We start from the raw sequence: 48,900 nt of genomic DNA, 5'->3' as shown, positions 1-48,900 counted from the left end.
GCTTGAACTCGCGGCTGAACACTCTTCTCGTCATGTAGATTCTCCAGTTTCATAAACACCTTATCTCGGTGTCCACGAAACCGGCAGCAGGCCATCCGGCTTACCAGGGTCGCTCGATCGGCTGGCACTCGCACTAAGCGTAGTTTCTACAGCATCACCGGGATCATTGGTATTTCTCAGAGTTTCGATGACCCGCACATCAAACCTTGCGGCATATCGGTCAAGCGCAGCGATCACCAAGGCTATCTTGTCCCCGTAGAGCTTGTAAAGGTTGGCCCTTGAGGCTCCACTCGCCTCAGACAGATCGCTGATCGTCATCTCCGCAAAGCCCTTTTCCCAAAACCTATCGGTGACCGCGTCGATGATTTTGCCGTAATCTGTGATCGCCGGACGACCGCGCCGACTATTTTTCTGAACTCATCAGTCTTTTGATTCTCGCAACTTTATGAACTGGTGAGTATGTTAAATAGGGCCAACAGGAGGCGAATTCCATGACTCTCTTCCGACCACCGCAATGATCGCGGTTGCTGCGATGCCGACGGTCGTGATCGCCGAAGTGTCGAAGCTGAGCTTGACCGAAATGCCGTTGAACCAAACGCCAATTGAAGGCGTGTCGTCCATGATTTCAGGAGCGATGGATGCCGAAGGTGTTTTCCGTGCCGCAGACATTATGCGGCCACGTCTCAACGGCAGTTTCGGCGCTAGTGATTTCACTATCGTGACCGTCCGACTTGTTCTGCGTTCGCGCATCCTGGCGTAGTTATTTATGAGAATTGTGGTGACCGCCTCGGCGCCCAACCGACTAAGCCATTCCGAAGAACAATGCCCGATAACTTCATTCCCGATATGCGCTATGCGGAAAACCGACGGCTTGTTTGACAACATCCGAGTTTTTTCATGAATCCGGCTGCAAAAGCAATGGTTTCACGGCGTTTCCCAATCCGTCCTCAAGAGATACTTGTTGTTGAGCACGCGAAAGCTAACCCAAGAACAGATCTATTGACGCTTCGATGTTCGACAGAGTCTCCGGTGTCGCGACCCGACGCTGATACACCTCTTCGGTTGTGACGATTGCCGTGCCTGCTGTCAGCGAAACGATGTGAAGAAACAGAATATTGGGATCAACGTCGCTACGCCATCCACTTTCCTGCGCCGCTTTGATCTCCTTCCGCCACCGACTTGCAAAGCCCGCAATCAAGGCCGTCAGATCCTCTGACGCATGACGCATCACGTCGGGATTTCTCAGGATGTGGTGGAGGGCGCTATTGTCTTTGGCCCAGTTGATATAGGCCAGCATCATGGCGCGCAGTCGGGCTGGTCCGGGTGGGTCGGCATCCGCGGCTTCTGACGCGGCGAAGAGGCTGCCCACGCCTTCCACTGCAATCGCATTCAAGAGATCGGACTTAGTCGCGAAGTGGCGGAGCGGTGCCGCGTGGCTGACGCCGAGGTCGCGCGCCAACCCTCGCAGGCTTAGGCCTTCCACCCCCTTTTCACCGAGTGTTTCAATCGCGCGATCCAGCAGGGCCTGGCGCAGATTTCCGTGATGATAAGGCGCGTTCACTTTATCTTCCTTCTTAATGTTGACAACGCCTACATGTAACTCTATGTAGACGATGACAACATGATCAGTTCGAACGTCTTTGTCAACGAGGCCGACCGAACAAACTCAAGAAAGGAAACGCAATGGCCGATGTCTTGATATCACTCCTCACTGGCCTGCTCGGCCTCGGCACCGGTATTTTCGTGGTGCTTTCGCTGATCGAAAAACCGGTCTGGCGTCTGATGTGGGCGCCAAGTTCGGCACATGTCGGCGACGACGAAGCCCGTAAGGTGCACGCCATCCTGAAGCGCGTGATCCACCTGCTGCCGCCAACCATGATGACGACGATGGGCACCGCGACGCTTCTTGTGATCGTCCTGCTGGTGCAGACCGGATTTTCGACCGCCGGCATCGCTTTGGCGACACTGTTCTTTGTGCAGCTGGGCCTGATCGTTGCCCGTCTTTTCAAGGATATCCGCGGAGTCGACACCGTGCCCTCGGACGGAGACGTATTCGCCGTCCGCGACGGCCTCGGCGCGCTGACGCTGCTGCATCACCGCGGACTGTTGATGACGTTGAGCACGCTCATCGCCGTGCTCGCCCTGCAGGCTCTCGCATAACCTGAAACCGCATCAAAGGAGAATTTCGATGACAAACACACAATCGAACACCTATGGCTACCGTCGGTTCACACCCGAACAATACGACTTTACCGTCGATGAGGGCCTTCAGGCCGGCGACACGTTCAAGGATGCCGAACTGCACACGCTGGACGGTCAGATCGTCCATCTTGCCGATTACCTGAATGACAAGCCACTCGTTCTTGAGACGGGCAGCATGACCTGCCCAATGTACGCGCAAAGCGTTCCGCCGATGATGAAGTTGATGGAAAAATATCCCGAACTCGACCATGTGCTTTTGTACGTACGCGAGGCCCATCCGGGCGAGCTTCAGCCGCAACACCGGACAGAGGCCGACAAGATCGACGCCGCCAAGAAGACCAAGCGGCGCTATCACGAAAACCGGACGATCCTCGTCGATGACGTGAACGGGTCTGCGCACCGCAATTACGGGACCATGCCGAACTCGATCTTCGTGATCGCACCTGACGGGAAAATCCTGTTTCGCAGCATCTGGAACAATGCTGAGGACATGGACGCGATCCTGGGTGCTCTCGCGAATGGCGAGCCAGTTCAGTCCCGCGAACTCAAGGCCGTCCCGCCGTTCTCTTTCCGGGCCGTCAGAACGCTCTTCATGGGTGGGATCGTTGCGATTTGGGATTTTGTCCGGGGTCTCCACCGGCTCGTGGCCAACCACAAGAAGGTCGGCAACATGTAAACGGCGCCTGCAGACGGGGGCCGTCTCCACCATTCTGCCCAACGCTGCGCGACCATCACCAATCAATCAGGAAGGAAGGCTTCCAATGGTTTACTCAAAAGCTCCAGCTCTATTTCTCTCGACCCTCATTCTAGCAGGGTGTTGGGAAGAAGAGGTCGCCGCACCTGAGGCAGAGCCGCGGATGGTGCGCACCGAGGTTGCGACGACGGCGGATGCCGTACGGACGCGCAGCTTCCCGGCCGTGTTGCAGCCGCCAGAACTCACGCCACTCGCCTTCGACGTGGGTGGACGCCTCGGGCCCATCGATTTGCGGATCGGACAGGAGATTACCCGGGGGGATGTTCTAGCAACTGTCGAGGCAGAGGATGCCGCGCTGCGCCTACAGCAGGCGGAAGCCGCGCTCGTCGAGGCCGAGACCACTGCCGCGAATGCCCGACAGGAAGCGGATCGGCAATTAGCGCTGTTCGAACGCAATGTCGTCTCTGAGGCCGCGCGGAACCGCGCGCTCACGCAAGCAGATCAGGCAGACGCTCGTGTCACTCAGACCGCACGCAACCTCGATCTGGTGCAAAGCACGCTTGGCGACACGACTTTGCGCGCACCATTCGACGGGATCATCGATGGGATCAACGTGCAGGCCTTTGGCAGCGTCCAGCCGGGCCAGCCTATTTTGACCCTTTACGAGGATACAGGGCTACAGGCCACCATTCTGGTCTCATTCGACGTCGTCACAACATTGGAACTCGGCCAAAGCGTTTCCGTAGTGCCGACCGATGGCGAAGGCACACCCTTGCCCGCCACGCTGACGGAAATCGGTCGACGCGCCGCAGCGGTCTCGTCTTTCCCGATCGTCGTGACGCTGGACGAAACCCGGCCCGAGTTACGCTCTGGCATGGCTGTGGAAGTGATGTTCGATCTGCCGATCCCGGAGGCCCAACAGGCCATTGAACTGCCGCTCTCATCCATCGCTCTCGGCCGCGATGTAGCCATGGACGAACCGCCATTTACCGCGCAGGTCTTCGTCGCCCGATCGGTCGGCAACAACCGCGCAGAGCTTGAACTGACGGATGTCACGCTTGGCACTGTTGCCGAAGACCTCGTCTACATCACAGGTGGGCTTGCGACGGGCGATCGCGTCGTGACCGCCGGTGTTTCGTTCCTCAATCCGGGACAGATCGTGCGGGTGGCCGAGACCGCCGCTGTCAAAGTATCGGAGGCAAGCCAATGACTGCTCTCACACGCTTCGGGATCGACAAATCCCGCCTCAGCATCCTTGTGATGATGCTCGCCGTCGCGATCGGACTGTCCGGTTACCTCAGCCTGCCGAAACGGGAAGACCCGGAAATCATCATCCGCACGGCAATCGTAACGGCGGCGAACCCTGGTTTACGCCTCGCGCAGATCGAAGAACTGATTGCCCTGCCACTCGAAGAAGCGGCGCGCGCCATTCCTGGTGTCGATGAGGTACGCACGCAGATCACCGGCGGCGTCGCCGTGCTACAAGCTGATCTGGCCGACAGCGTTGCAGAAGAAAACCTGACCACGGTCTTCGACGAGATCCGCAACAACATGGACGCGATGGCCCGCAGCCTGCCCGACGGCACACGCGGTCCGGTCGTGAACACGGATTTCGGGGACGTGGCGGTCGCGACCGTCGCGATCACGGGCGATGGTTTCACGCTGCCCGAGATCGAAGAGGCCGCGAAAGACCTGCGCGACAGGCTATATGCGGTGCCGGATGTCGCCGCCGTGTCGCTTTATGGCACGCAATCCCAGGTCGTCACGCTGGAAGTTGACCGCGCGCGGCTTGCGTCGCTTGGTGCAACGCTCAACCCCGTACTTGCGGCACTGCACAGCCAGAACGTCCGCCTGCCAGCCGGAAGTGTTGTGACGGGGGACACCCGCGTGCCGCTTGAGACGACGGGCGATTTCCGCTCGGTCGCGGATATCGAAAACCTTCTCGTCGATCTGCCAACCCCAACAGGCGACACCCAGCTTATCCGGCTCGGCGATCTCGTCACCGTTACTCTCGGCACCGAAGAACCGGCCTCGCGGCCTGTGTTTCAGGATGGCAAACCTGCCGTGGTCGTCGCGGTCGAGATGGCCGAAGGCGTCGATATCACCGCGCTTGGGCCAGAACTCGAACGGGTGATTGACGATTTCGTGGCCGACCAGCCAATCGGTATCGAGGCGACGGTCAGCACGTTCCAGCCGGATGTCGTCTCGGCCTCCGTCAACGGCGCACTCGTCAACATGGCGCAAACCATCGCCGTGGTGTTTCTTGTGATGCTTGTCTTTCTGGGGCTGAAAACCGCGCTCGTCGTCGCGGCCATCGTGCCGCTTGCGATCAGCTTCTCCTTCGCGCTGATGCCCACCTTCGGTGTTGAATTGCAACAGGTCTCCATTGCCGCCATCATCATCAGCCTCGGCATCCTCGTCGACAATGGCGTGGTGATGATCGAGGACATGCAAAGCCGCATCTCGAAGGGCGAGGATCGCCGCGAGGCGGCTTTGGCTGCAGGTCGGCAATTTGCCCTGCCGCTTGGCATCGCATCGACGGTCACCATCGCCGCCTTCCTGCCGCTCTTCCTGCTCGAAGGGACCGAGGGCCAATACGGCTATTCGCTCGGAACGGTCGTGATGCTGATGCTCGTCGGCAGCTATCTCTCCGCGCTGTACCTGCTGCCTCGCCTTGCGGTCTGGGCGATCCCGGAACCCAAGACGCAATCGGCCAAGCGGCGTGGCCCATTCGACTACCTCTCTGCAGGCTATGGCAAGGTCGTGGGCTGGATCGTCCGTGCACCTTTGGTGGCCATCCTCGCGGTCATCGTGATCGTCGTCGCGGGTGCCAGCCAGATGGGGAACGTGCGCCAACAGCTTTTCCCGCTGAGCGAACGGGCGCAGATCCTGGCCTACATCGATCTGCCCCGCGGCAGCGACATCACGGCAACCGAGGCCACCGCCAACACGCTGACCGACTGGTTGACAGGTGACGAGAACCCAGAGGTGACAGGTGTCACGGGCTATATCGGCGCGGGTGGTCCGCGGTTTGTGCTGTCGCTCGATCCGGCAGATGTCGACCCGGCTTCGGCCTTCCTGATCATCAATACCACCGACTTCGAAAGCTCGGACGCCGTGCTCGACCGGGCCCGTGCTTACGTCGCCGAGGCCCTTCCGGGTGCGAGTGTCCGGCTCAAGCGGCTTGCTATGGGCGGACGCGAACCGGCGGTCGACGTGGAGATCTCCGGACCCGATGCGGACCGGTTGCTCAACGCGGCCTTGGAAGTACGCGCGGCCTTCGGTGAGGTGCCCGGCCTGATCCAGAACCGCGAGAACTGGGGCGGACGGCAACTGACCGGGACAATCCGGATCGCACAGGATCGCGTGCGTGACTATGGCCTGACCTCGCAGGATGTCGCCGAGGGGCTTGGCGCCTTCTTCGACGGACGCCAGTTCAGCACGCTGCGCCAGGGTGACGATATGATCCCCATCGTTCTGCGCGGCGCGGCTGATGATCGGACGAATTTCGAAGCTATCGCAAACGCGGTAGTCGAGGCCAACGGGCAGATCCTCGCGCTTGACCAGTTCGCCGATGTCGTTCCGCGACCTGAGATTGCCACGCTGCGGCGGGTCGATCAGCAGCGAACCATCACCGTCTCTGCCATTCCAGAGTCGATGTCGGCCTACGACCTGCTTGCCATCGTCCAGCCCGAGCTTGACCGGATCGCAGAAGACCTTGGTCCCGCCTACAACATCCATATCGGCGGAGAGATCGAAGCGGCTGGCGACGTGCGCGAGCTTTTGAGTGCGGGCTTGCCGGCGGCGGGCATTGTCATGGTGCTGGCCTTGATGATCCAGTTCAACAGTTTCCGCCGTGTCGGTATCACTCTGGCGGCTGTGCCCCTTGTTATCGCGGGCGTCGGCCCGACCTTGATCGCCACAGGTCAACCGCTGAGCTTCTTCGGCATTCTCGGTCTTCTCGCTCTGACGGGCATCATCGCCAACAATGTGATCGTCCTCATAGACCAGATCGACCTCGAACGCGCGAACAAATCGGTCTCTGACGCCATCGTCACGGCGGCACGCAAGCGGCTGAGACCCATTCTGCTGACCTCGCTCACGACGGTCATTGGGCTGCTTCCAATGGCGATTGCCGGCGGCGCGCTCTGGGAGCCGATGGCGACCCTGATGATCGGCGGACTCGGCCTCGCTGCCTTCCTGGCACTCTTCTGGGTGCCCGCCCTCTACAAAATCTCATTCCGTTCAGATCAAGCGATGCCTGTGCCACACGGCACGGCTCAATCATCCATGGCTTAGCGGACACTATGCCCGCCGGGGACCGTCAGGCTGGACACAAGAAGACTTGAAAGGAGACGACTACGCCCGGCGAGCGGGCGGTGGCATACTTTCACCCGTGTCCATTGAGTGGCAATGATCTGGATGACCTTGAGACTGCCTTGCGCGCAGAGATACGGCGCGACTATGTGCTTGTCGTCTCAGCCGCTGGCCAGATGCAATATCGCAGCGCCACAACCCGCACTTTGGTCCAAATGGTGCACCTGGCTTCAGGAGCGACCCGCCTGAGCAAGCTTGTGAGCGTCGCTGAGGTGGTAGGAGCCCCGCCACGTCAAAGAGGAGGGCGACCGAGTCTTCACCGTAGCCGCTTGTACGCGTTGCTGGTAGAACGTGCCGCGCACGGATTGGCCGAGAATGGGCGCAACGAAGAAGCCAAGGCCGTGTTGCACGCCTATGGCATACGAAACCAGAATACCCACCCGCCCAAACTGTCCACTATGAAGGCCTATGTTTCGGAGTGGATGAAAACTGGATGAAAACCGAAACCCTGTTTTGATCCACCCTACGTCCGCGACGGTTCACCCACCTTCTCACGGTGGAGTTTGAACCATGACAGACCTGAACAACACGAATCCGAAACACGCCCCTATCGCGGTTTCCCCAGATGAAACGGCGCGACTTGCGGGCCTTGGGCGCACCGCGCTTTACGCGACACTGGCCAAGGGCGATTTGCCCAGCACCAAAATCGGCACGCGGCGGCTCGTTCGAGTGGATGCTATTCGCGAATGGTTGGCAAGGCACGAGGCGTAAGACCCGATGCCAAAATCAGCCAGACTCAGCGGAATCAAGTCGCTCTACTGCTACACTATCCCAGAGGCGGCGGGTGTTACCGGCGTCTCTGACCGCACCATTCGGGCGTGGATCAAGCAAGGATTGACTGCCATGACGAGCAAGCGGCCAACGCTGGTGCGTGGCGATGCGCTAATTATCTTTATTTAGGGCCAGTGGCAGGCACGAAAATCCCAACTGTCGCTGGGCGAGTTCTATTGCCTCAAATGCCGTGCGGCACGCAAACCAGCGGGCGGACTTGTCGATTGTGAGACCGATGGCGCGCGTGCGAAACTCACCGCTTTGTGCGAGACCTGCGACACGATCATGCACAAACCAATCGCGTGTGAAAGCGTTCTTACGATTACCGATTTCTTCGATGTGGCGTTGCGCGGTGAACCGTCCTAGTCATCCAAGGCGGCTTCCGAAACAAACGCCCAGAATCGACATTAAAGAGGCGGACAGGTGCCCCCCTGTTCTTCCAATTCCAGCCTGCCGCGATTGGCAGGGTTTCTGACAGGTAAAAATCGAGCAAATCAGAGGCTCTTATGACACAAACCTCAACGAAAAAAACGAACGGATCAAGCGCGACTTCCTGACCTATCGCAAGCACTTCGAACAAGTGTCGAACAAGACTCTGGTCCCCGAGATTGCCCATCTTGAGCGCTTCGATGCGTGGAACAAGCGCAAGGATTTCGCCAAGTTCCCTATCGATTGGGCCGTGGGTTTCCGCGCGCATCTGGATCATGCCAAAGGCGCGAGCGGTAAGTCTTTGACCAAACCCACCACCCGCGCGATCATGGCGACGTTGCGCGAGTTTACGTTGTGGCTTTCTCAGCAAGAGTGCTTTCGGCGCAGGGTCAGGCCCGCCGATGCCAGCTATTTCCAGCTTTCCAGGCGCGATGAGGCGGAGGCCCGCGCGGCCCCCGAACGCCCAGCGCCCAGCCTTCACCAAGCCAAGCGCGCACTGGCCATGATGCCGGGTAAAACACCGCGCCAGATGCGCGACAAGGCGATCTTCGCCCTGTTCTGCCTGACAGGGATTCGCGTCGAGGCGCTCACCTCGCTCAAGATCAAGCATGTGGACTTGGCAGAAAAATCCGTAACCCAAAACCCGCGCGGGATGGCCACCAAGTTCGGCAAACGCATCGACACGTTCTTTGCCAAGGACTTTGACGAGGCTGAGGCCCCTCTGCGCGGCTGGTTGACCTATCTCGACGAGGTGGCGCTCTATAGCCCCGATGACCCGCTCTTTCCAGCGACGGCCCTTTCGGCGCAGTCAAACAAAGGCTTCGCCGCCAACGGCTTCACCCGCGCGCATTGGAAAACCACCCAACCCGTGCGCAAGATCGTCAATACCGCCTTTAATGCCGTCGGTCTGCCTGCTTACGGCCCGCACGCTTTCCGACACATGCTGGCCCGCCACGCCGCGAAAAACGGCAAAACGGTGGCCGAGTTCATCGCCAACGCCCAAAGCCTTGGCCACACAGGCCCCCTCACCGCCCTGCGCAGTTATGGCCAAATCAGCCGTGACGACCAAAGACGGCTGATCACGGGGGAAAGCGAGTAAGCAAATTTGGCGCGTTTCACCAAACCAAACAGCGATCAAGTGTGGGAACAGGTGTGGGAACGAAAATTCCCATTGAGATATTTTATTATAAATATCAAAATATTAAAAGGTGTGTCTGGCGGAGACGAAGGGATTCGAACCCTCGAGACGGTTTCCCGCCTACTCCCTTAGCAGGGGAGCGCCTTCGACCACTCGGCCACGTCTCCGCTGACCCGTTTATCCATGCCGCCTGACCGGGGCAAGGGGCGAAATAACCAGGGACCGTTATTTCTGGGCCCGGTGGAACGGTGCGGATCATGCAAAACATCTGCACTTGGACTGCGATCCACTTCCCTTGACCAGATGGGAGCGGTTCGAACCAACCGGGTCGACGGTCTACAGCGTATCTGCCAGCACAACCCACATTTTTGCTTTCTCGATGCGGACAGCCGACACCAATCAATCTGTGATTGTGACTAGTCTGACGATCAGGTTTGTGTTCCTTTGAACAACAAACAATCGACCAGATAAGGGGTGGCATGTTCGAAAGGGCCCTTCATGGCGGTAATATCGCAGCGGCCTTTGCAGTGGCTGCGACAACCGCAGATCTGACTATCGCGGCTGGTACAGCGACCACGATAACCGCCGCATTGTCGGGCGTCGCGATCTACAAATCCGCGGACAAGCCGGTTAAGGCGCTGGCCCAACAGATGGCAAGGCTGATGGAAACCGCGTTGGCCAGCGCCCAGATAGCCGACCAGCGGAAACGGATCGTGGTGCAGATGCTGGGCCAGTATCAGCCCAATGAGACCGCGTTTGTCCGACACGACTTGAATGCGGCGGCCATCGCTGACAGCCTGTGCCATCAGATCACAACAACAGCCAAAGACCCCGCACACAAAACTGACATCGCACTGCGGGATTTTACCACCGTCATCATCGCAACGCTGACACCTGTCCTCGAGGACCCAGCGGTCATTCAGTGGATTCAGCCCGCCATCTTCAAGGCTTTGCTCGAGCGCACGCAAAAATCGGGCCAGGCCGACCGGTTGCGTGACGAAGGGATCACGGAGAAAGCCATCATCCGGTTAGCCCAGCGCTACTCCGAAGGGATCACGGATGTGGGCGAGGCCTGGCTGGAATTGCAGAATGCAATGGATGTGGCGGTGCGCGTTCAGCAGGAAGGGCGGGTCACCTCCAACCAGGGCGATTTCGTTGATGCAGTGCTGAGGCGGGTGGCGGATCTGGCGGCACAAGGTGCCTATGTCGACGCTGGCGACGCTATTGACGTGGCACTGGCCGAGGAAGAAGCCGCCCACACTGCCCGCAAGATCCGGCTACTGGATCGTGGGGTTGAGATCGCGCGGCTGGACAACAATCCAAGGAAAGCCGCATCACTGCGTTTCGCCAAACTGCAGATACAAGTCCCACCAAACGCGTCTTTTGATCACCTGCGCGGCCTGCAGAACAAATGGTACCGGCGCGGAAGGGATAGGGGACTGCGGTTTGATCTGGAGGTTGCGATGCACCTTGCAGAGCGCAGTGTCGCGCTATCCCAGAGCAAGAAACAGCAAGGTATGGCTCTCAATGATTTGGGTAATGCGTTGTGTCTCCTGGGGGAGCGCCAGACCGGCACAGAAAGGCTTGAACAGGCCGTCGCCGCTTATACGTCCGCACTCAACAAAAGAGATCGGTCCCAAAGCCCGACAGACTGGGCCATGACCCAGAACAATTTGGGAAATGCGCAGGCCATACTTGGCGCACGCGAAAGCGGCACGGACCATCTGGAGCAGGCTGTGACCGCCTTTGGCGCAGCTCTGCAAGTCAAAACTCCAGACAGTCCGCCACAGTATCGGGCCACGATACAAAACAACCTCGGCAACACATTGGCAATCTTGGGTGAGCGCAAAGGCGGCACGGCGGAGCTTGAACAGGCCGTAGCTGCTTATACTGCCGCCTTGCAGGTCAGGACCCGGGACATAGCACCAATGGACTGGGCCATGACGCAGAACAATCTGGGGAATGCGCTCTGCACACTGGGAGAGCGTGAAGACGGCACCGAACAGCTGGAGCAGGCCATTGCTGCCTCTAATGCCGCGCTTCAGGAGCGGACTCAGGACAAGGTTCCCTTGGATTGGGCCACGACACAGGACAATCTGGGCAAATCGCTGACATCCCTTGCAATACGGGAAGGCCGGACCGACAGGCTACACCAAGCGGTCACCGCGTTTACCGCAGCCCTGTCGGTAAGAAAACAAGACCAGCTTCCGCTGAACTGGGCTACCTCGCAGAACAACCTCGGTCATGCGCTGACAGCGCTTGGTATACAAGAAGGTGATGAAGACAGGCTTGAACAGGCTGTCGCCGCACTCAACGCAGCTACCGAACATTGCACCCTCGAGAGTAGCGCGCTCGAATGGGCGAAGATACAGTGTAATCTGGCCAAGGTCGCTATCGCTTTTTTCGACCTGACCGGCGGTGTGTCGCGGCTTGATCAGGGCCAGGCATATCTTGAATTGGCGCGACAGGTTTATGCGAACGCAGGCGCAGCGTCCTATGTGGCCGTAACCGACCGCCTTTTGATCGACATCACCAACCGCCGCGACGCTTTGTCCTGACGCCGGGCTTGCCCATGAGCGAATGAGAACATATCATGAACAAATGACCCAACTCGCCCTCTCCGAAAAGCTTGCCATTCTGTCCGATGCCGCCCGTTATGACGCCTCGTGCGCGTCCAGCGGGACGACCCGACGCGATAGCCGTGATGGCAAGGGGCTAGGGTCGACAGAAGGATCGGGCATCTGCCATTCCTACGCGCCGGATGGGCGCTGCATCAGCCTGCTCAAGATCCTGATGACGAATTTCTGCATCTATGATTGCGCCTATTGCTTGAACCGGGTGTCGTCCAACGTGCGCCGGGCGCGGTTCACCGTGGATGAGGTCGTGCAGCTAACCATCGAGTTTTACCGGCGCAATTATATCGAGGGGTTGTTTCTGTCCTCCGGCATCATCCGGTCACCGGACGCAACGATGTCCGACATGGTGCGGATCGCCAAGCGGCTGCGTCAGGATGAGGGGTTTCGGGGCTATATCCACCTCAAATCCATTCCGGATGCCGCCCCCGAACTGATCGAGGAAGCCGGGCTTTATGCCGACCGCTTGTCGATCAATGTCGAGCTGCCGACCGATCGGGGGGTCAGGGCCTATGCGCCCGAAAAAAACCCGACCACCATTCGCAAGGCGATGGGCGATGTCAAAACGCGGTCCGCCGTGGCAGGCGAGCGCAGCTATACCGGCAAGCGCCCCAAACGCTTTGCCCCGGCAGGTCAGTCGACCCAGATGATCGTGGGGGCGGATGGATCAACCGATGCCACCATCCTGGGGCAGTCCACCCGGCTTTATGGCAACTACGGGCTGCGCCGGGTCTACTACTCCGCGTTTTCACCGATCCCGGATTCCTCGGCCGCCTTGCCGCTGATCAAACCGCCGCTGATCCGGGAACACCGGCTCTATCAGGCCGATTGGCTGCTGCGGTTCTACGGGTTCGATGTGGGTGAAATCACGGCGGCGCGGACCGATGGGAACCTCGATCTCGACATTGACCCGAAACTCGCCTGGGCTCTGCAGAACCGGGCGCTGTTCCCCGTCGATGTCAACCGCGCCAGCAAGGAGATGCTGTTGCGTGTCCCCGGCTTTGGCACGCGGACGGTAGGCCGGATCCTGCAGACACGGCGGCACCGGGCATTACGCTACGACGATCTGTTGCGGATGGGCGCATCACTAAAGAAGGCAAAGGCGTTCATCACTACCCGCGGCTGGACACCTGGCAACCTGACTGACAGCAGCAATTTGCGCGCCCGTTTTGCACCACCCCCTGAACAGTTGAGCCTGTTTTGATGTACACTGTTCCACTGCCTATCATCGGAACCGATATGGCATGGCGTGATGCGGCCAAGCGATTGATCGGCGCCGGTGTGCGCCCGGCTGACATTCTTTGGGATTATGGGACCGGGATGGGCGAGCTTTTCGCCACCGCAACGCCCCTGCCCCCACCCAGCCGCAAGGTCAAGGCCCCCAAAAGCTTTGTGCAGATGGCGGACGTGGTGGTCTGGCACAAGGACCCGCAACGCTTTGCCCGGTTATACGGCCTGTTATGGCGACTGCGGCATCAGCCCGGCGTCATGCAGGACCGGGCCGACCCGGAACTGGCTAAACTGCGGCAAATGGAAAAGGCGGTGCGCCGCTGCCAGCACAAGATGAAAGCCTTTGTGCGGTTTCGTGACTTGCGCCAGGGCGGTGACAGGCGCAGCTTTGCCGCCTGGTTTGAACCCACGCATCACACGGTCGAACCCACTGCGCCATTCTTTGCCCGCCGCTTTGCCGATATGGACTGGATGATCGCCACCCCAGATGTCACCGCGCAATTTGTCGATGGCAACCTGTCCTTTCACCCCGGCCAGCCGAAACCCGACCTGCCCGAAGACGCGGCAGAGGCGCTGTGGGGCACCTATTTCTGCAACATCTTCAACCCGGCACGGGTCAAGATACAGGCGATGACATCAGAAATGCCCAAGAAATACTGGAAAAACTTGCCAGAGGCGCAGCATATCCACGACCTGATCGCCGGGGCCGAGGCCAAGGTGCGAAAGATGCAAGAGGCCGGGCCGACAATACCGCCCGAGCGGGTTCAGAAGATCAAGGATCAACTCAGAAAGCGACAGAACGACCAGTAAGTGCGTTTGAACTTATCTTAGGTATTGAAAAGGAAATGCATCACATCGCCATCCTTGACGATGTAACCCTTACCTTCGGCCCGCATCTTGCCTGCTTCCTTGGCTGGCTGCTCACCCCCCAAGGTCACAAAATCATCATAGCTGATCGTTTCTGCCCGGATGAAACCCCGTTCAAAATCGCCATGGATGACACCTGCGGCCTGCGGGGCGGACGTGCCTTGCTTGATGGTCCAGGCGCGCGCCTCTTTCGGGCCGACGGTGAAATAGGTCTGCAGATGCAGCAATTCGTACCCCGCGCGGATCAACCGATCCAGACCGGCCTCTTCCAACCCCATTTCGGTCAGGAACATCTCGGCCTCTTCGGCGTCAAGCTGGCTGATTTCCTCTTCAATCCGGGCGCTGATCACGACATGGGAATTGCCTTGGGCAGCAGCCATCTCGGCCACCTTGGCCGACTGGCTATTGCCTGACCCAGCGCTGTCTTCCTCGACATTGCAGACGTAAAGAACCGGCTTAGTCGTCAGCAGCTGCAACATCTTCCAGGCCTTGGCGTCTTCGGCATCCACCGCAACAGTGCGGGCCGGTTTACCCTCTTCCAGCGCGGCCTGGGCCATCTTCAAAAGGCGTTCCTGCTGCACCGCCTCCTTGTCGCCGCCGCGCACCTTGCGCACGATATTCTGCATCCGCTTTTCGATACTTTCCAGATCAGCCAGCATCAGTTCCGTCTCGATCACTTCGGCATCGGCGACCGGATCAACCCGGCCATCCACATGGGTTATGTCATCATCTTCAAAGCAGCGCAGCACATGGGCAATGGCATCGCATTCACGGATATTGGCCAGAAACTGGTTGCCCAGCCCCTCACCCTTTGATGCGCCTTTGACCAGCCCGGCGATATCGACAAATGTCATCCGGGTCGGAATGATCTGTTTGGATTTGGCAATCGCCGCCAGCTTGTCCAGCCGGGCATCGGGCACGGCCACATCGCCCACATTGGGTTCGATGGTGCAAAACGGGAAATTCGCGGCCTGCGCAGCAGCCGTTTTCGTCAGCGCGTTGAACAGGGTCGATTTGCCCACATTCGGCAATCCGACGATACCCATTTTGAAACCCATTTGCGTTCTCCTGATCTGTTCGCGCGCTTCTAGGGGGTTGCAGCGCCCGGTGCAATAACCCCCTACCCCATTGCCTTTCGCCGGGGTTTCGCGCAAACCCTGTTGCGGACCAAGCCGGGGACAAGAATGAGCAGAATAGACGCGAAATTTGCGCAGTTGCGCAGCGAAGGGAAAAAGGCCTTTGTCGCCTATGTCATGGCGGGTGACCGCGACTATGAAACCGGGCTCGAGGTGGTCAAGGGCCTGCCCGGCGCGGGCGTCGATATCATCGAACTCGGCATGCCCTTCACCGACCCGATGGCCGATGGCACCACCATTCAGCTTGCCGGTCAGCGGGCGCTGGCAGGCGGACAGACCCTTGAAAAAACGCTCGAATACGCCCGCGCTGTGCGGCAGACCGATGATGAAACACCCATCGTGATGATGGGCTATTACAACCCGATCTATTCGCGCGGCGTTGATGCGTTTCTGGCCGATGCGGTTGCGGCCGGGATCGACGGGCTGATCATCGTTGATCTGCCGCCCGAAGAAGATGACGAACTCTGCATTCCGGCCCAGAAGGCAGGCATCAATTTCATCCGGCTGGCGACCCCCACCACGGATGACAAACGCCTGCCCAAAGTGCTCGAAAACACATCCGGCTTTGTCTACTACGTCTCCGTCACCGGCATCACCGGCACGGCAGAGGCGCAGACCGCCGATGTCGCCCCCGAAGTCGCCCGGATCAAGGCGCAGACCGATCTGCCCGTAATCGTGGGCTTCGGCATCAAAACGCCCGAGGCCGCACAGGCCATTGCGGAGATTGCGGATGGCGCCGTTGTCGGCTCTGCTATCGTTGCGAAAATCGGCGCGGGCGACAGCGTGGATGATGTGTTGGCATTCGTGAAATCGCTCGCCGACGGCACCCACAGGGCCTGATCCGCGCGGCTGTCAGTTTGGGCTGGAACATCGCCAAACGGCGTGCCAGCCTTGCCGCATGACAGATATATTCCCAGAGCTTGAAGCCGACGCTGACGCCATCGCGCGTTTCACGAAAACCCAGGTCGCCCGAACCGAGGCGGCATTCTGCGACGCGCAATTTGATGCGGATGTGGCGCGGGTCACCGACATTATCGAGGACCCGGATAATCTGGGCGGCCTGATCCGGCGCGGCACCTGGATCTACAACTTCCACCGCAGCGCCACCCACCAACGCGGGTTGTGGCGACGGTTGCCCGAAACCACAAAGCCCGCGCCAGATGCCGACTGGCAGCCGGTTTTTGATCTGGATGCATTCTGTGCGGACACGGGCGAGGATTGGCATTGGGGCGGCGCCGAAACGCTGTATTCCAATCCCGACCGGGTGTTGATTATCCTTTCCTTCGAGGGGTCCGACCGCGACAGACTGCTGGAATGGGATTGCAACGCAGCAGCCCCAGTCCCCGATGGCTTTGACATCGCACCGGCCCGCTGTGGTGCCGCTTGGCTGGATGCCGACACGATCCTTCTGGCCACCGCAGACCTGCCCGGCGCCGCAACGCGGTCCGGCTGGCAGGGTCGAGTCATCAGGTTGCAACGGGGCATGGCCCTGGCCGACGCGCCAGTGGTGTTCGAAGTCGACCACGACGATCTGCTGGCCACCGCCTATACATTTCCAATGCAAGGTGGCGGGCGCGGCATCGCCTTTGGCCGTATTCGCAACATCGGCGATATGGTGACCACCCTTCATCTGAATGATCAGGACTACGTACTGGATGCCCCCGCGCATACCATGTGCAGCCACAACGACACGCATTTCGCCTATGTCGCGGCTGATGAGGGGTCCGATCCAGCGGGCACGCTGGTCCTCGCCCGGATTGACGGCAGCGACAAGCGCATCCTGTTTGAACCCTCAGCGCGGCGGGCCGTTGATGCCGATACCATTCTGTTCACGCGCGATCATTTGTTCTGGGTGGAACAGGACAAGCTGGAACCAACATTGATGCGGCTGGACCTGACAGATCCGTCTGCCACGGCGACACCGCTGCCCCTGCCGGTGGAGGCGCAATCCATCTGGATCATGCCATTCGATGCAGAGCCGACGGGGGCGGGCCCACTGCAAATCCTGCCATCGGGGTTTCTGTCGGTGTCACAGGTCTGGACCTTCGCGCCTGATGACGCGGTGCCGGACTACACATTGCTCACATCCGGGACCGAGACGTTTGACAGCACCGGGATGGAAGTACGGCTGCATATGGCAACATCGGACGATGGCACCGAGATCCCCTATCACATTGTGCTGCCCAAGGATCATGCCGAAAAACAGGGCAAACTGCCCGTTCTGCAATATGGTTATGGCGGTTTTGGCGTCGCACTCTCGCCCGGCTATCAGCGGGTCAATGGCCCGCTTTGGCTAGAACGGGGTGGGGCCTTTGTGCAGGCCTACATTCGGGGCGGGGCCGAGTTTGGCAAAGGCTGGCATCTCGCCGCCAAGGGCAAGAACCGCACCCGCGCATTTCAGGATTTCGCCGCCGTGGCGACCGATCTGGTCACGCGCGGCTACACCACACCCGACCGCATCGCCTGCCATGGCGGCAGCAATGGCGGCCTGCTTTGTGGGGTGATGCTGACCCGCTATCCTGACCGTTTCGGGGCGATTTGGGCCAGCGTCGGCGTGCTGGACATGCTGCGGTTTCATCTGTTTCCGGCAGGGGCTGGCTGGATCGACGAATATGGCGACCCCGATGATCCGGACGCACGCCAGTGGCTGCTTGACTACTCGCCGCTACACAACGTGGCCAAACACAGCGAACAGCCCTATCCGCCTGCCCTGATCGACACCAACGAAAGCGATGACAGGGTGGATCCTTCCCATTCACGCCGCTTTGCCGCAGCCTTGCAGGCCGCCGGGCAACCGGGTTGGTTTCACAGCCGCTCTGGCGGGCATGGCGGCGGCGGTCAAAGCAAGGGGATCGCGCGGGAAGAGGCGCTTGGCTTTGCCTTTCTGCGGCACAGCCTGCCCGATTGAACCCGTCGTGTTTAGGAGGCGCGGGCCACCGGCCCGGCTGTGGGCAAGGCCGCCATATGCCAGCGGTTCTTGCCCGCCTGTTTTGCCTTGTACATTGCCCTGTCGGCTTCGCGCAGCAGATCGGACGGGTCGGTTGACGGCGGCAGGAACGCGACCCCCACCGACGCGGTCACGCGCAGCGGGACGCCGGGCAATTCACGAAGCGACACCTTGTCACCCACGGTTTCGCAGATCGCCTCGGCCAAGACCTCGGCCTCCTGGCGCAGGGTTTTGGGATTTACCGCATCCATCACAACGGCAAATTCATCGCCACCCAGCCTGACGCAAAGACCCCGATCATCGGTCAAAAGGTTGATCCGCGCCGCGATCACCTGCAGCAGCCCATCACCAACACGATGGCCGTGTTTGTCATTTATCGCCTTGAATCCATCAAGATCGACCAGGATCAAGGCCGCTTTCGGGGACGGTTCGCGTTTCAGTTTGGCATCCATGTGCTGCGTGAATTTCCGGCGATTGCCCAGACCGGTCAGCACATCATGCAGCGCCAAATGGGTGGCATGGGCCTCTGCTTCCTCTTTTTCCGTGATCACCGTGCGCAGGCGCCGGTTTGCACGGTACATCAGCAACGGTAAGACCACCGGCAAGATAAAGGCGAGCGAGAAATACTCATCCAGTTGCCAGTCTTCATGCGCCCGTGTGTATTGATAAACGGCCTCGAACAGTTCGATTTCTGCCGCGATAAAAAAGGTCGTCACGGCCAGACCGACAACAACCCAGACAACCCAGTCTTTGTAAAACGGTTTCATGATGCTCACCCACAGCAACTTTGCCGACAATATCAAGGCAAAGAACAAGAAATCGTTAACGAATGTTCGATAACGGCCCTTGCGGCCCAAAACCGGTTGAACTTTTCCGCCAAATCGGTAAGGTTTAATTACCAATTTCGGGAAAATACCATGCCTGTGATCACCACAATCGACGACCTCAGGCGCATGCACAAGCGCCGCGCGCCCAAGATGTTCTATGACTACGCCGAAAGCGGCAGCTGGACTGAACAGACCTTTCGCGAAAATACCTCGGATTTCGACCTGATTCGCCTGCGCCAGCGAGTGGCGGTGGACATGTCGAACCGGACAACCACATCGCAGATGATCGGGCAGGACGTGGCGATGCCCGTCGCCCTCGCCCCTGTCGGCCTGACCGGCATGCAATGCGCCGATGGTGAAATCAAGGCTGCTAAGGCAGCCGAAAAATTCGGCGTGCCCTTCACTCTGTCCACCATGTCCATCTGCTCGATCGAGGATGTGGCCGAACACACCAGCACCCCATTCTGGTTCCAGCTTTACGTCATGCAGGACGAGGAATTCGTCGATAACATCATCGCCCGCGCCAAGAATGCTGGCTGTTCCGCACTGGTGCTGACCCTTGATCTGCAAATTCTGGGTCAGCGGCACAAGGACCTCAAAAACGGGCTGACAGCCCCGCCGAAACTGACCATCCCCACCATGATCAATCTGGCGACCAAATGGCGCTGGGGGCTGGGGATGCTGCAGACCAAACGCCGGTCTTTCGGCAATATCGTCGGCCACGCCAAGGGCGTTGGCGACACCAGCAGCCTGTCATCCTGGACCGCTGAACAGTTCGATCTGCAACTGGACTGGGCCAAAATCGCCAAGCTCAAGGAAAAATGGGGCGGCAAGCTGATCCTCAAGGGCATTCTGGATGTCGAGGACGCAAAGAAGGCAGTTGAAATCGGTGCCGACGCCATCATCGTCAGCAACCATGGCGGTCGGCAGCTCGACGGTGCCTTGTCCGCCATCCGCATGCTCCCCTCTATCGTGGCCGCGGTGGGCGACAAAATCGAGGTGCATATGGATAGCGGCATCAGGTCCGGACAGGACGTGCTGAAGGCTTTGGCGCTCGGGGCGAAAGGCACCTATATCGGGCGCGCTTTCATCTACGGTCTCGGCGCCATGGGCGAAGAAGGCGTGACCAAAGCACTGGAGGTGATCCATAAGGAACTGGATATCACGATGGCCCTGTGTGGTCGCCGGGACGTGCAGACATTGGACCGCGACGTGCTGCTGGTGCCGAAAAACTTTGAAGGGGAATGGGCCTAACCCCGCCGCAAGACCGCAATCAACCACGCGATCAGGCGGGCCTGCCGTGCCCTGTCTCGGGCCACTCGACGCTCGACCGCTTTGGCGTCCCACGGACCCAACTTGTAGTGCATCATCACCGCATGATCATAGTGGCTCATCTGACATCCTCGCTTTTGATCACATGACCACAAGGCTCCTGACAGGCTGATGTCAGCAGGGCCTGTGCTAGTGTCAGCAGCGAAAGGGTGCAGACATGCCAAAATCCAACCGGCTCTTCGAGATCATTCAGTTATTGCGGGCGGCCAATCACCCCATGCGGGCCGAGGATCTGGCCACAAAGCTGGAGGTTTCGACCCGCACGATCTATCGCGACATCGCGGCCCTTCAGGCGATGCAAACGCCGATCGAGGGGGCGGCGGGCATCGGTTATGTCATGCGGCGCGGATATGATCTGCCACCGCTGAACTTCGACACCGAAGAGATCGAGGCGCTGCGCGTGGGTCTGGCCATGTTGTCGCGCACCGGCGACGGCGCGCTGCAAAGTGCCGCCTACCGCATCCATGCAAAGATCGACGCCTTGCATGGGGCCGCGGACTGGCTGCAGGTCTCTCCTTGGGGTGCCGCACCTGACGATCCATCACAGGGCTGCGTTTCGGTCGCGCATCTGCGGCAGGCGATCCGCGACGCGCAAAAACTGCGGCTGACCTATTGCGATGGGCAGGGGAAAAGCACATGCCGCACCATCCGGCCTCTGGCGCTGGTCTATCACGTGGAATGCGTGATCATAGCGGGCTGGTGCGAATTGCGCGGCGGGTTCCGGCATTTCCGGGCGGACCGGATCTATGCCTGTGAAATGCTGGCCGATACCTTTGCCGATCAGGCCGAGGCCCTGCGCAAACTATGGGCCGAACATAACCGCTGGGACACGCGAGAGGAGGCCGGTTGATGCGGCTTTCCAGCGCTTTCTGACCGGCCCCAAAACGTCAATCCATTGACTCAACGTAAATTTGAACACAATGTGATCACTAATCCGGCCAATTTTCCGGGTCGGTTTTCCGAGTGTGAACAAATAACAAGGAGTTTCTCACATGCGCTATTCAACACATCTGATTGCAGCCGCTGTGCTGACGTTTTCGGCAGCAACGGCCAATGCGGGCGGCCTGTCCCCCGAAATCATGGAAACACCGCCGCCGATGGACGACCAGATGGCGCCCGCAGGGTCGTCGATCAATTCCACTTATGTTATTCTGGGCATTCTTGCCGCGCTGTTGATTGCAGCGGCTATCAACGCCAATGATGATGATGACGACGATCCGGCACCTGTTTTGACAGCCGCAGACTAACCCCTAAGACCATCAAAAACATATACCCAAGGGGCGGCCAACGCCGGCCCTTTTTCGTCAGGCGGCCACCTTGGCCCGACCAGTCGGAGCCAACCGCGCAACAGCCATCGCCAGCGGCACTGCGCTGATCAGCAACAGCGCCACGGCCGCAAATGCGACCCGCAACCCAAACGCCTCTGACATCAGCCCCATCAGCATCGGCGCGAAAAAGAACCCGGAAAAGCCGATCACGGCCACCCGGCTGATCGCCTCGGTCCGCAGATGGGGTGCGACCAGCTTGCCCACCAGCGCCAGCCCCATGGGGCCGATGACCGACACGCCCAAGCCCAAAATACCAAAACCCAGATAGGCGATCAGCGGGGTCGGTGCGACCGCAGCAATCACGGCACCCGATGCGGAAATCAGCGATGCGACGACCACAACCACCACTTCACGATAACGCTCGGCGATGGCCTGGCCGGAAAACCGGCCAACGGCCATGGTCAGGCCCAGCATGGCCGGGCCCAGTGCGCCCTCAGCAGCACCCCCGCCAAGGGTGCGCTCCACATGCAGCGCCGACCACGCCTCGACCGTCGCCTCTGACATGAAGGCCACCAGCACGATCGCACCGCACAGCACAATCGGCCACAGCGGATAGCGTCCGGCATAACCGTCCTCAGCGCCGACATAGGTGACATCCATCCGGATGAAGGGGACCATCAAAATACAAAGCACGCTGAACGCCGCAAAGACAGGGGTCGGGGGCAGCCCCATCTCGCGGGTGACACTGACAACAATTGCAGCAGCGGCATAAGCCACAGAAAACATTGCATGATTGGCGTTCATCAGAGGGCGGTCATGCTTGGCCTCCAACTCGCTCACACGGGCATTCATCACCACGTCCAACAGGCCAGAGGCCAGACCAACCAGCGCCATAGTCGCCGCAAAAAGCAGGGGCAGCGTCATCCACCCGGGCAACAGCCATGCCAGCGACAAAAACACAACGCCCACCTGCATGCCGCGCCCGCCAAGCACCCGGTCGGCGCGGGGGGCCAGCCACATTGCCGAGACAAGGCCCGTAGCAGACCCCAAAAGCAGCAGGCCGAACACCGCATCGTTCACACCAAGCTGCGCCTTGATGACCGGCACATGGGCCGCAAAACAGCCCCAGAATACGCCAACCACAACAAAGGCGGCGGCGGGGCGACGGGACACGGACAAGGCATTCAGAACAGACATGCGCCCATGCCTGCCCGCGATTTTTTCCCAAAGCAAGTTTCAAATAATGCACCGGATTTCCGCCCGGACATCCGGTCGCAGGTTCTTGTGCGGCGCCCGCCAATTCTTACATCGGGGGTGGGAATAACAGGGGATCACACATATGGAACATATCATCGTCGCCAGCGACCTGTCGGACCGCTCAGAACAGGCATTGCTGCGCGGTGTGAACCTCGCACGACGCCTGGGCGCAAAGCTCAGCGTGCATTACGTTGTCGACAGCGCGATGCCTCTGGCCATCGCCGAGGATGTGAAGTTTCAGGCACAAACCGCGCTCGAAACCGCGATGCAGGCTCATGCGAAAGACGGCGATCTGACCTACAACATCAGCGTGGACATTGGCGATGTCGTTGATGAAATTACGCAGGCCTTCCGGCAGATCAACCCCAGCCTTCTGGTGGTCGGCGTTCACCGTAGACGGCTGTTTCTGGACCAGATCAAGGAAACCACGATGGAGCGTCTGATCCGCGCCAGCCGCCAGCCCGTTCTGCTGGTCGCAGGCCCGGCCGATCAGGAATACACCAATGCGCTCGGGGCGATCGACCTGTCCCGCGCTTGCGAATCCGCCCTGCGGCACCTCCGCCGCATCGCCCCAGATGCGGCGCTGACACTGTTCCATGCGCATGAAGTGTCATTCCTCAAGGAATCGCAACGCGACTACGCGACCTGGAAAGCCGTCGCATCACTGCCCGAAAACATCCCCGATCCGATCTTTGTCGAAGCGTCCCCGGCGGATGCCGTCCATGATCTGATGAAAACGGGCAAATACGATCTATTGGCCCTTGGCGCGCATACCCGCTCCAACCTCAGCCGTCTGATGCTGGGCGGTCTGACCGCAGGGCTGATCCGCAACCCGCCCTGCGATCTGCTCGTCGCGCGATAGCCGGCGTTCAGGCCCGGCGCTTGCTGAACGCGGCCTTGCCCAGCGCCCAAGCGTTTGCCAGCACCGTGCGCCATGCCGACATGCGCGGATCCGGGTCTTTGCCCTGCCCCATCCGCCTGATTTGGGTTTCGTAGTAAGTGATCGCGAGCATGAACATAATATCCAGCTTGCGAATGCCTGTACTGGGGCGGCCCACCTCTTGGGTATAGGCCGGATCGGCAGCGGCATGTCGTGGCAGCTCAGGATCAAGCGTCAGCGCCCGCGCGATACCCACAAAATCAGTGGCACCTGACGCCAGCGCGGCCTCCATCGCCGCAACAGACCGAAAGCCTCCGGTCACGGCAAGGGGCACATCGGTCCGTTTTCGCGCCTCGGCCGCGAAATCGAGGAAATAGGCCTCCCTCTCACCGCTCGATTGCCTTGCCCCGGTCATTGCAGGGCTTTCGTAATTGCCGCCGGAAATCTCGATCAGGTCAATGCCCTCATCCGATAGGGCGGTGATCAGATCATAGGCTTCTTCGCCTTCAAACCCGCCTTTCTGGAAATCCGCACTATTCATCTTAATAGACACAGGAAAATCCGGGCCGACCGCCTGCCTGACGGCGCGATAAACCTCCATCACGAAACGACGGCGGTTTTCGGGGCTCCCGCCCCAATCATCGGTACGGCGGTTGTGATGCGGCGACAGGAACTGGCTGACCAGATAGCCATGTGCGCCGTGTATCTGGACACCATCAAAACCGGCACGCTGCGCAAGGGCCGCCGTTGTGGCATAGCGCTGGATCAAGGCTTCGATCTCCTCAGGCTCCAGCGCACGCGGCGTGGCAAACGACGCTTCCAGCCCCGCACCCAGCGCAACAGCACTCGGGGCGACCGGGGCCGGGGTCAGGAATTTCGGGCTTTGCTTGCCGGGATGGTTGATCTGCATCCAGAACCGGGTGTCAGAGTTGGCGCGATGAACCGCATCGGCCCAGGCGGTAAAGCGATCCAGATGGGTGTCATCCTCCAACACGACATTGCCCGGCTCACCCAGTGCGGTGCGATCAATCATCACGTTGCCGGTCACGATGATCCCCGTGCCACCCGTGGCCCAGCGCTCATAGACGCGGTAATGGGCGTCCGTGGGCAGAAACACCCCCTGCACCGCCATCACCTCGCTCATCGCTGACTTCAGAATGCGGTTCGGCGCCGCGATCCGGCCCTGCGGATCAAACGGGCTGAACAATATCGGGGCGTGCTCCGGGGTTTGTCCGTGGGTGGTCATTATCTGCCTGATCATTATTGGAAGGGTGTTGCGCGATCAGCGTCACCCATCCTTGCGCGATCTTCAATCAGCAACGTTGCGTCGGTTCAAACTGTCTGCAAAAGCAGGGCTGGCCAGGTTTCAGCAAATTCGCCAAAAACCTCTTTCCAAACGCCCGAATCCCGCCTATAGCGCAGGCTTCATCGGGCTCGGACACCCTTGGAGGCGGGCCCCTACATCAAAGGACTATACTATGGCTGGAAAGATCCCAGATCTGAACGCCACGGTACGCGCGGGGACAGGCAAGGGGGCCGCCCGCCAAGCTCGCCGCGATGGCGACGTACCTGGCATTGTTTATGGCGGTGGGGCAGACCCACAGGCGATTAGCATCCCATTCAACTACCTGCTAACCATGCTGCGCAAAGGGCGCTTCATGTCGACGCTGTTCAACCTGAAAATCGACGGTCAGGAAGACGTGCGGGTGATCTGCCGGAACGTGCAGCGTGACGTGGTCAAAGACCTGCCAACCCATATCGACCTGCTGCGTCTGAAGCGCACAAGCCGTGTGAAAATCTTCATCCCGGTCGAGTTTGCAAACGCAGAAACCTGCCCTGGCGTGAAAAAAGGCGGCGTTCTGACCGTTGTGCGGAACGAAGTCGAAATGGACGTGCTGGCCGGTGACATCCCTGATCACATCACCGTCGATCTGGCCGATGCCGAGATGGGCGACGTGATCCACATCAGCGAAGTCACACTGCCTGAAGGTGCAAAGCCGGTCATCGACCGCGATTTCGTCATCGCCAACATCTCCGCGCCACGCGCCTTGGTTGCCGAAGATGATGACGACACCGAAGAGGTCGCAGCGGACGAAGTACCGACAACAACCGAAGAAGAAGCCGAAGCAGAATAAGCTGCCCGGCAGCGATGAATTGAAGGGCACCCAATGCGGGTGCCCTTTTTTTGTCGCGTGCGGTGTCCTTGGTGTTCGAAAAGCATCAAACTTTGACCCCTAACGTTCGATGTGCGACCGCGTCGAAAAACACCTTCACAGGAAAGCCGAACTTCACCGAATTTGCAAAATACCCCTGCGAAGCTGAGAAAACAGACAATAAACCTTGGCACTGACGCACGTTAACTGCGAGTGCAGAAACATTTTTCCACCTGAGCGAGAATAAACTCCGGCGTTGCCGCGTAACTCCATCACAAGGCAAAGATTATGAGGCCTTGGTTAAGTTCAACGCATAGCTAAATGGAGATAAGATAATGTCTATTGTAACCAAACCAATCGGTGGAGACGGCGGAAAATCTTTTGAGATTGAGGCCGTTCGGACCATCGGATTCCGCTCAGGCAACCGGGTGGATGCGCTTGTCCTGAATGGGTCGCGCAAAGGCGGCGGCGGTGGCCGTGAGAGCCAGGTCCTGGAACTTCAGGGCGACGAGTATATCGAGCATATGGAAATCTGGGCCAATAAACACAGGAACAGGTCCCGGCGCATCCATAAAATTTTCCTGCGCACAAGCCGCGGTCGCACCCTGTCTGTGGGCAAGGCGTCCGGCACCAAGACAACCCTGTCCGGCGTGCGCGTTCTTGGTCTTGGCGGTAAGAGCGGCGCAGAACTCGACAAACTTCGGGTGCGCTACATCGAAAACTACACGCCGTCGGACATTATCGAACAAGGCGCTTTAGCCGTGATCGGCGTGATCCCGCAAGGGCAGACGACGGAAACATTCGTCTCCAGCCGGGTGTCGAAACTATCAGCGTCGAGCCTCTTTCTCGAGATTGTCTCGACCGTTGAGACCTCAACCGAGACCGGCGGTGCAGTTGGTGAATTTACCGCCAAAGCCAGTTCAACGTTTGGGCTGTCGGTCACCACGTCAAGTGAGTTCCGCGAAGAGATCGAGACCGAAACCTTTGAAAGCGAAAAGATTACTTACGCACCGCCAGCAGGCCATGTCGGGCTTGAGGTCATTCAGATCGACGTCTTCAAGGCGAGTGATGGCACAATCTGGCAGTTCCCCGTGTCGGAGCCGTCGATTGTCTCCACACCGGTAGCCAGCAGCCCGGCGCTGTTTGCCAATGTCTACGACATGACTGGAACACTGAGCCTGAATTTCCCGGCTCTGGCCCAGGACCGTGTTGAAAAGAACGGTCAGGACTATTACGCGCTCAAGGCTTTGACTGCAGCAGCGGCCTGATCGCATCCAACCGTGCTGAGGGGCGCAGATTTCCCCTCAGCCCCTGACCGAACCACGGCTTCCGCAGAAAGGCTCCTCCTCAAAGGATCCTGCTGCGGAAGCCTCACAATGTTTCAGCGCGCCGATGATCTGCTGTTCGGTGACGGGAAGGTCACCAGCTTAGTTTGGGACAACCCTACTAACACGCAATCACAATCGGCTCCGGCCGGTCGACACGGCACAGATCGCAGGTGCGTACCGCCTCAGTCACACCCATCAATGCCAGTTGGCGGAAACTGGGCAATTCAAACGGATCGGCGGCGGAATAATCCACCTCGTAACCGATATCCTCGAACGACCCGATCGACATCCGGCTCAGCGGGCGGTCGGCACCGGACAGAAACCCGGTCAGCAACTCATCCCCAAAGATCAGTTCGCGCCAATGGGCCTCGCGCGTGCCACCGCCGCCGGTATTCGCCACGGGCACAACAGATCCGCCACCGGGATCAAGTGCTATATATTCGCGTGACGCCGCAGGCCCGACAAATCGCGGATCGGCCGTTCCAGCCCCGGCGATCAGGCGCTTGGCCGACCACAGCGTGCCGAACCCCAGCACATGGGCCATCTCATGCAGGATCACATCAGCAAAACTGCCCTCGGCCTCCAGCCGAGCGATATCGGCCTCATCAAACTGCATCACCCCGGTGACCGGCAGGCCGGTATCGCTGCGCAAGGCGGTTGGACCCGCCTGCCCCAGAACGCCCTGTTCGCCGTCAATCGGTTCGATACTCGCGTCGATCTGAAGACCGCGCAGGGTCTCTCCATCCACATCAATCGGATCGAAGGAACTGTCGATTACCCGATCCCACATCGCAGCCGAACGCTCAAAAACGTCGCGGCGGGCGGCTGACATGTCTCCTGAAAAAACAAGTGTGATCATCGACGATACCTCCTTGTGATGGGTCTGGGGCCAAGACAACCGCAAGATGCCGGAATTGACCAGCCCGGACAGCGATGGGCGGCAAAAACGCGCAGGCGGCGAGCCCCGGCAATGGGCGCAACCTCGCTACGTCAATCGGATCTCAACCTCGGTCTTGACCGATTGCGCAATGTAACATTTTTCATGGGCCGTCTCATGCAGCGCCTTCAATTCCCGGTCGTCGGGCCCGGGACCGGCCCACCGGGTCGTAGGAAACAGGGTGACCTTCGCCATCCACAATCCGCCATCTGCCGCCCGTGACATTTGGCCCACTGCAGGATCATGATAAGCTTCTGCCTCATGCCCCGCTTGCCGGGCCAGATCAAGAAACCACAGCATATGGCAGGACGAAATCGCAGCCACAAATGCCTCTTCTGGATCAATGGCACCCGGGTCCGAATAGGGCACTGGCACCACCTGTGGTGAGGCAGAGGCGCGGCAAACAGCCCCGCCCCCCAATTGCCACTGGTGGTTGCGGCTGTATCTGCCATCCGCGAACGGACCGCTCTCGCGGACCCAGATCACGCTTGCCTGATATTCGTGCATCCTTGCCGTTCCTTGCCACCATCAAGAGGGCCGACCACCCCAGAAAGCCAAAACCAACGATCACTGACAAAATGCGCGCACCATCCCCCAATGGCCGACGCTTGGCCTGCGCCACGCCAACATGGCATTTCGCAGCAAAACCAAGCTATTACGGCATATCAATGGAATTCAGTTCAGGCCAGCAGCGCGGCACAAGAGACGCAAAAGCGGCGTCAGACCGCCTGTGGCAACGGGCGCCCTTCATCCCAGGCAATGATGTTATCCAGCGCCATTTGCCCCATTGCCTCGCGCACCTCCAGCGCCGCGGTACCCAGATGCGGCAGCAGAACGACATTTTCCAAGGCACGCAACGCCTCCGGCACCAGCGGTTCCTTTTCGTACACGTCAAGGCCTGCCCCGGCGATCTGTCCGGTCTGCAACGCGGCAATCAGGGCGGCCTCATCCACCACATCGCCACGGGCGATATTCACGAAAATACCGGTCGGTTTCATCGCGGCCAGCGCTGCGGCATTGATCAGATGGGTATTGTCACCACCACCCGGCACCGTGACCACGATGATATCCGCCTGCGCCATCAGGTCAGCCAGTTGATCCAACTGACGCGCGGGCAGATTCACATCCTTGCGCGAGCGGTTATAGAAAATCACCGGCATATCAAAGCCATAGTGGCAGCGGCGCGCCACCGCCTGCCCGATCCGGCCCATCCCGACAATGCCGACCGTCTTGCCAGTCACATGGGTGCCCAGCATCTGGATCGGCGTCCAGCCCTCCCATTGCCCGGCCCGGACAATCCGCTCTCCTTCGCCTGCACGGCGACAGGTGGACAGGATCAGCGTCAGACCAATATCCGCCGTCGCATCGGTGACCACATCCGGGGTATTGGACACCTGCACGCCTGCTGCCTTGGCCGCAGCCGCGTCAATGTGGTTATACCCCACCCCGAAATTCGCCAGCACACCGCAGCGCAGATCACCGGCAAAGGTATCGGCGACAAACTGATCCCCCAACGTCGGTAGAATCGCGTCATAGTTGCGCAGCGCCTCTGCCGCTTCGGCAGGTGTCAGCCCCATATCGGCCTCGCGCAAGGTGACGTCAAACCGGGCGCGGGCGGCAGCAATATTGGCATCGGGCAAGGCCCGGGTGATCAGCAGCTTTTTCAATGCAAACGCCCTCCATTCGGCACATTCTGGTCCGGGCCGACAAGTACGACCTCACCCGCTTCATCCGGCATCCCCAGCACCAGCACCTCTGACATGAACTTGCCAATCTGGCGCGGCGGGAAATTGACCACCGCCAGAACCTGCTTACCCACAAGCGTATCAGGCGCATAGTGGGCCGTGATCTGGGCCGAAGTTTTCTTCTCCCCCAGCTCACCCCCGAAATCGATCCACAGCTTGATGGCAGGCTTGCGCGCCTCCGGATAGGGTTCTGCCCGGGTCACGGTACCGACCCGCACATCAACCTTCAAAAAGTCATCAAACGAAATCTCAGCCACGGGCCAACTCCTCTGACCGGCGGGTCGCGGCGGCGACCGTTTTGTCCATCAATGGTTTCAGCCCGTTGGCCTCATCCATCAGCACCTCCAGCCCGGCCTGCGTGGTGCCATTGGGCGAAGTCACATTGACACGCAATTGCGCAGGGTCCTCATCCGCCGCCATGGCAAGCGCTCCTGCCCCGGCAACGGTCGCCTTGGCCAGTTGCATCGCCAGATCGGGGGCCAGCCCTTCCGCTTCGCCTGCGGCGGCCATCGCCTCGATCATATGGAACACATAGGCCGGGCCGGACCCGGATAAACCGGTGACCGCGTCCATCTGTGCCTCGTTCTCCAATCGCACCGTCTGCCCTACTGCCTGCAACAATGCCTCGGCCAGCGCCATATGCGTCTCCGTCGCCCGCGCATTACCAATCAACGCCGTGATCCCCTGCCCCACCGCAGCGGGGGTATTGGGCATTGCGCGGATAATCGGGGTGTCAGCCCCCAGCACCTCTGCGAATTTGGTAATCGGCGTGCCAGCGGCCACAGACACGAACAAGGTATCGCCATTGCCAAGGCCCTGCATGGCGGGCAAGGCATCACCCATCATCTGCGGCTTGACCGCGATCAGGACAATGGCAGGGTCGGCAGGCAAATCAGTGTTCAGATGCAACCCCCGCGCCTGCACCCAATCCGACGGATGCGGGTCGATCACCCAGACAGACGCGGGCGGCAGACCACGGTCCAACCAGCCAGCCAGCATGGCCGACCCCATCTTGCCACAGCCCAGCAAGACAAGACCGCGCCACTTCAGATCACCATCAATCATGGAAACTCCCCCATTTGTTGCCCGGAGGTTAGGCAAACGTAAGATGGGTTTAAACCCATCCTACGTGAAAAAATCAGGCGCGGCCGTAAGCCCCGCCAATGGCAACCTGCACGGCCTCTTCAGGGGTACGGTCGGCCCAGGTGACCAGTTGAATGGCCGGGTAATACTGCTCGCACGCGGACACAGCCGCATTGATCATCGTATCGACCTGATCGGGTCCGGCCATCTGGTCGCCGGTCAACACCAGACCATAGCGGTAGACCATCAGTTTCTGCTCACCCCACCATGTGAACGATCCGGCCCAGCAGCGGTCATTGATGGTGTTGAGCGTCTCGAAAAGGGCCGGCATCCGCTCTGCGGGTGGCTCCATCTCGTAGGTGCAGATCAGACGCAGCGTCTCATCATAAGCCGACCAGGCCAATGTGATCGAATAGGTGCGCCACTGGCCTTCGACAGCCATGGCAATCTGGTCGTCATGGATACGATCAAATTCCCATTCGTGGTGTTCGGCGATATGTTCCACCAGATCAATCGGGTGAAGGTCCTCTGCCTCAAGGTAGTGTTCAGATAATGCCATAATACGCGGCCTCACTGCTTTGGCGCTCGGGTCATGGCAGCGCCCCAAGCGCTAGGTGCCTGCTCTAGGGGCGGTGTTGTTCACGTTTATCCCCTACGAGATATGGTGGAGGCAATCACCCCCTCCTGTAAAGTAATTTCTTGGGGATAAGTGATCAGCGGACATTTTTTATTTGAAAGGCGATGCAACAGCACGCATCCAAATGACCATCATCTCCGGCAATATCAGAGCTTGCAGTACTCAATGACGCCATCACGACGGTACCGGATCATCGGCAGATCCGCAGACTCTTCGCCAAATATGCGCGCATATTCGCGCCGAAGCCTGTTCAAGCGGCGTAGTCGCTGGCGAACAGAATTATCATCTTCTGCCCACTGCACTGTCTTGACCTTTGGGGTCATTGCCACGGTTTTGACCACGGGTGACGCACGCAACAATGCCAAATCCATAGCCAGCCCTGATTTTCGATCAACGGTATGAAAGCTACTGAACAGCTGAATGAGACGGCGGCTGTTATAGGGCGACGAATAGAAATTATGCGACACTCCACAAAACCAATCTGACAATTCCGGGCCATTGACGGCTTCAACAAGCAGTAAATCAAGTGCTCTTCGACGGGCAGGCTCGGGCAACTCTGCATATAACGCATCGACGGATTGGTGGATTTGATCCCTGCCGTCGTCATCGGCCTCGGAAAAATTGAGAAGTCCGGCAACACGTTCTGCAATCCGACCTGACGTCCAATAGGCTTCGTCTGCCTCTGAAACGAAAAGACCGCGCAATATGGGCATTTGCTGCCCGCGAAGCACAACCGCATCCCGCATCACCCGACGAGCCGCGCCGTCGCGCACAAAGCGATGCGACGGCTCAAAGTTGGCACAGGCAACCTGAAACTGTTTTTCTTCGGCATCCGGGCTGCGCTTGCCGGAAAACTGGCGTGTTCTCAGGGCATTATGGGTCTCGTGGCCCAAATTGTTGATGGCGCAAAGTTGATTGGCAACACTGGCGTCACATAAATTGATCCACGTCAGGACATGCGTGAAGATCTGATCAAGCCTTCGCAGGCTTTCAGGGCGCGCAAAGGCCACAATCGAACGGCTGTCAAATCCGCCTGACAGCGGCAGGGAGATGATATGGTCGCGCACCAACCCGTCAATGATATTTGCGGATGCGTCGATCAACTCGTCGAAAGCCGCCGCATATGCGTCCCGCTCCAAATGGAACTCATCCTCGGCGCGCGGCCAGAACCGGTGTGTCTTGAAAGTATCCAAATCAAGATAATGATTTGGGTTCAGTCGATAGACGGCCTCGTCACGCGTGTGATGCAGCCCATATGCACGCGGCTTGGCCGATGGACTATCCTGGAACAGTTGTGGCGTTACGACCTCGCGGTCGATGCAAAGACCAAGCGTTGCACCAACACGCCGTGTTTCAGGGGCAAATACGGCACCAATCATGCCACAAGCATCGACATAAAGCCGGGTCTGCCGTTGGCAGTGTAAGACGACAGCAAACCGGCCCGAAACGCGGGTCAACTGATCTTCAAACTCGGCAATCGCGTCTGGTTCGTTTGCGTCAAATGCCGCGCAGAAATAATCGGCCGCAGATCGCCCATCATGCGACACACCAACACCAATGACACAACCGAACGGAACGCCGTTCACGTCTATAAGGGGCTGGGATTTCAGCGCCTCACCCGTTTGCAGAACGACAGCTCCGATCGGACATCCATGAAACCCTGGTAGTCCAAGATCGCGCTCCGATACGACATATTGATAGCGAAACGTGTCCGCAAAAGGCACGTTGTGCGTCTTTGCCAGTTGTTGTGCGAGCGTGTTCAATCAATGGTCCTAAATCTGGAAAAACCCTGCGCGCTAACGATCAAGCGATGCGTCTTTGACAAGAAAATCGCAAAGATCGGGAAAACTCATACCAATACAGGCAGCCTGCTGGCCGGCATTTGAGTTGGGGCGCAAGCCGGGTTGGGTGTTTGTCTCCAACGCAAAAAGACCATCGGCGCCCAGGCTTTCATCCCAGCGTATGTCAGTGCGGCTGATCCCGCGACAACCAAGCCCATTGTGCGCGCGTTCCGCCAGATCCAGGCAGCGGTCATAAATGTCAGGTGGCAGCTTGGCCGGCAATATCCGGTTGGCATCGCTCAGCGTATATTTCGAGTTGAAATCGTACCATTTCCCAATGTCGAATTCAGATACAGCGATTGCTTTGCCATCCAAAACCGCAACCGTAAGCTCACGACCGGGAACAAAGGCCTCGATCATGAAAACGTCGCGTGAATTTGACGGGATCACGGGCGGGTCATCGCCCTCTTCGATAAGAAAGAACCCACCAAGGCTGGATCCTTCATTGTGTGGTTTGACAATGTAAGGGGGGGCCATCGCATGGGCTTCGCCAATGTCAGCCCGAGACATCAGGCGACTCTCAGGCGTCGGCACACCTGCGGCATGATAGGCAATCTTGCTACGCTGTTTATCCATGGCCATGGCAGACGCAAGAACACCTGAATGCGTGTAAGGGATCTTCATCCACTCGAATATGCCCTGCACACATCCGTCCTCACCCCAACGTCCGTGAAGCGCATTGAACGCCACGTCTGGCCTGATCGAAGACAGGCATTCAGGAAGGTTTTCCTCCGCGAGCACCAGATGCACGTCATACTTCAGCAAGCGCAAGGCCTCTGAACAGGCCTCGCCCGCTGCCAGAGAGATGTCATGCTCCAACGAAGGACCACCGCATATAACAGCGATTCTCAAACTCAGTATCCTCGACCAAAGCTCATTCAGCATCACGAATTTCAGAAGTTTGCGGCTGAGGCAAGCGTTGTTCTCTTACCTTCACGCTTCCGCACACGACGCTGGTCACGATACTAACACAGATTGCATACTTAAAATGGGGCACTGAAACGTCGTGTCGCTTGTGTCATTCCCAATAGGGATGAACTGCCGCATTATTCTCTGGCCAAGCGTCTGACACGCGACCCCAAAACAGGAGCCAGCGCCATGAACACCGATCTTCTCAAACGTCTGTGCGAAACCCCGGGCGTGCCGGGCCACGAACAGCGGGTGCGCGATCTGATCATGGATGAGATCAAGGGTATGTTTGATGAGGTCACAACCGATCCGATGGGCTCGCTCCTCTGCCGCCGCAATGCCAAAACCAAGGACGCCCCCAAGGTCATGCTGCTTTGCCATATGGATGAAATCGGCTTTCTGGTCAGCCATATCAGCAAGGACGGGTTCATTTATCTGCAGCCTGTCGGCGGTTTTGACGCGCGCAACCTGTTTTCGCGGCGTGTGCTGGTCTGCACGGATGATGGCGACTTCAAGGGCGTAATGAACCCCGGCGGAAAACCGGTTCACATATCGACCCCGGAAGATCGCAAGAAAATCCCGCCTGTCGGTGACTTCTTTGTTGATCTCGGCATGGGCAAAAAGACCCGCAATTTGGTTAAGGTCGGCGATTTCGTCGTAATGGACGAACCCTTCCTGGAAATGGGTGACAAATACGTCTCAAAGGCGCTGGACAACCGCATCGCCTGCTGGCTGGGGATCGAGGCGATGCGCAAGCTGGGCAAGAAAGGCAAAGGGGCTGAAATCCACGTGGCCTTCACCTGCCAGGAAGAGGTCGGTTTGCGTGGCGCCCGCACTGCATCTTATGGCATCAAGCCCGATATCGGGTTGGGGATCGACGTGACCCTTGCCTGCGATACGCCGGGTGTGCCGGACAAGGACGCAACAACGCAGCAAGGCAAAGGCTTCGGGTTGCATGTGCGCGACAGTTCCTTCATCGCCGACAAGGCACTGGTAAACGACATCGAAACCCTCGCGAAGAAAAAGAAAATCCCTTACCAGCGGACGATGCTCGCCGCAGGCGGACAGGACGGCGCCGCCGCCCAGCAGGCCGCCGCCGGAGCACGCGCCGTCGGGATCACCGTCGGCACACGCTATATCCACACGGTGACCGAGATGATCGACAAACGCGACCTGCAGGCGGCGCTGGATATTCTTGTGGCGTATCTGAGTGAGTGGTAGGTATTCGAGGCGTTTCTGGTCATTCGGGTCACGATCAAATGCGGCTTTGGGCCGCCCACTACGCCTGTCGAATACGGACAGCCCGCATTACCTGGAAGGCGAGGAACCCAGCAGGCCCGAATAGAAAGATCAGCGGCAGACATGGCGCAACGAACCAGAACCCCACACCTTCGGCGCGTGCGGTACGGCAGACCCACGCGCCAATAAACAGATCAAAAGCAAGAAAATGAACCCAGCCCGCAAGGGCCGCCTGCTGGGAAGAGAACAGTTCCATCACATCTGCCAGTGTGCCAAAGCCGCCACCACCGACGGACGGCATAACCAGCAACGCAACATAGCCAAGCGACAGGACAATCGGCAGGATCGTCCCGGCGATCCGGTCCGACCATGTGGGAATGAGCGGTGAGGCCAGCAATAACAGCCACCCCATCATTGCAACGATCCCCGCAATTGAGAAAAAAATTTCGAAGTTCATGGTGAAGGGAACCTTTCAAGACAAAGTGTCAAGCACATATCGTGCAAATTGCTTGCAAACGCAAGCGATTCGCAATAGATACTCCGCATGACAGATCAACACACAACCAACGCGCTGCGGCTTCTTCAGGCCGCTGACGATTTTCGGGCCGGGCTCGCTGGCGAATTTGCGGCTGTCCACGGCATATCCGTGAACGAATTCATGATGATGCTGCATCTTGAGCGGTCTGCGGCGAACCGACTGTCCCGTGTCGATTTGGCCAAGCGGATGCATGTCAGCGCATCCACGATCACGCGCATGGCCGCCCCGATGGAGAAACTCGGCCTCGTTGATCGGGAAGTCGATGGGCGGGATGCGCGGCTCGTCTATGTGGTGGCCACGGATGCCGGGCGGAAAAAGCTGACCGAAACGCTTGCGACCTTCTCAAAGCGGGCAGGCTATCTGTTCAACGACCGTTGGGACGATGACGAGGTTATCCAGTTCGCCGCCATGTTGCGCCGCCTGATCGGCGGAACAGGGGATATATTGGCCTAATGCGATAGGGCCCCGCGCCAATTGGCAGGACACCTTCGGAATTGTCAGGGAAATATCAGGTTGGCCCCGCCGAACGGCCATCACCACGCGCGCGGCTCAGCCTCTGCCGTCGAAAGCCAAGAAAGGCGTGATCTGACTCAGATCACTTCTTGCCTTCCAGCGCCTCGATCCGTGCCTTCAGCGCCTCGTTCTCTTCACGGGCTTTCTGGGCCATGGCGCGTACCGCGTCGAATTCCTCACGCGTGACGAAATCGCGCTCCGCCAGCCAGCGGTCCATCAGGGATGACATGGCAGTCTGCGCTTCGTCCTTGGCGCCCTGTGCCACGCCCATGGCGTTGGTCATCAACTGGCTCAGGTCATCGAAAATCTTGTTCTTGGTCTGCATCATATTCTCCAATCCGTTCCCTTCTATATGGGCCCAAGCAAAGCATCGCACAACCCGACAAGGCTGGTTGACTTCGCCGCACCTCCGGGAAACACATGGCCCATGTTGGCTGCTATCCCCTTCCCCGATATCTCACCCGAAATCTTCGCAATCGAAGTCTTCGGCTTCAACCTTGCCCTGCGTTGGTACGCGATGGCCTATATCCTGGGCATCGCCATTGGCTGGTTCATCATCAGGGCCGCGCTGCGGCGCCCGCATCTGTGGCGGAATGGGCCGCCGATGGGGGTGGAAAAACTCGAAGACCTACTGACCTATATCGTCATCGGGGTCATCGGTGGCGGGCGGCTGGGCTATGTCTTTTTCTACAAACCGGCAGAGTTTCTGGCCAATCCTGTTGATACCATCCGCATCTGGGATGGCGGATTGTCGTTCCACGGGGGGTTCCTCGGCGTGGTGCTTGGGGTCTACCTCTTCAGCATGCGCCACAATGTCTCCCTGCCGGATCTGTCCGATATTATCGCCGTGTCCGCCACCCCGGCCATCCTACTGGTGCGGATCGCCAATTTCGTCAATGCAGAACTCTGGGGGCGCCCGACTGATCTGCCATGGGGCGTTATCTTTCCCGGTCCCAGCGCACAGGCCTGTGCCACCGCCACAGCCCCCTGCGTGCGCCACCCGTCCCAGCTTTACGAGGCCGGGCTCGAAGGGCTGCTGCTCGGCACCCTTCTCCTTTTCCTTGCCTTCCGTTTCGGCGCGCTCAAAAAGCCTTGGCTTCTGACGGCGATCTTCTTCATGGGCTACGGCCTTGCCCGGTTCATCGTGGAATTCGTCCGCCAGCCTGACGCACAATTCGTCAGTGTCGGCAACGAACTGGGCCTGCGCCTGCATATCGACGGTTACGGCCTGACCATGGGCCAGTTGCTCAGCCTGCCGATGATCATTGCCGGGATCACCGTCATCCTGATCGCCCGCCGCCGATGACCGCCTTGGGCGACCTCCTGATCGCCCGCATCGGGCGGACCGGGCCGATCACCCTGGCCGACTATATGGCCGATTGCCTGATGCATCCCGAGCATGGCTATTACGCCACCCGTGACCCACTGGGAACCAAGGGCGATTTCATCACGTCACCCGAAATCAGCCAGATGTTCGGCGAATTGATCGGGCTGGCACTGGCGCAAGCGTGGCTGGATCAGGGTGCACCCAGCCCCTTCACGCTGGCCGAACTTGGCCCCGGGCGCGGCACACTGATGGGTGACGCGCTGCGGGCGACTCGGGCCGTACCTGGGTTTCATGACGCCGCACAGGTACATTTCGTCGAAAGCTCGCCAGTTCTGCGCAGCGCGCAGGCCAGAGCCGTACCCGATGCGCAATGGCACGACAGCCCTAACGCATTGCCTGATGGCCCACTGTTCCTGATTGCCAACGAATTCTTTGACGCACTACCGATCCGGCAATTCGTCAGGGACGGGTCAGGTTGGCGCGAACGAATGGTCGGGCTTAAGGATAATAAACTGCATCTCGGCCTGTCAGATGCCACGCCACTAACCATGCTGGCCCACCGGCGGGACGACACGCAGGACGGCGATCTGGTCGAGACCTGCCCGGCCCTGCCCGGCATCATCCAGACCATCGGCGCTCGGATTGATACCCATGGCGGGGCCGCCCTGATCATCGACTATGGCGACTGGCAATCGCTGGGCGACACGCTGCAGGCTGTTACAGATCACAGCCCCTGCGACCCGCTGGACCAACCCGGCGCGGCCGACCTGACGGCCCATGTGGATTTCGCCGCCATTGCCGCCAACGCGAATCCAGCCAAACACACCCGGCTGACGACGCAAGGCGTGTTCCTAGAACGCCTTGGGATAACAAACCGTGCCCAAGCGCTGGCACAGAAACTGACAGGCGACGCACTTCAATCCCATATCAAGGCACATCGGCGCTTGACCCACCCCGACGAAATGGGTGACCTTTTCAAAGTGATCGGCCTCTATCCCGCAACGGCGACTCCGCCACTCGGACTGGAACCATGACGCTGGAAATCATCACCGACCCCGCCCTCAAGGGCACAACCCACGGGTTTTTCACGCGGGCCGGTGGGGCGTCCTCGGGCGTATTCAAGGGGCTGAACTGCGGCTACGGAAGCTCGGACCAGCATGATATCGTCAGCATCAACCGCGAACGTGTGGCCAAGGCGCTGAACGTTCAGCCTGACAGGTTGGTGGGGGTCCACCAAATCCATTCCGCCGATGCGATCAGCGTGACCGGCCCCCTTGGCACCACGATCAAGGGTGACGGGCTGGCCACGGCAACACCAGGGGTTGCACTGTCGGTACTGACAGCGGACTGCCAGCCGGTCCTGTTTGCCGATCAAAAGGCCGGGGTGATCGGGGCAGCCCACGCCGGATGGAAGGGCGCGCTTGACGGCGTGTTGGAAGCCACGATCAAACAGATGGAAACGCTGGGGGCCGCTCGCGCCAACATCGCCGCCGTCATCGGCCCGTCCATCAGCCAACGCAATTACGAGGTCGGGCCGGAATTCCTGGACAAGTTCCTGCAGGCCGATCCGACCTATAGCCGCTTCTTCGCCGGCGGATCGGGGGACCGGATGCATTTCGATCTGCCCGCCTTTGGGCTCTACCGGTTACGGCAGATCGGGGTGCGCTCCGCCACATGGACGCGGCACTGCACCTATGCCGACCCGGACCGGTTTTTCAGCTACCGCCGGTCGGTCCACAAGAAGGAAGCGGATTATGGGCGGCTCATCGCTGCAATCCGGCTCTAAAAGCGGCGCGAATGGGGCTTTTAGATAACGGGTTCAACTCCTGTTCATCCTGAATGACCCCAAGTCAACCTTTGATACCTTATATTTCAATGACTTAGCCAAATATCCGGCCAATTCCTGCCCGTTCCATAACTTTTCATGTCTCTGCCAAACTGTTGCCCGTTTGGTTGGTCACCTTCTGGGGACAAGGGTTAGGGGATGACGACAAAAGAAGAAGGCGGATCCATGAACGATCGTTGGCAAAAATCTCTCGAGGCTGCAGTAGCCGCATATGACACCCCAATGCCCTGGGAACGTGGCACGCAGCGTCAGGCGCTCATCACGCGGCGCAAGCTGCGGATCGATGAGATCCTCAGGGAGCGGGCAGAGGAACGCCGTCAGGCGTAATCCCGCATGGGCCGGATATCGGCGCGCTGTCCCGGCGCGTTGACAGCATTCCGGTCTGAACCTGTGACCACAGAAAACGGGCCTCTCATCACGATGATGATGCGAACAACAAAGCGAGATCAATTTGACGGACCATTTCCATCACGCATATCTTGCTTGTCCGGGCACAGCCCTGTGGCGCACCAACTGTATTCAGGGGGCCGGTCAGCATGGACCGCGCCGCTAGCGTAACCGGGCCGTCACCACGCAACATGATGCAAGCCCGCAAATATCAGGTCACGTACCTCAACAACGCCTCCGAGATTGAGGATTTCACCCGCATCGCACCGGCAGCCCCTGCGTTCGAGGATGCATTCGGCGCGCTCGGCCACGGGGCCATCCTGCAAACCGCCAACGGCCCGATGGCGGTCGAGGATCTGCTGCCCGGTGATCAGATCCGGCTCGCCTGCGGTGATTTCGAAACGCTGCTCTGGCGTGGCTCCATGACCATCAAACCGGGGGATGAGGCGACCAGCCCCGATGCCTCCAGTCTGATCCGGATCACAGCCGATGCGCTGGGGCTCGACCGGCCATCACCCGATCTGGTGCTGGGGCCCACCGCCCGGCTCTATCACAGGGCCAGCAATGTGCGCACCCTGACAGGCAGCCGCGCGGCCTATATTCCGGTGCGTGATTTCATCGACGGTAACGCCTTTGTCGAGTTACGGCCCGCCACCCCGGTTGCGGTCTATCAACTCGGCTTTGCAAGCCACAGACGGCTATCGGTCAACGGGATCGAAATCGAAAGCCTGCACCCCGGAACCGCCTTTGCCCTCGGCCTTCGTGGCGACCGGCTGGCACAGTTCCTGTCGCTCTTCCCGCATAAACACAGCCTCGAAGATTTCGGCACTCTACAATACCCGCGGCTCCGCTTGCGCGACCTGGACCTGTTCGACCTCAAATAGCCGGTGCAGTGACGGCCTTCGCTCCGATACGGACCGACCGCCCCCAGAACCGCCACATCAGAAGCAGTGCCGCCACCGCCAAGCCGATGACCAGGCCCAGCCACAGCCCCACAGGCCCATAGCCCAACGTGAACGCCAACACATAGCTGGCCGGCAACCCGATCACCCAATAGCTGATCGTCGCCATGACCATCGGTACGGTCGTGTCCTGCACCCCCCGCAACAGGCCCAGTGCCATGACCTGTGCCGCATCCACGATCTGAAAAAGGGCGGCAACAATGACCAGACTGGCACCGATACGCAGCAGGGTCACCCGCTCCGCCTCATCAGGATCAATGAAGAGAGACACCAGAACCTCGGGGATCATCATGAAAACAGCCGAGGTCAGGAGCGCAAACAGCGCCGACATGCCAATCGCCGTCACACCGCCCCGGCGCAACAACAGCTCGTCCCGACGACCCAGCGCACGGCCCGCCCGGACGGTCGCGGCCTGACTGAACCCGATATGGACCATGAACGCCATGCTCGCCAATTGAATGGCGATGCCATGGGCGGCCAGTTCGATTGCACCAATCCAACCCATCATCACAGCAGAGGCGCTGAACAACCCGCCTTCAGCCAGTGAGGTCAGACCAATCGGCCAGCCAAGCTTGAACACACGGGCCATGATCTGGGAATCGCTGCGCCAGAAATTCTTGAACAGTTCAAACTGCGGCAGCACGCGCAAGGTATAGATCAAAAGGATCAACACGGTCACAGCCGTGACCGACAACGACGCAATCGCCGCCCCCTGAATACCCAGTTCCGGCGCGCCCCAATTGCCGAAAATCAGGGCATAGTTGACCACCACATTCATCAGCGCCGCACCAATCGTGGCCCATAGAATAATCGCCGTATGCTCCAAAGCCGCCAGAAACGACTTCATGGTCATGACGATCAGGGCGGGGATCATCTGCCAGATGACAATCTGAAGATAGATATGGGCCAATGCCGCAACCTCGGGCTCCTGCCCGATGGCAATCAGGATCTCCTCAGCCCAGAAAAACGGGATCGTCACGGCCAGCCCATACATGATCGACAGCCACAGCCCCATGCGGGTCACCCGGCGTACCTGGGTGTCATCGCGCTCTTCGGCAGCGGCGGCCACCATTGGCGTAACGGCCTGCGCAAAACCGGCGCCGACGATGAAAATGACAAAGAACATCGTACCCGCAATGGTCGACGCGGCCAATGCAGTGACATCATACCAGCCCAGCATGATCGTATCGGTGATATGGATCGCAAACTGGGCCAGATTGCTCAGGATCAGGGGCATTCCCAGCACCCAGATCGCCTTGGCGTGGTCCTGATATGTCTGCGCGGGTTGGGTCATGCGCCCAGCCTTAGGCGCGATTTGACGCATGGTAAAGCGCTATCAAAGGCTGCGCAGCACCAGTTGCCCGGCCAGAATCGCCACAATGCCACCAGCCACCAATTCGGCCAGCGCAAGCGTGCGCGCAACACCCGCGCCGCTGACCAGACGCAAGGCACTTTCACGAAACCCGACCGCCAGCACCGCCACGGTAACTGTGATGGATGCGGTTCCCAGACCCATCACAAACGCCCCGATGATCCCGGCCCAATCCAGATCCAGACGCCAAGTCAGGATCAACAAAAACAAGGCACCCGTGCAGGGACGGATGGCAATGGTCCCCACCACAATCGCGGCGTCACGCCAGGACCGGACGCTTTTGGCCTGCTCGATCGTCGGACCATGGGCATGACCGCAATGACCACAGACCGCGTCCTCGCCATGATGGGCGTGGTCATGGACCTGCGACGCGGCCCGCAAATGGCGGACGCCCCGCCACACCAGCCACAAGCCGACCAGCCCGATCAAACCGTAACTCAGCGGGGCCATGATCCGGTCCGCCGCCCCCGTCATCTGTTCGCGGCCCCAGCCCAGCACAAACACCCCGGCATAGACCAGCAGCACAGCGGTCGCGGCCTGCGCAAGGGACGAGGCGAGCGCCAGCCCCGCCAGCCGCCCGGCGGGCACACGCGCCCCGACACCGTAACCGCCAATCACCAGCTTGCCATGGCCCGGCCCAGCGGCATGCACAAAACCATAGGCAAAACAAAGACCCCACAGGGTCAACAGGGCCGCCATGTCACCGGCGCGCAAGGCCCGCAGGGCCGCCGCCATCGCGTTCTGCACATCGCGTTGTGCCGCCGCCGCCATACGGCTGATCTGATCGGCACCACCAAAGCCCCACAACCAGACCGCCGCCGCGATCAATGCGGCCAGCAATCCTAAAGCGGCGCTGCGCATATCACCGTGACCGTATCGGCAAAGGCTTGTCCCACTTCGGGAAAGTCTTCATCCGGGCCGACATCGGATGCCGGACGCCCGTAAAGCAATTCCTCGACCATTGTATAGGCCGCATCCAGATTGGCAGGAACAATCGTGACCTCACAATCGTCCCGACCTTCGATACGCACAGGGCGCACCAGATCATAGGCGACATAATAGAAGGGATCATAGGCGCGCACGATCAGCGGGGCATTGCGATCAGCAAGGCTGGCCACCGGACGCAGATGCGTCTCGACAAAGATGCCTTCCTCAAACGTCATGCGGTGGTCACGCTTTTCAGCCAGCGGCAACACCACCTCACCCTGCATCACCTCAAGATCGCCGGTATAGTCCGGCGGCCAGGCCGTGATCTGCTCGTCCAGCAGGGTCTGCTTCGCCGCTGTCAGAACCGTATCACCATCCAGACCGATGCCCAGATCCGTGCTAACCAGCAGCGAAAAGAACTCATCATAGGTCCAATCAAGCCGCACGGCGACGCCCCCATCACCATCAAAAACAATGACCATCTCGGTCTGCACAAACACATGCGGATGGGCCACTACAGGCAATGGCAGCATCAGTCCGGCGATCAGTGAAAATGTCCGTAGCATGTCACCTAGGTAACGGTGATCCGGCGTCATCACAATGGACATCCACATCACACCCGCGCCATTCTGGCACCAATCCGCCAAGGAGAATGCAATGACCGGATACAATACCCTGATCAAGGACGCGCGCAGCTTTTACAAAGCACTCGACGCCAACAATACACGGGATTGGTGGCAAGAGAACAAGGCGACCTATGACACCAAACTCAAAGCACCCGCGCTGGACCTGCTGGCGGCGCTGACGCCACCCCTGTCCGACCTCGCCGATGTGCCAATCACATCCAAATTGTTCCGACCCCATCGCGATGTGCGGTTTTCCAAGGACAAGACGCCCTATAACACCCACCTTCACATGATGTGGGCCATCGACGGCGACGCGCCCCAGAACCCGGTGTTTTTCTTCGGGATCGGGCTGGATTACGTGACAGCAGGTGTCGGCATGATGGGGTTCGACAAACCCGTGCTGGCCAATTGGCGCAAGATGCTCGACCTCGACACCGACCGGATCAAGGGGATCGTGGCCGATGTGGAAACCGCCGGTTTCAACTTGCGTGAACCCGCGCTCAAACGGGTGCCTTCACCCTATGATCAGGACCATCCCGCAGGGCGTCTGCTGCGGATGAAAGGGGCCGTGGCGGGTAAAGAATTGGGAGCCAAGGCCAAATTGCCGGACGACATCGTCACCGCGTTCAAAACCGCATGGCCCTTCAACAACCTGCTGATCTCCATCGCCGAGGCCTGAGCGGGGATGGGTCAAGACCCATCTTACGCCGCGGCTCTGTCCTTCTCTCCCGACAGCGTCCCCCGGTAATGCACGATCAGCGCCCCGGTCAACGGGGCTTTCAGCGCCACATCAAAATGAAACGTTCCATCTTCGGCATGCTCATGGGCGATACTCTGGGGTAGCAGGAACTGCGGTAGCGGGACAGGGCCAAGCCGGCCGGACAACACCGGAAACTGAAGCGTGCCATCCCTGACATGCAGACCCAGCACAAAGGTGAAAGGACCAAACCGCTCTGTCATCTGGCCACCCTGCTGCCGTAGAACGGACCGAAACACCTTGTCACCGAACTGCCGTTCCCAGACCTCGCCCGCCCCATCGGGCGTCATGGTCACCGTCACCGCAATATCATCCGTCGCCTTGGGAAACCCGAAAAGCACCCCGATCAGCCGCGACAACAGCGATGTGCCACGCGCCACGGTCGCCCGCCCGGTCAGGCGACGCGGACCATAGACCTGATGCGCCTGCTGCACCGGTCCCGGCAGTTGATCGAAATCCGCGCCCAACTGGCGGACAAACAAGGGCGTCAGGCCCTCCTCCACCCGCTCCGTCTCAACCGCCAGATCAGCCATCCCCGCCTCAATCGCCGCAAGGCTCACCACCGCCACCGCAGGCCGCGCGCCGGGTCCAATCGCATCAGGCTGTCGCAACACAACGCGGGCCGCAACAGCCGGGATGAACGGCCCCTCACCCGCCCGCGCGATCAGGCGCCAGACGCGCCGCTGCCACCCCTCCGGATAGCGCGCTGTCACCGCCACGAACATCCCGCCCTCATCCGTGCCAAAGGGCCAGAGCAGCTTGGCCAACCACAGCATCAGGCGGACAAACCAGTCGGGTATCCCAAAGCCCAGCTTGCCCCGCACCCATGAAAATGCAGCCAATCCGTAATTCATAATGGGCAGTTCCAGCCCCGCCCGAAACAGCACCGTCCGCGCACCAAAAGTCCCAGCAAACAACCGATGATCCGGTACTTCGATCATCCAGGCCTTGCGGATCATACCCTGCCCCAGATCAAACCGGTCTGGCCGCGACCAACTGCGCATCGGCACCTTCGCCCCGTCAATCGTGACATCAAAAGGGCACCCGCATTGATGTAGGATGCTTTCCACCACCGCCTTCCCACGCGGAGCACGGTTTCCTGGCAAAATGGCACTACTGATCGTGTCGACCTCAAGCGCACCCTCCGCCAGCGCCGCCACAGCGGCTGACGATATCGCTGGCACGCTGGACACGCCCGATAACACAAAGACACCCGCCGTCTTGGCCGCCTCGTCGAGCACGCCAATGCCAGCGCAAAAGGCCGGATCATCCGCCAGGTCGAGGTAATGCACACCCTGCGCCACACAGGCGCGGGCAAAGGCGTAAGGATCATCGCCATAGGCATGAAACGGCCCGGCAGCATCCACCACGGCGTCAGGTGCAAGCGCCCAAAGCCCCGCCAGATCGCCCTGCCGATCCACGATCAGCGGCTGCGCGCCCGCCTCCGCCGCCAGCTGCGCAGCCTTATCCTCTGACCGACCTGCGACGACCACATCATGCCCATCACGGACCAACAAACGGACCAGCCGGGCGCCAAAAACACCATATCCGCCCAGCACCACAACCTTCATGGCAAAAGCCGCGCGCGAAAGGCTGGATCAGGCAACGCGCACATATCGTCCCGGCCAAACATGGCATATCGGTTCCGGGCCACACGGGCATAAAGCCAGTCGCGCAAGCGCTTGGGAATAATGCGCAAAATCGAACAGATCCTGCCCCAGCCGCCAGACCGCTCGCCCACCCGGATCATCGCATCAAAATCGCGCCAGACGGTATCGCCTTCGATAAACAGCCAACTGTCCGGGTCCAGCGCATCCAGTCCATGCGCGCGCATCAGTCGCGCGCCGGTCTCACCCTGAATCGTGGCGATGCGGATCTCACCGGACCGGTCCAACCGGTGGAGCATACGCGCACCCCACGAACACAAGGCACAGGTCCCGTCCATCACGGCAATCGGCTGGGCATCAGTCATGGCAAGCGCCCTAACCCCAATCCGCGCAACATACAATTCAAACGCCGGTCGCCTGAAATTTCTGCATCAGATAGGGGCCGGAGCGCACCGGCGGATAGGCATCCGACCCGTCAAGCGGCACGATCTCGGCATCCCAGTCCGGCTGATGGAAAAATGCCAGCGACTGGCGCGCCGGCTGGTCTGGTATGGCCACGACACGATGCAATGTGCTGACCCAGCGATCCGCCGTCCACCGCGCCATCAGATCCCCGATATTGATCACAAACGCCCCGTCCGGCGCTGGCACATCCACCCATGTGTCACCTTGCTTGACCTGCAGGCCCTGACGACCCGGCTGCGGCAAAAGGATGGTCAGCGATCCATAATCGGTATGAGCGCCCGCGCGTTGTTGTCTATCCAACGGCACATCCACCGTGGCCGGATAATGCAGCGCCCGCAGTGCCGAAATCGGGTCGCCGATGAAGCGGTCAAAATGATCCTCCGGCAGTTTCAAAGCCAATGCAAAGGCACGCATGATCCGCGCGGCCAGCGCCTCCATCGCCGCATAATAGGCTTCCCAAGCGGCACGAAACCCTGGCAGATCCGGCCATAATGTGGGCTGATAGCAGAACGCCATCGCCTCATCCGACGCATTAACAGGCACGCGTAAAGGGCCGCCGTTAAAGCTTTCTTTCAGATCAGGCGGCGTCTCTTCCCCCTTGGACCGGGCCAGCGCCTCGGCATCGGGGCCCAGATACCCATAAGGATACCCCTGATAAGGCGGCGCGACCGCCTGTTTCTGCGCCAGGTCCTGCTGAAAAAACGCATCCGCCGCGGTCCAAACCGCGTCAATCACCGATTGGTCCACCCCATGCCCCTGCAACACCAGAAACCCGGTGTCCCGGCAGATCCGATCCAGATCAGAGGCCATGTCGTGGCGTTCGTCTTGACGCGCGGCCTCAAATGCTGCCAGATCAAAAACCGGAAAACTCACCCCAACACATCCCGCCACGAATGCTGCGGCGCAAACCCGACCATGTGCTTGGCCTTGTCATTGGCATACATCGTCTCAACCGGGCGCATCTCGCGGCGCTGCTCCACCCCCTGATAAAACCGGTCAATCACCTCGGCGCTGGTGATCCCCACCGACAGATCGTCGTTCGAGACGTTAAACACCTGATACCCCAACCCGTCGGTCTTCAGGCAGCAATCCACCATATGCCCCAGATCGCGAGCGTCGATATAGGCAAAGATATTGCGACGGCGGGTGGCGGGATCCGCCATAAAAACTGGAAAATTCTCAGCATATTCATGCGGTTCGATCACGTTGTTGATACGCAACCCATAGACATCCGCGCCACTGCGCGCCTGAAACGACCGCCCCGTAACCTCATTGCAAACCTTGGACATCGCATAGCTATCATGGGGCACGGTCGGATGATCCTCATCCACCGGGACATAATCCGGCTTCACCTCACCATCGGCAAAACACACACCATAGGTCGTCTCGGAACTGGCAAAAATCACCTTGGGGATACCCAGCTTCACCGCCGCCTCAATGACGTTATATGTGCTCAACGTATTCTGGCGAAAACACTCGCCATCGGTGCCGATCATGACGCGCGGCACGGCGGCAAAATGCACCACGGCATCATAGCGAGGCACGCCCGTCCCTTCATCCAATTCATGAAAATCGGCGAACTGCGACATCGCGCCAATCACCTGCCCCGCATCGCAGAGATCAATCAGCAACTCCGAACAGTCGAGACCCGATGCCACCCGGTCCACATTCAGCACCCGATGCCCCTGTTCCAGCAGATACCGGATCGCCCAT

Annotated in this window: 51 protein-coding genes and 1 tRNA gene (1 of these 52 running past the window's edge); 27 read left to right on the top strand and 25 right to left on the bottom strand. The window is 59.6% G+C overall.

The features are described 5' to 3' along the window. Positions 1 to 60 precede the first annotated feature (60 nt). Positions 61 to 363, bottom strand: a complete 303-nt coding sequence (locus ACFWW4_RS07620; RefSeq protein WP_411890298.1) for a TetR/AcrR family transcriptional regulator — start codon at positions 361 to 363, stop codon at positions 61 to 63. A 151-nt stretch (positions 364 to 514) separates the two neighbouring features. Between ACFWW4_RS07620 and ACFWW4_RS07615 the strand changes: the two genes are divergently transcribed. Continuing rightward, complete coding sequence (locus ACFWW4_RS07615) at positions 515 to 760, top strand: hypothetical protein (protein WP_411890286.1); 246 nt, start codon at positions 515 to 517, stop codon at positions 758 to 760. 219 nt (positions 761 to 979) lie between these two features. Here the strand turns inward: ACFWW4_RS07615 and ACFWW4_RS07610 are convergent, their stop codons facing one another. Then, complete coding sequence (locus tag ACFWW4_RS07610) at positions 980 to 1,561, bottom strand: TetR/AcrR family transcriptional regulator (protein ID WP_411890285.1); 582 nt, start codon at positions 1,559 to 1,561, stop codon at positions 980 to 982. A 122-nt stretch (positions 1,562 to 1,683) separates the two neighbouring features. Here ACFWW4_RS07610 and ACFWW4_RS07605 point away from each other — a divergent pair, with 122 nt between their 5' ends. The 7 genes from ACFWW4_RS07605 to ACFWW4_RS07575 all read left to right on the top strand — a co-directional run bounded on the left by ACFWW4_RS07605 (position 1,684) and on the right by ACFWW4_RS07575 (position 9,572). Then, positions 1,684 to 2,160 carry a hypothetical protein gene (locus ACFWW4_RS07605; protein ID WP_411890284.1) on the top strand — a complete coding sequence of 159 codons (477 nt, stop codon included), beginning with the start codon at positions 1,684 to 1,686 and terminating at the stop codon, positions 2,158 to 2,160. Positions 2,161 to 2,188: 28 nt separating this feature from the next. Next, positions 2,189 to 2,878: a deiodinase-like protein gene (locus tag ACFWW4_RS07600; RefSeq protein WP_411890283.1), complete on the top strand. Its 690-nt coding sequence runs from the start codon at positions 2,189 to 2,191 to the stop codon at positions 2,876 to 2,878. Between the two features lie 85 nt (positions 2,879 to 2,963). Beyond that, positions 2,964 to 4,106: an efflux RND transporter periplasmic adaptor subunit gene (locus tag ACFWW4_RS07595; RefSeq protein ID WP_411890282.1), complete on the top strand. Its 1,143-nt coding sequence runs from the start codon at positions 2,964 to 2,966 to the stop codon at positions 4,104 to 4,106. Beyond that, positions 4,103 to 7,195, top strand: a complete 3,093-nt coding sequence (locus ACFWW4_RS07590; protein WP_411890281.1) for an efflux RND transporter permease subunit — start codon at positions 4,103 to 4,105, stop codon at positions 7,193 to 7,195. Before ACFWW4_RS07595 ends, ACFWW4_RS07590 begins: the two co-directional genes overlap by 4 nt. Before the next feature lie 588 nt (positions 7,196 to 7,783). After that, positions 7,784 to 7,984: a helix-turn-helix domain-containing protein gene (locus ACFWW4_RS07585; protein WP_411890280.1), complete on the top strand. Its 201-nt coding sequence runs from the start codon at positions 7,784 to 7,786 to the stop codon at positions 7,982 to 7,984. A 6-nt stretch (positions 7,985 to 7,990) separates the two neighbouring features. After that, the gene (locus ACFWW4_RS07580) at positions 7,991 to 8,173 is read left to right on the top strand and encodes a helix-turn-helix domain-containing protein (protein WP_411890279.1); all 183 of its coding nucleotides are present in this window, start codon (positions 7,991 to 7,993) and stop codon (positions 8,171 to 8,173) included. Positions 8,174 to 8,624: 451 nt separating this feature from the next. Next, complete coding sequence (locus ACFWW4_RS07575; protein ID WP_411890278.1) at positions 8,625 to 9,572, top strand: tyrosine-type recombinase/integrase; 948 nt, start codon at positions 8,625 to 8,627, stop codon at positions 9,570 to 9,572. A 116-nt stretch (positions 9,573 to 9,688) separates the two neighbouring features. On the opposite strand, the gene ACFWW4_RS07570 is transcribed toward ACFWW4_RS07575, so the two are convergent. After that, positions 9,689 to 9,778 (bottom strand) — tRNA-Ser (locus ACFWW4_RS07570). 312 nt (positions 9,779 to 10,090) lie between these two features. Here ACFWW4_RS07570 and ACFWW4_RS07565 point away from each other — a divergent pair. The 3 genes from ACFWW4_RS07565 to ACFWW4_RS07555 are packed head-to-tail and all read left to right on the top strand — an operon-like array spanning position 10,091 to position 14,284. Further along, positions 10,091 to 12,169, top strand: coding sequence for a tetratricopeptide repeat protein (locus ACFWW4_RS07565; protein ID WP_411890277.1), 2,079 nt, complete (start codon positions 10,091 to 10,093; stop codon positions 12,167 to 12,169). Between the two features lie 43 nt (positions 12,170 to 12,212). Beyond that, positions 12,213 to 13,448 (top strand): putative DNA modification/repair radical SAM protein, encoded by a 1,236-nt coding sequence (locus ACFWW4_RS07560; protein ID WP_411890276.1) that lies wholly within the window; start codon positions 12,213 to 12,215, stop codon positions 13,446 to 13,448. Continuing rightward, complete coding sequence (locus tag ACFWW4_RS07555; RefSeq protein ID WP_411890275.1) at positions 13,448 to 14,284, top strand: TIGR03915 family putative DNA repair protein; 837 nt, start codon at positions 13,448 to 13,450, stop codon at positions 14,282 to 14,284. Before ACFWW4_RS07560 ends, ACFWW4_RS07555 begins: the two co-directional genes overlap by 1 nt. A 17-nt stretch (positions 14,285 to 14,301) precedes the next feature. Here the strand turns inward: ACFWW4_RS07555 and ychF are convergent, their stop codons facing one another. After that, complete coding sequence (gene ychF, locus ACFWW4_RS07550) at positions 14,302 to 15,399, bottom strand: redox-regulated ATPase YchF (protein ID WP_393928192.1); 1,098 nt, start codon at positions 15,397 to 15,399, stop codon at positions 14,302 to 14,304. Positions 15,400 to 15,525: 126 nt separating this feature from the next. Here ychF and trpA point away from each other — a divergent pair, with 126 nt between their 5' ends. Further along, entirely contained in the window at positions 15,526 to 16,317 is a 792-nt protein-coding gene (gene trpA / locus ACFWW4_RS07545) for a tryptophan synthase subunit alpha (RefSeq protein ID WP_411890274.1), read from the top strand. A 58-nt stretch (positions 16,318 to 16,375) separates the two neighbouring features. Further along, the gene (locus tag ACFWW4_RS07540) at positions 16,376 to 18,385 is read left to right on the top strand and encodes a prolyl oligopeptidase family serine peptidase (protein ID WP_411890273.1); all 2,010 of its coding nucleotides are present in this window, start codon (positions 16,376 to 16,378) and stop codon (positions 18,383 to 18,385) included. A gap of 11 nt (positions 18,386 to 18,396) precedes the next feature. On the opposite strand, the gene ACFWW4_RS07535 is transcribed toward ACFWW4_RS07540, so the two are convergent. Beyond that, on the bottom strand, positions 18,397 to 19,191 hold the full coding sequence (locus tag ACFWW4_RS07535; protein WP_411890272.1) for a GGDEF domain-containing protein: 795 nt from the start codon (positions 19,189 to 19,191) through the stop codon (positions 18,397 to 18,399). Between the two features lie 150 nt (positions 19,192 to 19,341). Here ACFWW4_RS07535 and ACFWW4_RS07530 point away from each other — a divergent pair, with 150 nt between their 5' ends. Beyond that, positions 19,342 to 20,505, top strand: a complete 1,164-nt coding sequence (locus ACFWW4_RS07530) for an L-lactate dehydrogenase (protein WP_411890271.1) — start codon at positions 19,342 to 19,344, stop codon at positions 20,503 to 20,505. Here ACFWW4_RS07530 and ACFWW4_RS07525 read toward each other — a convergent pair. After that, entirely contained in the window at positions 20,502 to 20,645 is a 144-nt protein-coding gene (locus ACFWW4_RS07525; RefSeq protein ID WP_393928197.1) for a hypothetical protein, read from the bottom strand. The two genes, ACFWW4_RS07530 and ACFWW4_RS07525, sit on opposite strands and share 4 nt — an antisense overlap. A 95-nt stretch (positions 20,646 to 20,740) precedes the next feature. On the opposite strand from ACFWW4_RS07525, the gene ACFWW4_RS07520 reads away from it, so the two are divergent. Next, a complete protein-coding gene (locus ACFWW4_RS07520) occupies positions 20,741 to 21,433 on the top strand; it encodes a helix-turn-helix transcriptional regulator (RefSeq protein WP_393928198.1) in 693 nt (230 codons plus the stop codon). Positions 21,434 to 21,575: 142 nt separating this feature from the next. Next, on the top strand, positions 21,576 to 21,830 hold the full coding sequence (locus ACFWW4_RS07515) for a hypothetical protein (protein ID WP_411890270.1): 255 nt from the start codon (positions 21,576 to 21,578) through the stop codon (positions 21,828 to 21,830). A gap of 57 nt (positions 21,831 to 21,887) precedes the next feature. Here ACFWW4_RS07515 and ACFWW4_RS07510 read toward each other — a convergent pair whose 3' ends face one another. Next, on the bottom strand, positions 21,888 to 23,048 hold the full coding sequence (locus ACFWW4_RS07510; protein ID WP_411890269.1) for an MFS transporter: 1,161 nt from the start codon (positions 23,046 to 23,048) through the stop codon (positions 21,888 to 21,890). 142 nt (positions 23,049 to 23,190) lie between these two features. On the opposite strand from ACFWW4_RS07510, the gene ACFWW4_RS07505 reads away from it, so the two are divergent. Then, positions 23,191 to 23,970: a universal stress protein gene (locus ACFWW4_RS07505; protein ID WP_411890268.1), complete on the top strand. Its 780-nt coding sequence runs from the start codon at positions 23,191 to 23,193 to the stop codon at positions 23,968 to 23,970. A 7-nt stretch (positions 23,971 to 23,977) separates the two neighbouring features. On the opposite strand, the gene ACFWW4_RS07500 is transcribed toward ACFWW4_RS07505, so the two are convergent. Further along, entirely contained in the window at positions 23,978 to 25,234 is a 1,257-nt protein-coding gene (locus tag ACFWW4_RS07500; RefSeq protein WP_411890267.1) for an NADH:flavin oxidoreductase/NADH oxidase family protein, read from the bottom strand. Between the two features lie 232 nt (positions 25,235 to 25,466). Between ACFWW4_RS07500 and ACFWW4_RS07495 the strand changes: the two genes are divergently transcribed. After that, positions 25,467 to 26,123: a 50S ribosomal protein L25/general stress protein Ctc gene (locus ACFWW4_RS07495; RefSeq protein ID WP_411890266.1), complete on the top strand. Its 657-nt coding sequence runs from the start codon at positions 25,467 to 25,469 to the stop codon at positions 26,121 to 26,123. A 353-nt stretch (positions 26,124 to 26,476) separates the two neighbouring features. Beyond that, positions 26,477 to 27,409: a jacalin-like lectin gene (locus ACFWW4_RS07490; RefSeq protein WP_411890265.1), complete on the top strand. Its 933-nt coding sequence runs from the start codon at positions 26,477 to 26,479 to the stop codon at positions 27,407 to 27,409. Between the two features lie 178 nt (positions 27,410 to 27,587). Here ACFWW4_RS07490 and ACFWW4_RS07485 read toward each other — a convergent pair whose 3' ends face one another. The 8 genes from ACFWW4_RS07485 to ACFWW4_RS07450 form a co-directional block, all read right to left on the bottom strand. Then, positions 27,588 to 28,328: a leishmanolysin-related zinc metalloendopeptidase gene (locus ACFWW4_RS07485; protein ID WP_411890264.1), complete on the bottom strand. Its 741-nt coding sequence runs from the start codon at positions 28,326 to 28,328 to the stop codon at positions 27,588 to 27,590. A gap of 126 nt (positions 28,329 to 28,454) precedes the next feature. Next, complete coding sequence (locus tag ACFWW4_RS07480) at positions 28,455 to 28,913, bottom strand: OsmC family protein (RefSeq protein ID WP_411890263.1); 459 nt, start codon at positions 28,911 to 28,913, stop codon at positions 28,455 to 28,457. A gap of 212 nt (positions 28,914 to 29,125) precedes the next feature. Further along, entirely contained in the window at positions 29,126 to 30,073 is a 948-nt protein-coding gene (locus ACFWW4_RS07475; RefSeq protein ID WP_411890262.1) for a 2-hydroxyacid dehydrogenase, read from the bottom strand. Then, a complete protein-coding gene (locus ACFWW4_RS07470) occupies positions 30,070 to 30,408 on the bottom strand; it encodes a tRNA-binding protein (protein ID WP_411890261.1) in 339 nt (112 codons plus the stop codon). Before ACFWW4_RS07470 ends, ACFWW4_RS07475 begins: the two co-directional genes overlap by 4 nt. After that, positions 30,401 to 31,216, bottom strand: coding sequence for a pyrroline-5-carboxylate reductase (proC, locus tag ACFWW4_RS07465; RefSeq protein ID WP_411890260.1), 816 nt, complete (start codon positions 31,214 to 31,216; stop codon positions 30,401 to 30,403). Before proC ends, ACFWW4_RS07470 begins: the two co-directional genes overlap by 8 nt. A gap of 73 nt (positions 31,217 to 31,289) precedes the next feature. Further along, on the bottom strand, positions 31,290 to 31,793 hold the full coding sequence (locus ACFWW4_RS07460) for a YbjN domain-containing protein (protein ID WP_393928210.1): 504 nt from the start codon (positions 31,791 to 31,793) through the stop codon (positions 31,290 to 31,292). 224 nt (positions 31,794 to 32,017) lie between these two features. Then, positions 32,018 to 33,634, bottom strand: a complete 1,617-nt coding sequence (locus ACFWW4_RS07455; protein WP_411890259.1) for a hypothetical protein — start codon at positions 33,632 to 33,634, stop codon at positions 32,018 to 32,020. Positions 33,635 to 33,667: 33 nt separating this feature from the next. Then, complete coding sequence (locus ACFWW4_RS07450) at positions 33,668 to 34,564, bottom strand: D-alanine--D-alanine ligase (RefSeq protein ID WP_411890258.1); 897 nt, start codon at positions 34,562 to 34,564, stop codon at positions 33,668 to 33,670. A gap of 246 nt (positions 34,565 to 34,810) precedes the next feature. On the opposite strand from ACFWW4_RS07450, the gene ACFWW4_RS07445 reads away from it, so the two are divergent. Continuing rightward, positions 34,811 to 35,842 (top strand): M42 family metallopeptidase, encoded by a 1,032-nt coding sequence (locus ACFWW4_RS07445; RefSeq protein ID WP_411890257.1) that lies wholly within the window; start codon positions 34,811 to 34,813, stop codon positions 35,840 to 35,842. 58 nt (positions 35,843 to 35,900) lie between these two features. On the opposite strand, the gene ACFWW4_RS07440 is transcribed toward ACFWW4_RS07445, so the two are convergent. Continuing rightward, positions 35,901 to 36,317 carry an ABA4-like family protein gene (locus ACFWW4_RS07440; RefSeq protein ID WP_411890256.1) on the bottom strand — a complete coding sequence of 139 codons (417 nt, stop codon included), beginning with the start codon at positions 36,315 to 36,317 and terminating at the stop codon, positions 35,901 to 35,903. Between the two features lie 87 nt (positions 36,318 to 36,404). Here ACFWW4_RS07440 and ACFWW4_RS07435 point away from each other — a divergent pair, with 87 nt between their 5' ends. Further along, positions 36,405 to 36,851, top strand: coding sequence for a MarR family winged helix-turn-helix transcriptional regulator (locus ACFWW4_RS07435; protein WP_411890255.1), 447 nt, complete (start codon positions 36,405 to 36,407; stop codon positions 36,849 to 36,851). Between the two features lie 142 nt (positions 36,852 to 36,993). On the opposite strand, the gene ACFWW4_RS07430 is transcribed toward ACFWW4_RS07435, so the two are convergent. Continuing rightward, positions 36,994 to 37,236, bottom strand: a complete 243-nt coding sequence (locus ACFWW4_RS07430; protein WP_411890297.1) for an accessory factor UbiK family protein — start codon at positions 37,234 to 37,236, stop codon at positions 36,994 to 36,996. A 102-nt stretch (positions 37,237 to 37,338) separates the two neighbouring features. Here ACFWW4_RS07430 and lgt point away from each other — a divergent pair, with 102 nt between their 5' ends. The 5 genes from lgt (at position 37,339) to ACFWW4_RS07405 (ending at position 41,355) form a co-directional block, all read left to right on the top strand. Further along, positions 37,339 to 38,217 carry a prolipoprotein diacylglyceryl transferase gene (gene lgt, locus ACFWW4_RS07425; protein ID WP_411890254.1) on the top strand — a complete coding sequence of 293 codons (879 nt, stop codon included), beginning with the start codon at positions 37,339 to 37,341 and terminating at the stop codon, positions 38,215 to 38,217. Then, the gene (locus ACFWW4_RS07420) at positions 38,214 to 39,272 is read left to right on the top strand and encodes a class I SAM-dependent methyltransferase (RefSeq protein ID WP_411890253.1); all 1,059 of its coding nucleotides are present in this window, start codon (positions 38,214 to 38,216) and stop codon (positions 39,270 to 39,272) included. The genes lgt and ACFWW4_RS07420 overlap by 4 nt, the downstream gene beginning before the upstream one ends. Then, complete coding sequence (gene pgeF, locus ACFWW4_RS07415) at positions 39,269 to 40,024, top strand: peptidoglycan editing factor PgeF (protein ID WP_411890252.1); 756 nt, start codon at positions 39,269 to 39,271, stop codon at positions 40,022 to 40,024. The genes ACFWW4_RS07420 and pgeF overlap by 4 nt, the downstream gene beginning before the upstream one ends. A gap of 198 nt (positions 40,025 to 40,222) precedes the next feature. After that, positions 40,223 to 40,411 carry a hypothetical protein gene (locus ACFWW4_RS07410; RefSeq protein ID WP_411890251.1) on the top strand — a complete coding sequence of 63 codons (189 nt, stop codon included), beginning with the start codon at positions 40,223 to 40,225 and terminating at the stop codon, positions 40,409 to 40,411. Between the two features lie 209 nt (positions 40,412 to 40,620). Further along, positions 40,621 to 41,355: a Hint domain-containing protein gene (locus ACFWW4_RS07405; protein ID WP_411890250.1), complete on the top strand. Its 735-nt coding sequence runs from the start codon at positions 40,621 to 40,623 to the stop codon at positions 41,353 to 41,355. Here the strand turns inward: ACFWW4_RS07405 and ACFWW4_RS07400 are convergent. Genes ACFWW4_RS07400 through ACFWW4_RS07390 form a run of 3 tightly spaced genes read right to left on the bottom strand, consistent with a single transcriptional unit; the run spans position 41,348 to position 44,298 of the window. After that, on the bottom strand, positions 41,348 to 42,727 hold the full coding sequence (locus ACFWW4_RS07400) for an MATE family efflux transporter (protein ID WP_411890249.1): 1,380 nt from the start codon (positions 42,725 to 42,727) through the stop codon (positions 41,348 to 41,350). The genes ACFWW4_RS07405 and ACFWW4_RS07400 overlap by 8 nt on opposite strands. Before the next feature lie 42 nt (positions 42,728 to 42,769). Beyond that, positions 42,770 to 43,666 (bottom strand): nickel/cobalt transporter, encoded by an 897-nt coding sequence (locus ACFWW4_RS07395; protein WP_411890248.1) that lies wholly within the window; start codon positions 43,664 to 43,666, stop codon positions 42,770 to 42,772. Continuing rightward, complete coding sequence (locus ACFWW4_RS07390) at positions 43,648 to 44,298, bottom strand: DUF1007 family protein (protein ID WP_411890247.1); 651 nt, start codon at positions 44,296 to 44,298, stop codon at positions 43,648 to 43,650. Before ACFWW4_RS07390 ends, ACFWW4_RS07395 begins: the two co-directional genes overlap by 19 nt. A 91-nt stretch (positions 44,299 to 44,389) precedes the next feature. Between ACFWW4_RS07390 and ACFWW4_RS07385 the strand changes: the two genes are divergently transcribed. Then, complete coding sequence (locus ACFWW4_RS07385) at positions 44,390 to 45,037, top strand: TIGR02453 family protein (RefSeq protein ID WP_411890246.1); 648 nt, start codon at positions 44,390 to 44,392, stop codon at positions 45,035 to 45,037. A 23-nt stretch (positions 45,038 to 45,060) separates the two neighbouring features. Here the strand turns inward: ACFWW4_RS07385 and ACFWW4_RS07380 are convergent, their stop codons facing one another. The 4 genes in view from ACFWW4_RS07380 to ACFWW4_RS07365 are tightly spaced (at most 37 nt apart) and all read right to left on the bottom strand, a layout consistent with a single transcriptional unit that may run on beyond the window. Continuing rightward, the gene (locus tag ACFWW4_RS07380) at positions 45,061 to 46,686 is read right to left on the bottom strand and encodes a DUF4166 domain-containing protein (protein WP_411890245.1); all 1,626 of its coding nucleotides are present in this window, start codon (positions 46,684 to 46,686) and stop codon (positions 45,061 to 45,063) included. After that, complete coding sequence (locus tag ACFWW4_RS07375; RefSeq protein WP_411890244.1) at positions 46,683 to 47,087, bottom strand: thiol-disulfide oxidoreductase DCC family protein; 405 nt, start codon at positions 47,085 to 47,087, stop codon at positions 46,683 to 46,685. The genes ACFWW4_RS07380 and ACFWW4_RS07375 overlap by 4 nt, the downstream gene beginning before the upstream one ends. Positions 47,088 to 47,124: 37 nt before the next feature. Further along, complete coding sequence (locus tag ACFWW4_RS07370; RefSeq protein WP_411890243.1) at positions 47,125 to 48,060, bottom strand: isopenicillin N synthase family dioxygenase; 936 nt, start codon at positions 48,058 to 48,060, stop codon at positions 47,125 to 47,127. Then, positions 48,057 to 48,900: the 3' portion of an NAD-dependent epimerase/dehydratase family protein gene (locus tag ACFWW4_RS07365; RefSeq protein ID WP_411890242.1), read on the bottom strand. Its footprint extends 41 nt past the window's final position; only the last 844 of its 885 coding nucleotides appear in the window; its start codon lies beyond the right edge, outside the window; its stop codon occupies positions 48,057 to 48,059. Before ACFWW4_RS07365 ends, ACFWW4_RS07370 begins: the two co-directional genes overlap by 4 nt.

Source organism: Yoonia sp. SDW83-1, assembly GCF_046762885.1.
GTDB lineage: Bacteria > Pseudomonadota > Alphaproteobacteria > Rhodobacterales > Rhodobacteraceae > Yoonia.
This window is presented reverse-complemented; position numbering and strand designations above follow the sequence as displayed.

Excerpts from the sequence above, each read along its gene's own strand:
- ACFWW4_RS07460 (WP_393928210.1), bottom strand. The coding sequence starts at position 31,793 with ATGGCATTATCTGAACACTACCTTGAGGCAGAGGACCTTCACCCGATT.
- ACFWW4_RS07410 (WP_411890251.1), top strand. The coding sequence starts at position 40,223 with ATGACGACAAAAGAAGAAGGCGGATCCATGAACGATCGTTGGCAAAAA.
- trpA (WP_411890274.1), top strand. The coding sequence starts at position 15,526 with ATGAGCAGAATAGACGCGAAATTTGCGCAGTTGCGCAGCGAAGGGAAA.
- ACFWW4_RS07485 (WP_411890264.1), bottom strand. The coding sequence starts at position 28,328 with ATGATCACACTTGTTTTTTCAGGAGACATGTCAGCCGCCCGCCGCGAC.
- ACFWW4_RS07540 (WP_411890273.1), top strand. The coding sequence starts at position 16,376 with ATGACAGATATATTCCCAGAGCTTGAAGCCGACGCTGACGCCATCGCG.
- ACFWW4_RS07530 (WP_411890271.1), top strand. The coding sequence starts at position 19,342 with ATGCCTGTGATCACCACAATCGACGACCTCAGGCGCATGCACAAGCGC.
- ACFWW4_RS07385 (WP_411890246.1), top strand. The coding sequence starts at position 44,390 with ATGACCGGATACAATACCCTGATCAAGGACGCGCGCAGCTTTTACAAA.
- ACFWW4_RS07440 (WP_411890256.1), bottom strand. The coding sequence starts at position 36,317 with ATGAACTTCGAAATTTTTTTCTCAATTGCGGGGATCGTTGCAATGATG.
- ACFWW4_RS07585 (WP_411890280.1), top strand. The coding sequence starts at position 7,784 with ATGACAGACCTGAACAACACGAATCCGAAACACGCCCCTATCGCGGTT.
- ACFWW4_RS07510 (WP_411890269.1), bottom strand. The coding sequence starts at position 23,048 with ATGTCTGTTCTGAATGCCTTGTCCGTGTCCCGTCGCCCCGCCGCCGCC.
- ychF (WP_393928192.1), bottom strand. The coding sequence starts at position 15,399 with ATGGGTTTCAAAATGGGTATCGTCGGATTGCCGAATGTGGGCAAATCG.
- ACFWW4_RS07595 (WP_411890282.1), top strand. The coding sequence starts at position 2,964 with ATGGTTTACTCAAAAGCTCCAGCTCTATTTCTCTCGACCCTCATTCTA.
- ACFWW4_RS07375 (WP_411890244.1), bottom strand. The coding sequence starts at position 47,087 with ATGACTGATGCCCAGCCGATTGCCGTGATGGACGGGACCTGTGCCTTG.
- ACFWW4_RS07590 (WP_411890281.1), top strand. The coding sequence starts at position 4,103 with ATGACTGCTCTCACACGCTTCGGGATCGACAAATCCCGCCTCAGCATC.
- ACFWW4_RS07525 (WP_393928197.1), bottom strand. The coding sequence starts at position 20,645 with ATGAGCCACTATGATCATGCGGTGATGATGCACTACAAGTTGGGTCCG.
- ACFWW4_RS07555 (WP_411890275.1), top strand. The coding sequence starts at position 13,448 with ATGTACACTGTTCCACTGCCTATCATCGGAACCGATATGGCATGGCGT.
- ACFWW4_RS07520 (WP_393928198.1), top strand. The coding sequence starts at position 20,741 with ATGCCAAAATCCAACCGGCTCTTCGAGATCATTCAGTTATTGCGGGCG.
- pgeF (WP_411890252.1), top strand. The coding sequence starts at position 39,269 with ATGACGCTGGAAATCATCACCGACCCCGCCCTCAAGGGCACAACCCAC.
- ACFWW4_RS07480 (WP_411890263.1), bottom strand. The coding sequence starts at position 28,913 with ATGCACGAATATCAGGCAAGCGTGATCTGGGTCCGCGAGAGCGGTCCG.
- ACFWW4_RS07535 (WP_411890272.1), bottom strand. The coding sequence starts at position 19,191 with ATGAAACCGTTTTACAAAGACTGGGTTGTCTGGGTTGTTGTCGGTCTG.
- ACFWW4_RS07395 (WP_411890248.1), bottom strand. The coding sequence starts at position 43,666 with ATGCGCAGCGCCGCTTTAGGATTGCTGGCCGCATTGATCGCGGCGGCG.
- ACFWW4_RS07495 (WP_411890266.1), top strand. The coding sequence starts at position 25,467 with ATGGCTGGAAAGATCCCAGATCTGAACGCCACGGTACGCGCGGGGACA.
- ACFWW4_RS07445 (WP_411890257.1), top strand. The coding sequence starts at position 34,811 with ATGAACACCGATCTTCTCAAACGTCTGTGCGAAACCCCGGGCGTGCCG.
- ACFWW4_RS07405 (WP_411890250.1), top strand. The coding sequence starts at position 40,621 with ATGGACCGCGCCGCTAGCGTAACCGGGCCGTCACCACGCAACATGATG.
- ACFWW4_RS07380 (WP_411890245.1), bottom strand. The coding sequence starts at position 46,686 with ATGAAGGTTGTGGTGCTGGGCGGATATGGTGTTTTTGGCGCCCGGCTG.
- ACFWW4_RS07420 (WP_411890253.1), top strand. The coding sequence starts at position 38,214 with ATGACCGCCTTGGGCGACCTCCTGATCGCCCGCATCGGGCGGACCGGG.
- ACFWW4_RS07490 (WP_411890265.1), top strand. The coding sequence starts at position 26,477 with ATGTCTATTGTAACCAAACCAATCGGTGGAGACGGCGGAAAATCTTTT.
- ACFWW4_RS07605 (WP_411890284.1), top strand. The coding sequence starts at position 1,684 with ATGGCCGATGTCTTGATATCACTCCTCACTGGCCTGCTCGGCCTCGGC.
- ACFWW4_RS07580 (WP_411890279.1), top strand. The coding sequence starts at position 7,991 with ATGCCAAAATCAGCCAGACTCAGCGGAATCAAGTCGCTCTACTGCTAC.
- lgt (WP_411890254.1), top strand. The coding sequence starts at position 37,339 with ATGTTGGCTGCTATCCCCTTCCCCGATATCTCACCCGAAATCTTCGCA.
- ACFWW4_RS07615 (WP_411890286.1), top strand. The coding sequence starts at position 515 with ATGATCGCGGTTGCTGCGATGCCGACGGTCGTGATCGCCGAAGTGTCG.
- ACFWW4_RS07400 (WP_411890249.1), bottom strand. The coding sequence starts at position 42,727 with ATGACCCAACCCGCGCAGACATATCAGGACCACGCCAAGGCGATCTGG.
- ACFWW4_RS07515 (WP_411890270.1), top strand. The coding sequence starts at position 21,576 with ATGCGCTATTCAACACATCTGATTGCAGCCGCTGTGCTGACGTTTTCG.
- ACFWW4_RS07505 (WP_411890268.1), top strand. The coding sequence starts at position 23,191 with ATGGAACATATCATCGTCGCCAGCGACCTGTCGGACCGCTCAGAACAG.
- ACFWW4_RS07600 (WP_411890283.1), top strand. The coding sequence starts at position 2,189 with ATGACAAACACACAATCGAACACCTATGGCTACCGTCGGTTCACACCC.
- ACFWW4_RS07390 (WP_411890247.1), bottom strand. The coding sequence starts at position 44,298 with ATGCTACGGACATTTTCACTGATCGCCGGACTGATGCTGCCATTGCCT.
- ACFWW4_RS07435 (WP_411890255.1), top strand. The coding sequence starts at position 36,405 with ATGACAGATCAACACACAACCAACGCGCTGCGGCTTCTTCAGGCCGCT.
- ACFWW4_RS07560 (WP_411890276.1), top strand. The coding sequence starts at position 12,213 with ATGACCCAACTCGCCCTCTCCGAAAAGCTTGCCATTCTGTCCGATGCC.
- proC (WP_411890260.1), bottom strand. The coding sequence starts at position 31,216 with ATGATTGATGGTGATCTGAAGTGGCGCGGTCTTGTCTTGCTGGGCTGT.
- ACFWW4_RS07430 (WP_411890297.1), bottom strand. The coding sequence starts at position 37,236 with ATGCAGACCAAGAACAAGATTTTCGATGACCTGAGCCAGTTGATGACC.
- ACFWW4_RS07565 (WP_411890277.1), top strand. The coding sequence starts at position 10,091 with ATGTTCGAAAGGGCCCTTCATGGCGGTAATATCGCAGCGGCCTTTGCA.
- ACFWW4_RS07500 (WP_411890267.1), bottom strand. The coding sequence starts at position 25,234 with ATGACCACCCACGGACAAACCCCGGAGCACGCCCCGATATTGTTCAGC.